Source organism: uncultured Jannaschia sp. (assembly GCF_947494025.1).
Classification (GTDB): Bacteria; Pseudomonadota; Alphaproteobacteria; order Rhodobacterales; family Rhodobacteraceae; genus Jannaschia.
This window is the reverse complement of record NZ_CANLTQ010000015.1, coordinates 1-56,844: the sequence shown is the minus strand read 5'-3', so window position 1 is coordinate 56,844 and position 56,844 is coordinate 1. Positions and strand designations below refer to the sequence as shown.

Annotated in this window: 51 protein-coding genes, 4 pseudogenes and 1 riboswitch (1 of these 56 only partly in view); of the genes and pseudogenes, 9 read left to right on the top strand and 46 right to left on the bottom strand. The window is 68.8% G+C overall.

What is annotated here, in order from left to right; translation table 11 throughout:
* On the bottom strand, positions 1-595 hold the 5' portion of the coding sequence (locus Q1B08_RS14870; RefSeq protein WP_299820470.1) for an ABC transporter substrate-binding protein. It extends 200 nt beyond the left edge of the window; the window shows 595 of its 795 coding nt (coding positions 1-595); the start codon lies at positions 593-595; the stop codon falls past the left edge of the window.
* Positions 596-745: 150 nt separating this feature from the next.
* On the opposite strand from Q1B08_RS14870, the gene Q1B08_RS14865 reads away from it, so the two are divergent.
* Positions 746-1,435, top strand: a complete 690-nt coding sequence (locus Q1B08_RS14865; protein ID WP_299820467.1) for a FadR/GntR family transcriptional regulator — start codon at positions 746-748, stop codon at positions 1,433-1,435.
* 82 nt (positions 1,436-1,517) lie between these two features.
* On the opposite strand, the gene repC is transcribed toward Q1B08_RS14865, so the two are convergent.
* The 5 genes from repC to Q1B08_RS14840 form a co-directional block, all read right to left on the bottom strand.
* A complete protein-coding gene (repC, locus tag Q1B08_RS14860; protein WP_299820464.1) occupies positions 1,518-2,687 on the bottom strand; it encodes a plasmid replication protein RepC in 1,170 nt (389 codons plus the stop codon).
* Positions 2,688-2,864: 177 nt separating this feature from the next.
* A complete protein-coding gene (gene repB, locus Q1B08_RS14855) occupies positions 2,865-3,878 on the bottom strand; it encodes a plasmid partitioning protein RepB (RefSeq protein WP_299820461.1) in 1,014 nt (337 codons plus the stop codon).
* A complete protein-coding gene (gene repA, locus Q1B08_RS14850) occupies positions 3,875-5,083 on the bottom strand; it encodes a plasmid partitioning protein RepA (protein WP_299820458.1) in 1,209 nt (402 codons plus the stop codon). Before repA ends, repB begins: the two co-directional genes overlap by 4 nt.
* 168 nt (positions 5,084-5,251) lie before the next feature.
* Positions 5,252-5,656, bottom strand: coding sequence for a type II toxin-antitoxin system VapC family toxin (locus tag Q1B08_RS14845; protein WP_299820456.1), 405 nt, complete (start codon positions 5,654-5,656; stop codon positions 5,252-5,254).
* Positions 5,657-5,908 (bottom strand): type II toxin-antitoxin system Phd/YefM family antitoxin, encoded by a 252-nt coding sequence (locus Q1B08_RS14840; RefSeq protein WP_299820453.1) that lies wholly within the window; start codon positions 5,906-5,908, stop codon positions 5,657-5,659.
* 223 nt (positions 5,909-6,131) lie between these two features.
* On the opposite strand from Q1B08_RS14840, the gene Q1B08_RS14835 reads away from it, so the two are divergent.
* The 3 genes from Q1B08_RS14835 (at position 6,132) to Q1B08_RS14825 (ending at position 11,225) form a co-directional block, all read left to right on the top strand.
* Positions 6,132-7,163 carry a DUF475 domain-containing protein gene (locus Q1B08_RS14835; protein ID WP_299820450.1) on the top strand — a complete coding sequence of 344 codons (1,032 nt, stop codon included), beginning with the start codon at positions 6,132-6,134 and terminating at the stop codon, positions 7,161-7,163.
* 291 nt (positions 7,164-7,454) lie between these two features.
* Complete coding sequence (locus Q1B08_RS14830) at positions 7,455-10,796, top strand: M10 family metallopeptidase C-terminal domain-containing protein (protein ID WP_299820447.1); 3,342 nt, start codon at positions 7,455-7,457, stop codon at positions 10,794-10,796.
* 57 nt (positions 10,797-10,853) lie between these two features.
* Positions 10,854-11,225 (top strand): hypothetical protein, encoded by a 372-nt coding sequence (locus tag Q1B08_RS14825; protein WP_299820444.1) that lies wholly within the window; start codon positions 10,854-10,856, stop codon positions 11,223-11,225.
* A gap of 16 nt (positions 11,226-11,241) precedes the next feature.
* Here Q1B08_RS14825 and Q1B08_RS14820 read toward each other — a convergent pair whose 3' ends face one another.
* The 36 genes and pseudogenes from Q1B08_RS14820 to Q1B08_RS14645 all read right to left on the bottom strand — a co-directional run bounded on the left by Q1B08_RS14820 (position 11,242) and on the right by Q1B08_RS14645 (position 46,384).
* Positions 11,242-11,973, bottom strand: coding sequence for an ABC transporter permease (locus tag Q1B08_RS14820; RefSeq protein ID WP_299820441.1), 732 nt, complete (start codon positions 11,971-11,973; stop codon positions 11,242-11,244).
* Positions 11,970-12,692 carry an ATP-binding cassette domain-containing protein gene (locus Q1B08_RS14815; protein WP_299820438.1) on the bottom strand — a complete coding sequence of 241 codons (723 nt, stop codon included), beginning with the start codon at positions 12,690-12,692 and terminating at the stop codon, positions 11,970-11,972. The genes Q1B08_RS14820 and Q1B08_RS14815 overlap by 4 nt, the downstream gene beginning before the upstream one ends.
* A complete protein-coding gene (locus tag Q1B08_RS14810) occupies positions 12,689-13,360 on the bottom strand; it encodes a TenA family protein (protein ID WP_299820435.1) in 672 nt (223 codons plus the stop codon). Before Q1B08_RS14810 ends, Q1B08_RS14815 begins: the two co-directional genes overlap by 4 nt.
* Positions 13,357-14,292: an ABC transporter substrate-binding protein gene (locus tag Q1B08_RS14805; protein WP_299820432.1), complete on the bottom strand. Its 936-nt coding sequence runs from the start codon at positions 14,290-14,292 to the stop codon at positions 13,357-13,359. The genes Q1B08_RS14810 and Q1B08_RS14805 overlap by 4 nt, the downstream gene beginning before the upstream one ends.
* Positions 14,289-15,290 (bottom strand): HesA/MoeB/ThiF family protein, encoded by a 1,002-nt coding sequence (locus Q1B08_RS14800; protein WP_299820427.1) that lies wholly within the window; start codon positions 15,288-15,290, stop codon positions 14,289-14,291. Before Q1B08_RS14800 ends, Q1B08_RS14805 begins: the two co-directional genes overlap by 4 nt.
* On the bottom strand, positions 15,287-15,883 hold the full coding sequence (locus Q1B08_RS14795; RefSeq protein WP_299820424.1) for a thiamine phosphate synthase: 597 nt from the start codon (positions 15,881-15,883) through the stop codon (positions 15,287-15,289). Before Q1B08_RS14795 ends, Q1B08_RS14800 begins: the two co-directional genes overlap by 4 nt.
* Entirely contained in the window at positions 15,880-16,650 is a 771-nt protein-coding gene (locus Q1B08_RS14790) for a thiazole synthase (protein WP_299820421.1), read from the bottom strand. Before Q1B08_RS14790 ends, Q1B08_RS14795 begins: the two co-directional genes overlap by 4 nt.
* A gap of 1 nt (position 16,651) precedes the next feature.
* A complete protein-coding gene (gene thiS / locus Q1B08_RS14785) occupies positions 16,652-16,849 on the bottom strand; it encodes a sulfur carrier protein ThiS (protein WP_299820418.1) in 198 nt (65 codons plus the stop codon).
* Complete coding sequence (locus Q1B08_RS14780; RefSeq protein ID WP_299820415.1) at positions 16,833-17,810, bottom strand: FAD-dependent oxidoreductase; 978 nt, start codon at positions 17,808-17,810, stop codon at positions 16,833-16,835. The genes thiS and Q1B08_RS14780 overlap by 17 nt, the downstream gene beginning before the upstream one ends.
* Positions 17,807-18,610, bottom strand: coding sequence for a bifunctional hydroxymethylpyrimidine kinase/phosphomethylpyrimidine kinase (gene thiD / locus Q1B08_RS14775; protein ID WP_299820412.1), 804 nt, complete (start codon positions 18,608-18,610; stop codon positions 17,807-17,809). The genes Q1B08_RS14780 and thiD overlap by 4 nt, the downstream gene beginning before the upstream one ends.
* A gap of 52 nt (positions 18,611-18,662) precedes the next feature.
* A riboswitch (TPP riboswitch) is annotated at positions 18,663-18,763 on the bottom strand.
* 180 nt (positions 18,764-18,943) lie between these two features.
* Entirely contained in the window at positions 18,944-20,110 is a 1,167-nt protein-coding gene (locus Q1B08_RS14770) for a mandelate racemase/muconate lactonizing enzyme family protein (protein WP_299820409.1), read from the bottom strand.
* Between the two features lie 10 nt (positions 20,111-20,120).
* Complete coding sequence (locus Q1B08_RS14765; protein WP_299820406.1) at positions 20,121-21,191, bottom strand: tartrate dehydrogenase; 1,071 nt, start codon at positions 21,189-21,191, stop codon at positions 20,121-20,123.
* 7 nt (positions 21,192-21,198) lie between these two features.
* A pseudogene (locus Q1B08_RS14760) lies at positions 21,199-21,512 on the bottom strand (isocitrate/isopropylmalate family dehydrogenase).
* A gap of 86 nt (positions 21,513-21,598) precedes the next feature.
* Positions 21,599-21,967: pseudogene (locus Q1B08_RS14755) on the bottom strand (isocitrate/isopropylmalate family dehydrogenase); the annotation flags it as partial.
* Positions 21,968-22,347: 380 nt separating this feature from the next.
* Positions 22,348-22,650, bottom strand: a pseudogene (locus Q1B08_RS14750) (IS5/IS1182 family transposase); the annotation flags it as partial.
* Between the two features lie 296 nt (positions 22,651-22,946).
* Positions 22,947-23,999, bottom strand: a complete 1,053-nt coding sequence (locus Q1B08_RS14745; RefSeq protein ID WP_299820403.1) for an ornithine cyclodeaminase — start codon at positions 23,997-23,999, stop codon at positions 22,947-22,949.
* 8 nt (positions 24,000-24,007) lie between these two features.
* Positions 24,008-24,274 carry an arginase family protein gene (locus Q1B08_RS14740; protein WP_299820400.1) on the bottom strand — a complete coding sequence of 89 codons (267 nt, stop codon included), beginning with the start codon at positions 24,272-24,274 and terminating at the stop codon, positions 24,008-24,010.
* 403 nt (positions 24,275-24,677) lie between these two features.
* Positions 24,678-25,583, bottom strand: a complete 906-nt coding sequence (locus Q1B08_RS14735; RefSeq protein ID WP_299820397.1) for a LysR family transcriptional regulator — start codon at positions 25,581-25,583, stop codon at positions 24,678-24,680.
* Between the two features lie 18 nt (positions 25,584-25,601).
* On the bottom strand, positions 25,602-26,258 hold the full coding sequence (locus Q1B08_RS14730) for an aspartate/glutamate racemase family protein (RefSeq protein WP_299820394.1): 657 nt from the start codon (positions 26,256-26,258) through the stop codon (positions 25,602-25,604).
* Positions 26,255-27,709 (bottom strand): dihydropyrimidinase, encoded by a 1,455-nt coding sequence (hydA, locus tag Q1B08_RS14725; RefSeq protein WP_299820391.1) that lies wholly within the window; start codon positions 27,707-27,709, stop codon positions 26,255-26,257. Before hydA ends, Q1B08_RS14730 begins: the two co-directional genes overlap by 4 nt.
* Positions 27,710-27,863: 154 nt before the next feature.
* The gene (locus Q1B08_RS14720) at positions 27,864-28,796 is read right to left on the bottom strand and encodes a dihydrodipicolinate synthase family protein (protein WP_299820388.1); all 933 of its coding nucleotides are present in this window, start codon (positions 28,794-28,796) and stop codon (positions 27,864-27,866) included.
* The gene (locus Q1B08_RS14715; RefSeq protein ID WP_299820385.1) at positions 28,793-29,401 is read right to left on the bottom strand and encodes a flavin reductase; all 609 of its coding nucleotides are present in this window, start codon (positions 29,399-29,401) and stop codon (positions 28,793-28,795) included. The genes Q1B08_RS14720 and Q1B08_RS14715 overlap by 4 nt, the downstream gene beginning before the upstream one ends.
* Entirely contained in the window at positions 29,398-30,324 is a 927-nt protein-coding gene (locus Q1B08_RS14710; RefSeq protein ID WP_299820383.1) for an N-carbamoyl-D-amino-acid hydrolase, read from the bottom strand. The genes Q1B08_RS14715 and Q1B08_RS14710 overlap by 4 nt, the downstream gene beginning before the upstream one ends.
* 15 nt (positions 30,325-30,339) lie before the next feature.
* A complete protein-coding gene (locus tag Q1B08_RS14705; protein ID WP_299820380.1) occupies positions 30,340-30,990 on the bottom strand; it encodes a hypothetical protein in 651 nt (216 codons plus the stop codon).
* Positions 30,991-31,410 (bottom strand): hypothetical protein, encoded by a 420-nt coding sequence (locus Q1B08_RS14700; protein ID WP_299820377.1) that lies wholly within the window; start codon positions 31,408-31,410, stop codon positions 30,991-30,993.
* 79 nt (positions 31,411-31,489) lie between these two features.
* Positions 31,490-33,040, bottom strand: a complete 1,551-nt coding sequence (locus Q1B08_RS14695) for an acetolactate synthase large subunit (protein ID WP_299820374.1) — start codon at positions 33,038-33,040, stop codon at positions 31,490-31,492.
* Positions 33,033-34,109, bottom strand: a complete 1,077-nt coding sequence (locus Q1B08_RS14690; RefSeq protein ID WP_299820370.1) for a dipeptide ABC transporter ATP-binding protein — start codon at positions 34,107-34,109, stop codon at positions 33,033-33,035. Before Q1B08_RS14690 ends, Q1B08_RS14695 begins: the two co-directional genes overlap by 8 nt.
* On the bottom strand, positions 34,106-35,101 hold the full coding sequence (locus Q1B08_RS14685; RefSeq protein WP_299820367.1) for an ABC transporter ATP-binding protein: 996 nt from the start codon (positions 35,099-35,101) through the stop codon (positions 34,106-34,108). The genes Q1B08_RS14690 and Q1B08_RS14685 overlap by 4 nt, the downstream gene beginning before the upstream one ends.
* Positions 35,098-36,531, bottom strand: coding sequence for an amidohydrolase family protein (locus Q1B08_RS14680; protein ID WP_299820364.1), 1,434 nt, complete (start codon positions 36,529-36,531; stop codon positions 35,098-35,100). Before Q1B08_RS14680 ends, Q1B08_RS14685 begins: the two co-directional genes overlap by 4 nt.
* Before the next feature lie 64 nt (positions 36,532-36,595).
* Positions 36,596-38,164, bottom strand: coding sequence for an ABC transporter substrate-binding protein (locus Q1B08_RS14675; RefSeq protein WP_299820361.1), 1,569 nt, complete (start codon positions 38,162-38,164; stop codon positions 36,596-36,598).
* Positions 38,165-38,205: 41 nt separating this feature from the next.
* Positions 38,206-39,093 carry an ABC transporter permease gene (locus Q1B08_RS14670; protein ID WP_299820358.1) on the bottom strand — a complete coding sequence of 296 codons (888 nt, stop codon included), beginning with the start codon at positions 39,091-39,093 and terminating at the stop codon, positions 38,206-38,208.
* Positions 39,090-40,028 carry an ABC transporter permease gene (locus tag Q1B08_RS14665; protein WP_299820355.1) on the bottom strand — a complete coding sequence of 313 codons (939 nt, stop codon included), beginning with the start codon at positions 40,026-40,028 and terminating at the stop codon, positions 39,090-39,092. The genes Q1B08_RS14670 and Q1B08_RS14665 overlap by 4 nt, the downstream gene beginning before the upstream one ends.
* Positions 40,025-41,674: an amidohydrolase gene (locus Q1B08_RS14660; protein ID WP_299820352.1), complete on the bottom strand. Its 1,650-nt coding sequence runs from the start codon at positions 41,672-41,674 to the stop codon at positions 40,025-40,027. The genes Q1B08_RS14665 and Q1B08_RS14660 overlap by 4 nt, the downstream gene beginning before the upstream one ends.
* 420 nt (positions 41,675-42,094) lie before the next feature.
* A pseudogene (locus Q1B08_RS14655) lies at positions 42,095-43,016 on the bottom strand (IS5 family transposase); the annotation flags it as partial.
* 126 nt (positions 43,017-43,142) lie between these two features.
* Positions 43,143-44,351, bottom strand: a complete 1,209-nt coding sequence (locus tag Q1B08_RS14650; RefSeq protein ID WP_299820349.1) for a HupE/UreJ family protein — start codon at positions 44,349-44,351, stop codon at positions 43,143-43,145.
* Between the two features lie 98 nt (positions 44,352-44,449).
* Complete coding sequence (locus Q1B08_RS14645) at positions 44,450-46,384, bottom strand: calcineurin-like phosphoesterase family protein (RefSeq protein WP_299820346.1); 1,935 nt, start codon at positions 46,382-46,384, stop codon at positions 44,450-44,452.
* A gap of 354 nt (positions 46,385-46,738) precedes the next feature.
* Here Q1B08_RS14645 and Q1B08_RS14640 point away from each other — a divergent pair, with 354 nt between their 5' ends.
* The 4 genes from Q1B08_RS14640 to Q1B08_RS14625 are packed head-to-tail and all read left to right on the top strand — an operon-like array spanning position 46,739 to position 50,805.
* On the top strand, positions 46,739-47,929 hold the full coding sequence (locus tag Q1B08_RS14640) for a PfkB family carbohydrate kinase (protein WP_299820343.1): 1,191 nt from the start codon (positions 46,739-46,741) through the stop codon (positions 47,927-47,929).
* 1 nt (position 47,930) lies between these two features.
* Complete coding sequence (locus tag Q1B08_RS14635; RefSeq protein WP_299820340.1) at positions 47,931-48,860, top strand: carbohydrate kinase family protein; 930 nt, start codon at positions 47,931-47,933, stop codon at positions 48,858-48,860.
* The gene (locus Q1B08_RS14630) at positions 48,853-49,788 is read left to right on the top strand and encodes a hypothetical protein (RefSeq protein WP_299820337.1); all 936 of its coding nucleotides are present in this window, start codon (positions 48,853-48,855) and stop codon (positions 49,786-49,788) included. The genes Q1B08_RS14635 and Q1B08_RS14630 overlap by 8 nt, the downstream gene beginning before the upstream one ends.
* Positions 49,789-49,806: 18 nt before the next feature.
* Positions 49,807-50,805 (top strand): SIS domain-containing protein, encoded by a 999-nt coding sequence (locus Q1B08_RS14625; RefSeq protein ID WP_299820334.1) that lies wholly within the window; start codon positions 49,807-49,809, stop codon positions 50,803-50,805.
* Here Q1B08_RS14625 and Q1B08_RS14620 read toward each other — a convergent pair whose 3' ends face one another.
* The 4 genes from Q1B08_RS14620 to Q1B08_RS14605 form a co-directional block, all read right to left on the bottom strand.
* Positions 50,806-51,774 carry an ABC transporter permease gene (locus Q1B08_RS14620; protein ID WP_299820331.1) on the bottom strand — a complete coding sequence of 323 codons (969 nt, stop codon included), beginning with the start codon at positions 51,772-51,774 and terminating at the stop codon, positions 50,806-50,808.
* A complete protein-coding gene (locus Q1B08_RS14615) occupies positions 51,771-52,667 on the bottom strand; it encodes an ABC transporter permease (RefSeq protein ID WP_299820328.1) in 897 nt (298 codons plus the stop codon). The genes Q1B08_RS14620 and Q1B08_RS14615 overlap by 4 nt, the downstream gene beginning before the upstream one ends.
* 73 nt (positions 52,668-52,740) lie before the next feature.
* Positions 52,741-53,727, bottom strand: a complete 987-nt coding sequence (locus Q1B08_RS14610) for an autoinducer 2 ABC transporter substrate-binding protein (protein ID WP_299820325.1) — start codon at positions 53,725-53,727, stop codon at positions 52,741-52,743.
* A 32-nt stretch (positions 53,728-53,759) separates the two neighbouring features.
* On the bottom strand, positions 53,760-54,533 hold the full coding sequence (locus Q1B08_RS14605) for an ATP-binding cassette domain-containing protein (protein WP_299820322.1): 774 nt from the start codon (positions 54,531-54,533) through the stop codon (positions 53,760-53,762).
* 762 nt (positions 54,534-55,295) lie between these two features.
* Here Q1B08_RS14605 and Q1B08_RS14600 point away from each other — a divergent pair.
* A protein-coding gene (locus Q1B08_RS14600) for an IS3 family transposase (protein ID WP_299820319.1) occupies positions 55,296-56,502 on the top strand; the annotation gives its coding sequence in 2 pieces (ribosomal slippage) (positions 55,296-55,621 and positions 55,620-56,502; 1,209 coding nt in all).
* The last annotated feature ends 342 nt before the right edge of the window (positions 56,503-56,844 follow it).

The following is a 56,844-nucleotide window of genomic DNA, read 5'->3' as shown; positions in this document are numbered from 1 at the left end:
CCTTCAGCTGGGGCTTGTCCTTGGTGTAGTAGAGAAGCGCGGGAATGTCGGAGATGTAGCCGTCGATCCGCCCCGCCTCCAGATCCAGCATCGCCGGGGCCAGCCCCTCGTAGCGGCGGATGTCGCCGAAGCCGTGTTCCGCCTGATGCTCCGTCGCCCACATGTCGCCGGTCGAGCCGGTATCGACGCCCACCACCTTGTCGGCCATCTCGTCGAGCGAGGCCGGCCCGCCCGCCGCGACCGTCAGCGACTGGTCGCTGTCGTAATAGGGCTGCGCGAAGGTGACGGATTCGAGCCGTTCCGCCGTGATCGTGATGGAGGAGATCGCGAGGTCGATCCGTCCGGACTGCACCGCCGAGAACAGGCCGTTGAACGGGATGTTGACGATCTCGTAGTCGCGGCCCAGCCGGTCGGCGACCTCCGCGACGAGGTCCACCTCGAAGCCCGCATAGGCTCCGCTCGCGTCCTGGAACTCCCACGGGACGTTGCCGATATTCGCGCCGACGTTCAGCGCCTCCTGCGCCTGCGCGCCGAACGCGGCGGCGGAGGCGAAGGCGAGACCCGCGAGGCCCGCCCGGATGGTCGTGATACGCATTTCCGATTTCCCTGTTGTCCGTTTATCGTTACGACCGGTCAGACCGGTCTGACCGTCATGGAGGCATGTCCGGCCCCGCAATGCAAGCATTCCCTGCGTCCGGACGGATGCGGCGGCCGATCGGAACGAGATACGAGGACATCCGGCACGATGCTCGAAAAGACGCCCGTCGCGCGGGCCGCGACCCGCAAGCTGCAGGACATGATCCGCTCGGGCGAGCTTGCCCCCGGAAGCCGCATCCCGTCGCAGCGCGTCCTGTCCGAACGCCTCGGGCTGTCCCGTCCCATGCTCCGCGAGGCGTTGCTCACGCTGGAAACCCTAGGGCTGGTCCACACCCTGCCCTCGCGCGGCACCTTCGTTTCCGACCCGGCATCCGTGCCGCCTGCGCCCGGCATCTGGCGCTTCGACGCCGCCTACGACCTTGCCGACGTCTTCGCGGCTCGCCTCTTTCTCGAGAGCGAACTCGCGCGTCATGCGGCGGGTGCCTCGGATACGGCCACCCATGCCCGGCTCGAGGACGCGGTGCGGCAATTCGAGCAAAGCTGGGACGCCGGCGACCTCGTCACCCATGTCGAAGCCGATCTCGCCTTTCACCGCACCATCGCGGAAAGCTGTCCCAATCCCATGCTGCGGCATTTCTATCGTTCGGTGGAGACCGTCCTCACCGAAAGCCAGCGGCAACCGATCCCCAACACCGCCCGTGATCGCATGCGCGGCTCCATCGACGAACACCGTGCCATCCTCGCCGCCCTCCGCGCCGGCGACGCGTCCGCGGCGGCCCGGGCGATGAGGGTCCATATCCGCAACACCGCCAAAAGCGCGGGCATCGACCTCGAATAGAAGGGTCGACACGGAACAGTTGACAAACCCCTGCCGAACGGCTGCACCGCCCCCTGTTCACAGGTGTGAACCTTCCGAAAGTTCACACCTGTGAACCGGCCACGTCTCGCCCCGATCCAGCCGCCAACTTCCTCACCATCACCCGGAAATAGGCTCCCGGTGACCTTATGGTCGCCAACCGTTCCATCATCGAAGCGAGAACCCCCGCGGCATTCGCCCGCCCGACAGTTCGCGTCGCCTCCTGCCAGACCCGGCTCCCGATGCCCACCATAGGCCGTATCTGCTCCGCCAACCCGATCAGGTCGTCCCATGTCCGTATGGGCTGCGCCGCATAGCTCTGGATCTCGCGACACGTCACGAGCACCTTCTCGACCGTAGCCGCTTCGCGCCTCGGCTCCTGATCGACCGATATCTCATCTCCCGCCGAAAGCTCGACTTCGTTTCCCGCAAAAACACCGCGAGTGATCACCTTCCGGCTTTCTTCAAAATTCTTTCTTTCTGATTCCTGAATGTGCCGCTCATTCCGGTCGTCACTGACGCTCACTTCGTCCGAATCCAGCGCCGTTCGACACGCCCCGAGTGTTGTCTCGAGCGTCGTGATCCGGTCGCGCAGGACATCCGCGGAGAGCTTCCGACGAAGTTCCCTGGCCATGAGAAGAGCGGCGTCGTGCACGTCATTCCAGAGCAGGAGGGCAGGGGCGACGGTCCGGCCGTGGGTGATGAACGCGAGGAGGTCGCGGAGCATCAGGCTCGCGTCGTGGCGCATCCGGCGGGTCGCGTCCGTTTCGGCCCGGGCGAGCTGGGCTTCGCGGCAGATCTCGTCGAACCGACGGGACAGGGGGGCGAGGTCGAGACCGTAGGCGTCGGCGCTGTCGGCGTAGCGGCGGACATAGCGCTTGCCGTTCGGGCTGTCGCGCCGCGCCACGAGGCCGGCCTTGACCAGGGTGGCGACGTGGCGGCGGAGCGTGGATTCGGGCATGCCGTTCAGACGTTCGCCGATGGCGGCGTTGGACGCGTGGACGACGTGGCCCGCGGGGCTTTCGCCCAGACGGTCGCCCTTGTGGAAGGTCAGGAGCGCTTGGAGAACGGTGAGCGTCCGGTCGGACAATCCGAGCCGGGTCCGGGCGGCGCGGAGCTCGTGCAGGACGGCCCATTTGTCGATGCCCGCAGGCGCGGGTCGGGGGTCGGAGCGGTGGCGCAGGGTCGCGTCGTCGACGGGCCCGCGGAACGGGGCGAGGGGGGTGTATCCCATATGAACATGTCACGAAGACAAAACATTCGCGGGCCGCGAATCCCGAAAGACTTGCGGAAAGGTCACGGGATGGCTACCTTGAAAGTGCGAAAGACAAGGTGGGTCTCGTGGAGCTTCGGCTTTGCGGGGCCCGTTTTCGTTTCGGCTCTGGCGTGCCTCCTTGGTCGGTTTCGGGGTTCAGTCTTCGTCGCGCCGCGACCAGCGGGCGTGAAGGTCGGACAGGATATCCTGCGCCCCGGCTTCGATCCAGTCGGCGAACGGGCCGGGTTCGAGGTCAAGACGCAGGGCGGTCGAGGAGCGAGCAAGCGTCGCTGCCCGCTTTCCCTCTATAATCAATCTCTTGTGCTGTTTCTTCGACTGCCGCGCAGGGCGGCGGACGGGTTTCGTGACGGCGCGGAACACGGCGTCGAAGGCGGCCACGGACGGGTCGGGGGCGTCGGCCACCGGGCCCGACAGGGCCGGGGCCACGGCGGCCTCGGTCTGGACCTCCTCGGCCAGACGGACGAGACCGGCCCGGTCGGCGCCGGTCTCGGCCAATGCACGGCCGAGCGCCTCCCAACGGGGGCGGCCGACGCCGTGGGCGGGGCCGATGGCCTGCGCGAGCTCGGTGCCGACCATCTCGAGGATCGTCAGCGCCATCGAGATCGCCGACTTGGCGACGGTCAGCACCTCCGCCACCTCGGTCTGCGTGCCGAAGCCGGAGCGGACGAGTTCCCGCGCGAACAGGGCCTTCTCGATGAAGGACAGATCGCGCCGGGCCATGTTCTCGGAGACCTGCGCCTGCACTGCGGCGCGGTCGTCGAGATTGGCCACCAGCGCGCGGACCTTGTCGACCTTCTCCGACGAGCGAATCGCCTCGAGCCGGCGGCGGCCGTAGACCAGCAGGTAGCGGTCGGTCGCGCCCGGATGCCGGCGCACGAGAATCGGCACGACCTGGCCGTTGGCCTCGATCGCGTCGCGCAGGTCGGCCACGTCCTCCGGTTCCAGCCGGTCGGCGATGCGGTCGTCGTCGATCGCGGCGGGGTCGAGATCCCAGACGCGGTGGCCGTCCACGGCGTCGCGCGCCGAGCGCAGCGCCCGGTTCGAGGCCGCCATCGTGCCCGGCGCGGTGGCGTCGGGGGCGGGCAGGGGGGCGCCCGCGGCGGCGAGGCCGTCGAGCATGGACATGCGGCGCTTCTTGCCTTGCGTCATGTCCCCTTCCTCGGCTCCGGCGCGCGGCCCCAGGTCCGCTGGATGAGCTGCGCGATCTCGTCGTTGACGGCGTTCAGGCTTTCCATCGCGCGGTCGTAGGTGGACCGGGTGAAGGCGCTGCGCTCGACCTCGTAGAGCGTCTGCTTGGTGAGGCCGGCATCCGAGATGGCGGTGGATTTCAGCATCGTCGCGTTGAGAACCTTGTCGGCGTACATGGTGCGCAGAAAGGCCACGATGCGGTTCTGCGGCGCGTCCGTGGGCTCGTACCGGGTGAGCAGGTAGCGGATCCAGTCATGCGACATGTCCGCCCCGCTTTCGGCGATGACGTCCATAAGGTCGGCGGTCATGCGCAGGAATTGCGACATCGACATGACGTCGAGCATCTCCGGGTGGATCGTCACCAGCACGCCGGTCGCGGCCGAGAGGGCGGACATGGTGAGGAATCCGAGCTGCGGCGGGCAGTCGATCACCACCACGTCGTAATCGGCATCGACCTGCCCGAGCGCCTCGCGCACGCGGAAGAAGAACAGCCCGGCCTCGTTGCGGGCGAGCGCCCGGGGGGTGTCGTGCTCGAAATCCATCAGGTCGAGATTGCCGGGCACGAGATCGAGATTCGGGATATAGGTCGGCCGGATCACGTCGCGGATCGGCAGCGGATCCTCGTAGCGGATCGCGTCGTAGAGCGTGCCGCCGTCGTGGAGGTCGAATTCCGGCTGCACCCCGTGGAGCGCGGTGAAGGAGGCCTGCGGGTCGAGGTCGATGCCGAGGACGCGGTAGCCGGTCAGCGCGAGCCGCTGCGCGAGATGCGCCGAGGAGGTGGTCTTGCCCGAGCCGCCCTTGAAATTCATCACCGCGATGATCTGGAGATGATCGCCCGCGCGGCGGCCCGGAAGGTAATCGCCGGGGCGCCGCGCGGTCTTTTCCAGAAGCACGCGGAGCGCCTGGATGTCGGCGACCGAGTAGAGCCGGCGGTTGCCCGCCGTGGTCTCGGGGGAGGGACCCTTGCCTTCCAGATGGAGCTTGCGAAGATAGCTGTCGTTGACGCCGAGAAGCGCCGCGGCCTCGCCCGAGGTGAAGCGGCGCATCGCCTTGGTGGCGTCGGGGGGGAACAGGTTCTCGCGCTGGACATGCAGTTGCGCGGCGAGCCATTCGGAATGCTGCCGGATGACCGCGTTCAGGTCGTCCTGTTGGAACGTCACGTTCATCTGCCTCTCCGCCGCCATGCGTCTTGCCGATAGTGCGGCGTGATCACGGTTTGTCGCGTTTGCCCGCGTATTTCCGTGAGTGTTGCCAGAGGCCGCGGATTCGCGCAACCGGTTTCGCTGCGGAAGGGCGGGGGGCCGCCCGGCATGCCGCCGGGCGAGCCCGGCGGCTCAGGCGCCGGGGTCGAGCACGGCCGCGCCGGTCGGTTCGTAATGGCGCAGGTTGCGGGTGACGACGGTGAGGCCGCGGGCCATTGCCGTGGCGGCGATCATCAGATCGGCCGAGGCGTGACCCAGCCGGGCGGAGAGTTCGCCCCAGAGCGCCGCCTCGGCCGGGCCGAAGGGCAGGACGCGGCTCGCGTAGTCGCGGCGCAGCACCGCGAACCACGCCTCGAGTTCGGCGGCGAAGTCCGCGTCGCGGGGGCGTTGCAGGGCGATGCCGCGGGCGATCTCGCCGATCGTGACCGCGCTGAGCCAGAGGTCGCGGTCGGCCACGCCGTCCAGCCAGCGCGCGACCGCCGGATTGCGGTCGGGACGGCGCAGGAGCGACAGCACGTCGGTGTCGAGGAGATACACCTAGAGGTCGGCGTCGCGCGGCTCGACCGGGGCGCGGGGGAAGGGGTCGCCCGTGCCTGGGCGGTCGGGCAGGGCGGCCAGATGCGCGCGCAGCCCGGCGGCGCGGGAGGCGGCCTCGGTCGCGCGCCATTGCTCGGCGGCGACCACGACGACGGCCGGGCGGCCGCGGCGCGTCACCTCCTGCGGCGTGCCGGCGAGGGCGGCGTCCACGACCGCGCTGAACCGCGCCTTGGCATCCTGCAACGACCACATGGGCGCCTCCTGCCGCTTCGTTCCCCGCCGGGGAAACTGACTATCTGTCTGGTCAGATAGCGCGGCGACGCCCCGTGCGCAAGGTGCGGCGCGGGGCGCCCCCGCCACGTCGCCCGGCCTCACCCGGCCGCGCGGGCGGCGCATCGCCGGACGGGCGGCCCCGCCGCCGCCGGGCCGAGCGAACGCCTTGCGCCTTTCCCCGGACGGGGAAAGAAGGGGGCGCATGGGAACCGCGATGATCTATTTCCGCTGGGCGTTCGCCGTCACCGCCCTCGGGCTCGCGGGGACGTTCTGGCTGGGCTGGCGCTACGAGGGCGATCTCGGGGGGGCGCTGTCGTTCCTGCTCGTGGGCGCGGTGCTGGCCGTGCTCGAGATTTCGCTCTCCTTCGACAACGCCATCGTCAACGCCAACAAGCTCAAGACCATGTCGCCGGTCTGGCAGCGGCGGTTCCTGACCTGGGGCATCCTGATCGCGGTGTTCGGCATGCGCATCGTGTTCCCGCTCGCCGTGGTCGCCGTGGCCGCGCGGATCGGACCCGTGGAGGCGGTGCGCCTCGCGGCGACGGAGCCGCAGGACTACGCGCGCATCATGGCCGAAAGCCACCTGTCCATCGCGGCCTTCGGCGGCACCTTCCTGATGCTCGTCTCGCTCGCCTTCTTCATCGACGCGGACAAGGACGTGGACTGGATCCACCGGATCGAGACCCGGTTCCGCAGCATGTCCGTCGTGCCCGGCCTGGCCTACGGATTGGTCCTCGTGACCGTCCTGGTCTTTGGCGGCCTGCTGCCCGCGCACGAGCGGACGACCTTCTTCGCCGCGGCCCTGCTCGGCGCGCTCGTCTTTCTCGCGGTCGAGACGCTGAACCGCGTGCTCGAAGCGAAGGGCGCGACGCGCGCCGCCGCGCAAGGGGGCGCGGGCGCGTTCCTCTACCTCGAGGTACTCGATGCGAGCTTCTCCTTCGACGGCGTGATCGGCGCCTTCGCCCTGACGCAGAACCTGTTCCTGATCGCGATCGGGCTCGGGATCGGCGCGATGTATGTCCGCTCCATGACCATCATGCTGGTCGAGCGCCGGACCCTGAACCAGTTCCGCTTCCTCGAGCACGGGGCCTTCTATTCGATCCTCGCCCTGTCGCTCGTGATGTTCGCGCAAAGCCACGTGCATGTCCCCGAGGTCGTGACCGGCCTTCTCGGGGCGGCGATCATCGCGATCTCCCTCGCGGCCTCGATCCGCTTCAACCGGCAGGCGGCCTAGACGGGCCTGGACGGGGACGACGGCGTTCCGCCGCGATGCCGCGCGCCTGGTTCGCACGACATGCCAAAGCGCCTTCTCGTCTCAGGGCGAGGGCGCGGACAACCGCAGCGTGCACAGTCACTTGCGATGTTTCCGCAAAGGCATGTCCCGTCCGATGCGGGATGGACAAGCGCGGGAATCGAACGCAGTGTCGCTAAAGTTAACGGTGCGTAAAGATTATCGGCAGCGGCGGGGAAACAGGCGCCGCACAAACAATGCGGCCGCGAAGGCCGCCAGCGAGGGAGGCATAACATGCCGGATCAGGGACAGAACGCGAATGCCTGGTGGGTCAACGACCAGACCCCCGACAACCCCTACAACAAGAGCGAGGACTACGAGGCCTTTCTCGACTACCTCGGCGCGCTGAACCGCGATCTGACGCCCGAGATCGCCGCCGAGCCCCTCCGGATCAACGTGACCGAGCTGAACGACCATCCCGACTACCAGGAGGCCGCCATCGGCGCGCTGGAGATGTGGGCCAAGGTCACGCCGCTCGAGTTCGAGGTCGTCGACGACGCCCCCTTCAGCGAAGAGACCGACTGGATCGAGGTGGTCAGCCCCGAGCTGGGCGAGCGCAGCGACGGCAGCGCCTTTTCCAGCAACCGCTATGTCAGCATCGGCCAGCGCTTCCACGACACCGAGCCCGACCTCACCGAGCCCGGCGGCTACGTGTTCGACTCCTACGTCCATGAGTACGGCCACGAATTCGGGCTGAACCATCCCGGCCTCTACAATTACAGCGGCCCCGGCGGCATCCAGATCAACTACCTCAACAACGCGACCTGGACCTTCGACCGCCAGCAATACAGCATGATGTCCTATTTCGACGGCATCGACGTGGGCGGCGAGACGCGCTGGTCGGCGGTGACCCCGCTCATGGCCGATATCGAGGCCATCCTGCGGCGCTTCTTCTCCACCGTGGACGAGGACGGCACCCGGACCTACGAGACCGTGGAGCTGATGACCGGCGACAACGTCTACGGCTTCGCGAGCACCGAATACGGCTACGACCTCGACACGTCCGGGCCGCAGCGCGACATCGGCTTCGTGATCCACGACACCGGCGGCGACGACGCGATCAACTTCTCGGGCTCCACCCACGGCACGATCCTCGACCTGCGTCCCGGCCGCTTCTCCAGCGTCAACGGCCACGAGAACAACGTGTCGGTCTTCGACGGCCACAACGCCGACCGGTCCGGCTATCGGATCGAGACCGGCATCGGCAGCGCGCATGACGACGTGCTGATCGGCAATGCCGGCGACAACGTCCTCGACGGGCGCGGCGGCGCCGACCGCATGGCCGGCAATGGCGGCAACGACGTCTATTTCGTCGATTCCGACGACGACGTGGTGCGCGAGCGCGCGGAGGGGGGCGACGACACCGTGATCCTCCTGTCGCGGGATCTCGAGGTCCGCGACTTCGCCCATGTCGAGACCGTGCTCTATGCCGACGCCTCCACGCCACCCGCGCCGAGCGACGGGGACGTCCGGCCGAGCGTCGGCGACGTGGCCCTGAGCAGCATCATGATCGGCGACCGCACCGGCGAGGAACTGAACGGCGGCGCGGGCAGCAACACGATCTTCGGGCGCGGCGGCGCCGACCTCATCGTGGGCGGCACCGACTCGCTCGCCAGCCGCGACGTCAACAACACCATCGACGTCGCGGATCTGGAGGACCAGACCGAGAGCGACGACGGCCCGGACTCGCTTTATGGCGGGCGCGGCAACGACACGATCTACGGCGGCCAGGGCAACGACCTCCTCGACGGCGGCGCGGGCGACGACGTGCTGATCGGGCAGGCCGGCATCGACGTGTTCCGCGGCGGCGCGGGGGTCGACGTGGTGGATTACAGTCAGGAAAGCCCGTTCCAGCTTCTCGTGAACCTCGAAACCAACACCGCCAGCGGCGGCACGGGCTCGGGCGACACGTTCCACAGCATCGAGAACCTGATCGGCTCCGACGACCGCATCGACCGCTTCATCGGCACCTCCGACGCCAACCGCTTCTGGGGCCAGGGCGGCGGCGATTACTTCAACGGGCGCGACGGCGACGACGTGCTCGACGGCGGGGCCGACGGCGACATCCTCTACGGCGAGGGCGGCAACGACACGATCATCGGCGGCGGCGGCCAGGACTACCTGGACGGCGGCGACGGCATCGACATGGTGGATTACCGCGGCAGCGGCGCCGCCGTCACGGTGGACCTCGCCGCCGGCACGGCCAGCGGCGGCGACGCCGACGGCCCGGTGCAGATCGTCGGCCAGGGCACCCTCTATCGCAGCGACATCCTCGCGGGCTTCGAGAACGCGGCCGGCTCGTTCCACGACGACCGGCTGATCGGCGACGGCGGCGTCAACACGCTGCGCGGACGCTCGGGCGACGACACGCTCACCGGCGGCGCCGGGCGCGACGTGCTCGACGGCGGCGCGGGTCGCGACATGGCCGACTATTCCGACGCCGAGACCGGGGTGCGCCTCAATCTCGGGCGCGGCGGCTCGATGGGCGACACGTTCGTCTCGATCGAGGATCTCGCCGGGTCGGGCGCGGACGACCGCATCCTGGGCGACGGCGCAGCCAACACGCTCGTGGGTCAGGGCGGCGGCGACCGGATCGCGGGGCGTGGCGGCGACGACATGCTGATGGGCGATTTCAACGACGCGGACGACGCCGTGGCGCGTCCGGGCATGGGCTCGGGAGAGACGACGCTCGGGGCGGACGCCGCGAACAACGCCATCGCCTCGGCCTTCGACTTGTCGGACAACTTCTCGCTCGACGCGGATCCGGAGATCTTCGACTCGACGGAGGTGCTGCACACCACGGTGAACGCGACCGGCAACGGGGAGGCGGGCTACTACAGCATCGACCTCGCCGCGGGCACGATCCTGACCCTCGACATCGACGGCATCGCCGATCCCAACGTGCACGACAGCTATCTGCGGCTGCTCGACGCGTCCGGGGAGATCGTGGCGGAGAACGACGATGGCGGCGGCGATCCGGGATCGGCCACGAACCGCGATTCGAGCCTGATCCACGTCGTCGAGGAAACCGGGACCTACTACATCGTCGAGGGAAGCTGGACCGGCGAGTCCGACGAGCCCTCGGGCTGGACCCCGGCGGTGCCCGAAGGCTCGACCTACGAGCTCCACGTCTCCGTGGACTTCCCGCCCGCACCGCCGCAGCCCGGCGAGGCCGGCGCGGACGTGCTGCGCGGCGGACGCGGCAGCGACCTGCTCGACGGCGGGCTCGGCTCCGACACGCTGAACGGGGGCCGGGGCGAGGACACGTTCCGCTTCTCCACGGCGCTCGGAATGGACAATGTCGATACGATCGTGGATTTCGACGTGGCGGACGACATGTTCCTGCTCGACACGCTGATCTTCGCGGATGCCGGCAGCGAGGGGGCGCTCTCCTTCGGGGCGTTCCGGGCCAACAATGCCGGCCGGGCGCGGGACGCGGACGACCGCATCCTCTACGACAGGAACGACGGCGCGCTGCTCTACGACGCCGACGGGTCCGGGGACGACGCGGCCGTGGCCTTCGCGCGCCTCGGCACGGGGCTGGAGCTGTCGGCCGGGGACTTCTACCTCGTCTGAGCGAAACGCGGGCGGCGCCGGAGACCGGCGCCGCCCGCACCACCGGGAGGATCCGGAATGGACTTGTGCCGCCGCACGATGCTGACCCTCCTCGCCGCGACGCTGACCGCCGGCCCGTCGCTCGCCCAGCCCGCGGAGATCCGCGGCACCGTCGTCCTGGCGGACGGCACGACCATCCCGAAGGGCATGATCGCGGTCGAGCTGGAGACGGGGTCCGGCCCGTCGCAGGACCTCCGCCTCGACAGCGACGGCCGCGCGAAAGCGGTCGAGTTCGCGCTGCCCGCGGGCGGTGCCGGACCGGGTTCGCGAATTGTCGTCCATCTCGAACGCGCCGATGGCTGGCTTCTTGCCCGCGGCAGCGCCCCGGTCGAACCGGGCGCGCCGGTCGCCGTCACGCTTCACCCGGTCATGTACGGGGACCGGACCTGACGGCTGGACCCGGACCCTAGCTGTCCCACAGCTTCCGGCAGGCCGCATCGACGGCGGCATGGAGGGCGAGCGTCCCGACGGCCAGCACGATCAGCGCGGCGAACATCAGGTCGATCTTCGCGCGCCCGTTCGCCAGCAGCATGAGGTAGCCCAGGCCCCGGGACGCGCCGACCCATTCGCCGATGATCGCGCCGATCGGGGCGTAGACGGCGGCGAGGCGCAGGCCCGAGGCGAAGCCGGGCAGGGCCGCCGGCACCCGGACGCGCCACAGGACGCGTGCGGGCGTGGCATTCATCACCCGCGCGAGCTCCAGCCAGCCGGGCGGCGTCCGCATCAGCGCGTCGAAAAAGGCCGAGGTGACCGGAAAGAAGATGATGAGCAGCGCCATCGCGACCTTGGACAGAAGCCCGTAGCCCAGCCAGAGCGTCAGGATCGGCGCCAGCGCGAAGACCGGCACGGCCTGGCTGAACACGAGCATCGGGCGCAGCAGCGACCGCGCGAGCGGCGACGCGGCCAGCAGGATCGCGGCGACGAAGCCCAGGGCCGCGCCGATCCCGAGGCCGAGGAGCACCTCGGCGGCGGTGACGAGCGCGTGTTCGGCGATCAGCGCGCGGCTGGTCCAGAGCGTGGCGAAGACGAGGCCCGGCCCGGGCAGGATGAAGCGCGGCAGTTCGGCCAGCACCACGAGGAGGTGCCAGGCGAGCAGGGCCAGAAGCGCGATGCCGGCGATGCGGACGGCGGATCTCATCGCGCCTCCATGAGCCGCCGCAGCAGCCGGCTCTGGAACGCGAGGGTTTCGGGCGCGTCGAAGGGGCGGGGCACCGGGGCGTCCGGCGGGTCGATGGCGGCGATCCCGTCCCGCGTCATCAGGAGGATGGTCTGCCCCAGCCGCGCCGCCTCGGCGGCGTCGTGGGTGACGTGGAGGACGGTGCGGCCGGCGAGCAGTCCGGTCGCCAGATCCTGCATCAGCGCCCGTGACCGGGCGTCGAGGGCGGAGAACGGCTCGTCCAGCAGCACGACCGGCCGATCCTCCATCAGGGTCCGCGCGAGCGCCACGCGCTGCCGCTGGCCGCCGGACAGGGCTCCCGGCCGCTTCGCGGCATGCTCGGCGAGCCCGACGCGTTGCAGCACCTCCCGCGCCCGGTCCGCCTGCGGCGCCCCGCCCCGCAGACGCGCGCCGAGGGTGACGTTGGCGGTCGCGTCGAGCCACGGCAGCAGCAGGTCGCTCTGCGCCATCAGGGCGACGCGGCCGTCGAGCGGCGCGCCGTCATCCGCCCCGGCCTCGCCGTCGAAGGCCAGGCCGTCGTCCAGCCCCGCGAACAGGCGGAGGATCGTGGACTTGCCCACGCCGGAGGGCCCGAGCAGGCACGTCCATCGCCCGGCGGGCGCGTCCAGAGTGACGGGGCCGAAAACCGGCACGCCGTCGATCGTCGCGCGCCCGGCGAGACGCAGCGCGGGCGCGGTCATGCCGAAAGACCGAGGCCCCAGAAGTCGACCTCGAGCCGGGTCGCCGTCTCGAAGCGGGCGCAGAGGCGGGGCCAGCGGGGCGAGCGTTCGGGCGCTTCGCCCAGCCGCCGGGCGACCGCCGCGTCGATCAGCGCGCCGACCTCGCGGCAGGTGCGCTGGTATTCCGCGCCGGCATAGGTGGCGATCCAGTCGGCATAGGGCGTGGGGCCGGCCTTCGCCCCCAGCCGCGCGCCGATCTCCCCGTAGCCCAGCACGCAGGGCGCCAGCGCCGCCATCAGGTCGAGGAAGTCGCCGGAATGGCCGGCATCGAGGACGTAGCGGGTATAGGCGAGGTTCTGCGGCGCCTCGCGGGCCGCGAAAAGCTCCGCCTCCGGGATGCCTTCGGCGGCGCAGGTCCCGACATGGAGGCGCATCTCCTCGTCGAGAAGCGCGTGGACCGTGGCGGCGCAGGCGCGCATCTCGTCCAGCGTCTCGGCCTTGGTCACGGCGAGCGCCCAGGCGCGGGAGAAATGCACGAGAAAGACGTAGTCCTGCACGAGGTAGCGCAGGAACCCCTCGCGCGGCAGCGTGCCGTCGCGCAGCCCCTCGACGAAGGCGTGGCGGGTGTAGTCCTGCCACGCCTCTCCGGCGGCCGCGCGCCAGAGCGGAAAGGTCGCCCCGTAGCTCATTCCGCCCCCGGATCCACCGCCAGCGCGGAGACGGGCCGTGTGCCCTCGACCAGTCCGGCCTCGTTCAGGAACGTCTCGAACCGGGCATAGCGGCCCGCGTCCAGCGCCTCGGGGCGTAGCGCGAAGCGCGGGATCGTGTCGGCCCAGGCCCGCTCGTTCAGCTCGTCCTGCAACTCGGTGGAGGTGCCGGAGAAGATCTCCCAGCTTGCCTGGGGGTTGTTCACGATGAACTGCACGGCCTTTTCCGTCGCGCCGAGGAAGCGGCGGATCATGTCGCGGTCCATCGTCTCGGGATTGGCGATGTAGATCAGCTCGTCATAGGTCGGGACGCCTTGCTCCTCGGGGTAGAAGCATCGGCCCGCGACGCCCTCGATCTCCATCTGGTTGAGCTCGAAGTTGCGGAACGCGCCGATCACCGCGTCGACCTGCCCCGACATCAGCGCGGGCGACAGCGCCCAGTTGACGTTGACCAGTTCGACATCCGCGATGCCGAGACCGGCCTGGACGAGCATCGCCGACAACAGCGCCTCCTCGACGCCCGCCACCGAAAAGCCGATCTTGCGGCCTTCCAGATCCGCGATCTCCGCGACGGGGCCGTCCTCGAGCACGAGGAGGCAGTTGAGCGGCGTCGCCACGAGGGTGCCGACACGGATGAGCGGCATCCCCTCGGCGACCTGAAGGTGGAGTTGCGGCTGGTAGGAGATGGCGATGTCGGCGCGGCCGGCGGCGGCCATCTTGGGCGGATCGGCGGGGTCGGCGGGGGCGATCACCTCGACCTCCAGCCCCGCCTCCGCGAAGTAGCCCTGCTCCTGGGCCACGATGATGGGACCATGGTCCGGATTCACGAACCAGTCGAGCACGACACTCATTTGATCCTGTGCCGCGGCGGGCGCGGCGGCGAGCAGTGCGAGGGCGGTCAGGGTGGCTTTCATCGGGTCTCTCCGGCGGGGTCGATTGCGGGGGCCTCGTCGCCCAGGGCGACGAGGAAGATGTCGCCGTCCCATGTGGCGGCGAGGCGTTCGGCCGCCTGCCACGAGCGCTGGCCCGAGCGGCAGCAGAGCACGGCGCGCTGACCGGGGGCGGGGCGGGGCCCGCCGGGACCGAAGGCGGTCACGGGCAGGCGACGCGCGGCGGGGCGCACCAGCGGCGCCTCGCCCTCGGCGCGAAGGTCCACGAGGAAGTCGCCCGGGGCGATCTCGGCGGGCGCGAGGAAGCGCGGCTGGCGGTCGGGCTCGGGCGCGCCCGCGAAGCGGAAGCCGCCGAAGCGGAAGCCGCGCGCGTCGAAGGTGACGAGCTGGCCCAGCGGGGAGGGTTCGATCCCGGCGAGGAGCGCCACGGCCATCTGCGCCTGCACCGCGCCGAGGATCCCCACCACCGGCCCCAGAACGCCGTCCTCGGCGCAGGATCCCAGACGCTGCGGCAGGTCGGGGAACACGGCGCGCAGGCTCGGCGCGCCGCCGCAGAAGGCGCCCGCGTAGCCGTCAAGCTCGATCACCGAGGCGCTGACCAGCGGGCGCCCGGCGGCGTGGCAAGCGTCGGACAGGACGTAGCTCGCCGCGAAGCTGTCGGCGCAGTCGAGGACGAGGTCGGTGCCCTCGCAAAGCGCGTCCGCGTTGGCGGGGTCGAGCGCGGCCGTGACCGGCTCCACCCGGCATTCCGGATTGAGCGCGGCGATGTGGGCGGCGGCGGCCTCGGCCTTGGGGCGGTCGATATCGGCCTCGCGGAACAGCGTCTGGCGGTGCAGGTTCGATATCTCCACCCGGTCGGGATCGACCAGCCGGATGCGCCCGACGCCGGCGCCGCCGAGATATTGCAGCACCGGCGCCGCGAGCCCGCCCGCGCCCACGACGAGCACATGCGCATCCCGCAGGCGGGCCTGACCCTCCGGCCCCAGGTCTGGCACGACGACCTGTCGCGCGTAGCGGTTCATCGCGTGGCCTCGATCCACTGGCGGACGCGGTCCTCGGGGTCGTCGCGGAGCGTGATGTCGGTCACGGCGGACACGATGTCGGCCCCGGCCCGGAAGGCGCCCTCGGCCCGCGCGACCGACATGCCGCCGATGGCGACGAGGGGGATGTCGCCGATGCGGCGCTTCCATTCGGTGACGCGGTCGAGCCCCTGCTCGTGCCAGCGCATCTTCTTCAGGATCGTCGGATAGACCGGCCCGAGCGCCACGTAGTCCGGCGCGAGCGCCAGCGCGCGGTCGAGCTCCGCGTCGTCGTGCGTGCTGATCCCGAGCTTCAGACCTGCGCGGCGGATCGCGGAAATGTCGGCGTCGTCGAGATCCTCCTGGCCCAGATGCACCCAGTCGCAGCCGGTCTCGATGGCGATGCGCCAGTGATCGTTGACGACGAGCACCGCGCCGTGGTGCCGGCAGAGATCGCGCGCACGCGCCACGTCGCGGCGCAGCGCCGCCCCGGGGGCGTCCTTGATGCGGAGCTGCACCAGCTTCACGCCGAGCGGCAGGGTGCGGTCGAGCCAGTCCGGCCCGTCGAAGATGGGATAGAAGCGGTCGAGTTTCATTCCAGGAACGCCCTTCCGATCACCGGGGTGGAGGGGGCGGCCATGTCGCGCGGCTCCATCGGATCGGCCCCGTAGGCCAGCCGCCCGGCCTCCACCGCGCGGGCGAAGCCCTCGGCCATCGCCGCCGGATCGCCGGCCTTCGCGACCGCGGTGTTCAGGAGCACCGCGTCGAACCCCATCTCCATCGCCATCGCCGCCTGGCTGGGCAAGCCGAGCCCCGCATCGACCACCATCGGCACGTCGGGAAACTGCGCGCGCAGCGTCCGGAGTCCGTAGACGTTGGTGAGCCCCAGCCCGGTGCCGATGGGCGCGCCCCAGGGCATCAGCACCTCGCAGCCCGTGTCGAGCAGTCGGTCGGCCAGCACAACGTCCTCCGTGGTGTAGGGAAAGACCTGGAAGCCGTCCTCCGTGAGGATGCGCGCGGCCTCCACCAGCCCGAACGGGTCGGGCTGGAGGGTGTCGGCATGGCCGATCACCTCGAGCTTGATCCACGGCGTGTTGAAGAGCTCGCGCGCCATCTGCGCGGTGGTCACCGCCTCGCGGGCCGAATGGCAGCCGGCGGTGTTCGGCAGGACGCGGACCCCGAGCTCCCGCACGAGATCCCAGAAGGCCGTGCCGGCCCGCTCGCCCCCCGCCTCGCGGCGGACGGACACGGTCGCGATGCCCGCGCCGGAGCGGCGGAAGGCCTCCGCCAGCACGGAAGGAGACGGGTATTGCGCCGTGCCGAGCATCAGGCGCGAGGCGATTTCGGTTCCGTAGAGCTCCATCTCAGCCTCCCTGCCGCGGCGCGACGATCTCGACCCGGTCGCCCGGGGACAGCGTCGTCTCCCCGCGCGTCGTCGCCGGCACGAAGTCCTCGTTGAGGGCGGTGGCGACCCTGGCGTCGCCGTAGCCGAGCTCGTCCAGAACCGCGGCGAGCGTCTCCGCCCGCACCTCGGTCGCGGTGCCGTTAACTGTGATCTTCATGCCAAAACTCCGGTCTGGTGCCCTGCAAGGCCGCCTCCGCCGCCCTCCGCGCCAGAGCGGGCGCAAGAAGGAAGCCATGGCGGAAAAGGCCGTTGACGTGGATCGTGTCCCCCCGCCGCACGAGGCGGGGCAGGTTGTCGGGAAAGGCGGGGCGCGCGTCGACGCCGATCTCCACCAGCTCCGCCTCGCCGAAGGCGGGATGCAGCGCATAGGCCGCCGAGAGCAGCTCCAGAACGGAACGGACGCGCCGCGTGCGGTCGTCGCTCTCGATCTGGGTGGCGCCCAGCATGAAGAGCCCGTCCGTCCGCGGGACGACGTAGAGGGGGAAGCGGGGATGGAGCAGCCGGACGGGCCGGTCGAGGCGGATGTCGGCGCTTCGCAGCACCGCCATCTCCCCCTTCACCCCGCGCAGATCCGGCAGGACGTCCCGCGCCGCGAGCCCGCGGCAATCGAAGGTCAACCCGTCGGGACGGCCGCTCCCGGCGACGAAGTCGGCGCCGGCCCGTTCGAGCCGGTCGCGAAGGACGTTCAGCGCCGCGCGCGGATCGAGATGCGCCTCCTCGGGGATGTGCAGGGCGCGGTCGAAGCGGCCGCCCAGATCGGGCTCCAGCGCGGCGAGCCCGGCGGCGTCGAGCCGTTCGTGCCCCGGGACGCGACGGGCGAAGCGGTCGAGTTCCCGCCGGTCGCGGCCGAGCGTCACGACGAGGGTGCCGCGCCGCGCGACCGCCACGCCCTGCCGCGCCCACCAGTCGGCGGCCTCCTGCCCCAACCGGACGACCGGTTCCTCCGCCGTCTCGCCCTCGCAGAAGGGCGCCAGCATTCCGCCGGCCCACCACGAGCAGCCATGCGGTCCGGGCCGGGGCGCGGGATCGAGGATCGTCACCTCGCGGCCCCGCGCAACCAGCTCGGTCGCCACGCAGAGCCCGGCGACGCCGGCCCCGAGGACGGTCGCCCGCGTCACGACCAGAGCTCGTGGAAATGGTGGACGGGCCCGTGGCCGCCGCCGATGCCCAGCCCGTCCGCCGCGCGGATCGCGTCGTGGAGCCAGCCCTGCGCCCGGCGGACCGCCGCCTCGACCTCCGCGCCCCGCGCCAGCTCGGCCGCGATGGCCGAAGACAGGCTGCATCCCGTTCCGTGCGTGTTGCGCGTGGCGAGCCGGGGCCGCTCCATCGCCAGCGTGCCCGACGCCGTGACCAGCCGGTCGATGCAGGTGTCCCCCTCCGCGTGGCCGCCCTTCATCACCACGGCCCCCGCGCCGAGCCCGAGCAGGGCCCGCCCCTGCGCCTCGGTCTCCGCCGCGTCCCGCGCCGGATCGCGGCCCAGCAGGCGCGCCGCTTCGGGAAGGTTCGGGGTCAGCACGGTGGCGCGGGGCACCAGCCGCGCGATCAGCGCCGCCTCGGCTTCCTCCGCGAGAAGGGCGTCGCCCGACTTGGCGACCATGACAGGGTCGAGCACGACCGGGCCCCCGTAGCCTTCGATCGCGTCGGCGACGGCGGCGACGATTTCGCGGGAGGCCAGCATCCCGATCTTTATCGCCCCCGGCTGGATATCCTCCAGCACGGCGCGGATCTGCGCCGCGACCATGGCGGGCGAGACCGCGTCCACGGCGAAGACGCCGCGCGTGTTCTGTGCGGTGATCGCCGTGATCGCGCTGGTGCCGTAGACGCCGAGGGCCGAGAACGTCTTGAGGTCGGCCTGAATGCCGGCCCCTCCGCCGCTGTCGGAGCCCGCGATGGTCAAAGCGGATACGTGTGTCGTCATCGTCTCCCCCACCGAGGAAGGGGGGAGGAAGAAAAGGCCGCCCGGGGGCTGTGCCAGATCGTTCTCCGTTCCCTACGCCGGCATCGCCCGGATCAGGTTCGATGGGTTGGCGTGCGCCTCTCAGTCCCAAACGGGACACCCCAACGGATTTCGCGAACGGTAGCAGCCGTCGGAGGGGTCCACAAGCCGCGCCGTCAGGGGCATTTCCGCCACGGGGAAACAGCGGGGTCGGAGCGCGGGCCTTCAACCGCTTCTCCGGCTCTGCCGGCCTCGATGCTTGAGGGGCTGGGCCCGCCGCCGGGGACGCCCGGGACATAGCGGACGCCGCGCCGTCTACTCGGCGAGGCTCCGCATCACCTCGTAGAGCGCGGACTTTGCCTCGAAGCCGACGCCCGGGATCTGCGGCAGGCCGACATGGCCGTTCTCCACGGCGAGGTCGTCCGCGAAACCGCCGAAGGGCTGGAACACGTCCGGGTAGCTCTCGTTGCCGCCCAGGTGCAGACCCGCCGCGATGTTGAGCGACATCTGGTGGCCGCCATGCGGGACGACGCGGCGGGGCGACCAGCCGAGGTCGGCCATCACGTCGAGCGTGCGAAGGTATTCCACGAGCCCGTAGGACAGCGCGCAATCGAATTGCAGCCAGTCGCGGTCCGGGCGCATGCCGCCGTGCCGCAAGAGGTTGCGCGTGTCCTGGTGCGAGAACAGGTTCTCGCCCGTGGCCATCGGCGCGTCGTAATGGTTCGCGAGCTCCGCCTGCAGCGCGTAGTCCAGCGGATCGCCCGCCTCCTCGTACCAGTAGAGGTCGTAGGGCCGCAGCGCCTCGGCATAGGCGATCGCGGTGTCGAGGTCGAAGCGCCCGTTGGCGTCGACGGCGAGGTTGCGCCCGCTGCCCACGACGTCGATCACCGCCTCGATCCGGGCGATGTCCTCGGCCAACGGGGCGCCGCCGATCTTCATCTTCACCACCTCGTAGCCGCGGTCCAGATAGCCGCGCATCTCGTCCTTGAGCTTGGCGTGGTCCTTGCCGGGGTAATAGTAGCCGCCGGCGGCATAGACCCAGACGCGCGCGTCGGCCACGCCGTCGCGGTAGCGGTCCGCGAGGAGCCGCCAGAGCGGAACGCCCGCGATCTTCGCCACCGCGTCCCAGACCGCCATGTCGATGGTGCCGACCGCGACCGAGCGTTCGCCGTGGCCGCCGGGCTTCTCGTTCGACATCAGGGTCTTCCAGATGGCGAAGGGGTCGAGGTTGTCGTTCGCCTCGTCCACGAGGCTCTGCGGGTCGGCCTCCGCGATGCGGTCGAGGAACCGGTCCCGCATCAGCGCGCCCTGTCCGTAGCGGCCGTTCGAGTTGAAGCCGTAGCCCACCACCCGCTTGCCGTCCCGCACGACGTCGGTGACGACGGCCACGACCGAGCAGGTCATCTTCGAGAAGTCGATATAGGCGTTGGCGATGGGCGAGGCGATCGAGACCGTCTTTTCGCGGATTTCGAGTATCTTCATGTCGCTCTCCTCAGTTCAGCGCGTCCGCGACGGCCTTGCCGCAGGTGACGGTGTCGGCGGTGCCGCCGAGGTCGCGGGTCCGCAGGCCCGGCTCCGTCAGCACGCGCTCGATGGCGGCCACGATGCCCGCGGCGGCCTCCGCGTGGCCCAGATGGTCGAGCATCATGGCGCCGGCCCAGATCTGCCCGATCGGGTTGGCGACGCCCTGTCCCGCGATGTCCGGCGCGGAGCCGTGCACGGGCTCGAACAGCGACGGGAAGCTGTGCTCGGGATTGACGTTCCCCGAGGGCGCGATGCCGATCGTGCCGGTGCAGGCGGGACCGAGATCGCTCAGGATGTCGCCGAAGAGGTTCGAGGCCACGACCACGTCGAACCGGTCCGGATGGAGCACGAAGAGCGCCGTCAGGATGTCGATGTGGTACTTGTCCACCGTGACGTCCGGATAGCTTTCCGCCATCGCGGCGACGCGCTCGTCCCAGTAGGGCATGGTGATCGAGATGCCGTTCGACTTCGTGGCCGAGGTGAGCCGGCCGGACCGCTTCTCCGCGAGGTCGAAGGCGTAGCGCAGGATCCGATCGACCCCGTGCCGCGTCATCACCGTTTCCTGCAGGACGATCTCCCGCTCGGTGCCGGGGAACATGCGCCCGCCGATGGAGGAATATTCCCCTTCGGTGTTCTCCCGCACGATCATCATGTCGATATCGCCCGGTGCGCGGTTGGCCAGGGGCGAGACGACGCCGGGCATGAGCCGCGCGGGGCGCAGGCTCACATACTGGTCGAACTCGCGGCGGAACTGGATCAGCGAGCCCCAGAGCGAAACGTGGTCCGGCACGGTCGCGGGCCAGCCGACGGCGCCGAAGAAGATGGCGTCGTGCCCGCCGATCCGGGCCTTCCAGTCGTCGGGCATCATCTGCCCGTGCGCCTCGTAGTAGTCGCAGCTCGCGAAATCGAACGCGTCGAAGGCGAAGTCGAGGTCGTAGCGCGCGGCGGCGGCCTCCAGCACGCGAAGCCCCTCGGGAATGACTTCCTTGCCGATCCCGTCCCCGGGAATGACGGCGATGCGTTTGCGGTTCTCGGTCATCTGGTCCTCATTCGTTGCGGCCGCGGATCGCGGCGATCACCGCCTCGGTCACGCGGTCGGTGGTGGCGTCGCCGCCAAGGTCGGGCGTATGCAGATTCGGGTCGGCCGTCACCATCTCCTCCGCGTCCATCAGCCGCCGGGCGGCCTCGGACTCGCCCACATGCTCGAGCGGCATCGAGGCGGACCAGAACGTGCCCACGGGGTTGGCGATGCCGCGCCCCGTGATGTCGGGGCGGAGCCGTGGATCGGCTCGAACATCGAGGGTGTGGTCCCCTTCGGATTGAGATTCGCGGTCGGCGCGATGCCGATGGAGCCGGCCAACGCGGCGGCCGGGTCGGACAGGAGATGTCGGCGTGGAGGTTTGCGGCCACGATGGCGTCGAGCGAGCCGGGATTCTTCGTCATCCGCACCGTCATCGCATAGACCAGCATCCTGTCCCAGGTCACGTCCGGGAAGTCCTTCGCGACCTCGGCGGCGACCTCGTCCCAGAGCACCATGCCGTAGTGCTGCGCGTTCGACTTGGTCACCACGGTGAGAGGCTTGCGCGGCCGCGACCGTGCGAGCGCGAAGGCGTGGCGCGTGATGCGCTCGACGCCGGTGCGGGTGAAGATCGGGACTTCGGTGGCGGTCTCGTGGCGCTGGGCGCGATGGCTGCGCCCGCCCTGGCCGGCATATTCCCCCGCGGGGTTTTCCCGCACGATCACCCGGTCCAGATCCCCGGGACCAACCCCTGCGAGCGGGCTTTGGATGCCCGGCAGGATCCGTGTGGGACGCACGTTGGCGTATTGGTCGAGCGGCTGGCAGATGGCGAGGCGCAGGCCCCAGAGCGTCAGGTGGTCCGGCACGTCCGGCGCGCGCCGACGGCGCCGAAGAAGATCGCGTCGAACGCCCGGAGCCGCTCCACGCCGTCCTCGGGCTTGAAGGCGCTTTCCCGCAGGTACCGCTCGGACCCCCAGTCGAAGAGAGGGCGGGTGTTCTTTCCCTCGACGGCTAGCCGGTCTCGGAACGCGAATGGTCAGGGCCTGTTCCGAGTGTTGAAATTCTCGCCGCCAGGGAGTCGAGCGTAACCATCGCGAACTTCCGCACTAATAACCTTATTTATGTTAAAGCAGAAGTTTTGATAATGGTGGTTTTGTTGCGCAATGGGTTGAATGACTTATCCTGCGGTCTCTGTGACAGGGATGCCGAGGACGGTGTATCTGTTCACCACGGCAGCGCGTATCTTGAGTTCGGCGACCTGACGATCGAAGTCGTGTGCCATGAGGCTCTGCCCCAGCATCACGCAGTGCACCTTCGTCTCAGCGTGGCTTCAGCGGTGGTAGCCGCGCCACTTCCGCCAGACGGCGCGTCCAAGGTATTTCGAAGCGGGGAGCGCTTGGTTCCGGTCGATTGCGCCAGCAGTCGAAGGCTTTCACGGCCCGGCGTTCTCGCGGGGAGGGATGACGGCGTGCGCGCCTTTCGGTCTCGGGTTCTGACAAAGGCGAGACACTAGGGCTGAGACCGTCGAATACACTGCCAAGAGATCGCCATGTCTGCCTCGACAGCTTCTATACGCTCGAAATTTCAGCGCTTGAGGGCCGGCTGGTCTGCACCGAATGCTTGGCCGCGCGGGGGCTGTTCTTCGCGAACACTTGCCCCCAATCAGGTCTTCACCGAGTTCTCGGTCAACAACGACTTTGACGGCTTCCAAGACTTCGACGCGGTGCAGATCGCCGGGGTGAACGTACGGCAAGAGATCGACGCCCACGAGAAAACTTATGTCGTTGCCCGATTCAACATGCCGAACAAATCCCGTGGATCGTCGGGATCCGCGATGATGTCGAGATTCTGATAAAGGTCGGTATCGTCCAGCCGGTCGCGGACGTAGCGCAGGGCGGAGAAGTCCTCGACGGCGAAGCCCACGCCGTCGAAGAGGGTGATCTGCTGGTCCGACGTGCGGCCCGGCGCCGTGCCGCTCAACACCTTCCACATCTCCGTCACCGGGAAATCCTGCGGCATCTGCTGGAGCTCGCCTTCGATCCGTGTCTGAGGCGTATATTCGACGAACACGGCCGACCGACCAAGGATGTCGCGGTGCAGTTCAGTCTTGCCGGGGCAATCGCCGCCGATCGCGTTGATGTGGACGCCCGCGCCCACCATGTTGTCGGTCAGGATCGTGGCATATTGCTTGTCGGCGGTGCAGGTGGTGATGATCTGCGCGCCCTCGATCGCCTCCTCGGGGCTGGCGCAGGGTTCGAGCACGAAGCCGCGGTTCGAGAGGTTGCGCACCAGCTTGTCGGTCGCCTTGCTGTCGATGTCGTAAAGGCGCAGCCGCTCGACCCCGCAAGCCGCGCGCATGGCGAGCGCCTGAAACTCGGACTGCGCGCCGTTTCCGATCATCGCCATGGTCCGCGCGTCTTTCGGCGCGAGCGCCTTGGCGACCATCGCGGAGGTTGCGGCCGTCCTGAGCGCGGTCAGGATGGTCATCTCCGACAGCAGCACCGGATACCCGGTGTCGACACGTGCCAGCAGCCCGAACGCGGTGACGGTCTGCAACCCCTCGCGGGTGTTCTTGGGGTGGCCGTTGACATACTTGAACCCGTAAACCTCGCCGTCCGAGGTCGGCATCAGCTCGATCACGCCTTCGGCCGAATGGCTGGCCAGGCGCGGCGTCTTGTCGAAGAGATCCCAGCGGCGGAAATCCTCCTCGATATAGCGGATGAGATCGGCCAGCACGGTCTCGACGCCGATATGGTGAATGAGCTTCATCATGTTCTCGACGCTGACGAAGCGGATGAAGGCGAGTTCGGACGGCAGGGGGGCGGGCATGGGCGGTCTCACGAATGGCTGTATGCGGGGCGGACGAAAGCGCGGCGACCCGAGGGCGGGGCGGCCGGATCGACCATCGACGACGCGGCGCGGCCTTGGTCTTCGAGTAACGGATTTGGTCCAACAAAGTCCAGCAAGGTGACGACGCCACTGTCATGGACCTTTTCCATGACCGGATGCGCCCCCCGAAAGGTGGCCTCGCCGGGGAGCGTGATGCCGACGGCGGGGGCAGTGGCGAGATCCAGGGAATCGGCATCGAGCGAGACGCGCAGCAAGCCAGCCGCCGACACCGGACATGCCCCGTGGAGCGATGGTTTTGGCCACGGCCGAACCGCGCACCATAAGATCACCCGTTGAAATGGACCAGGATGGTATGGAGAAAGGCCAAGGGCGGGACGATCCGGCGCATCCAGATCGAACAGGCGTGTCCGCGAGCCATCGCCGCCTCGACGTCGCCCCCGGGCGTATCCGCGATGGCGCTGCGCAGGAGCTCGGTCGTGCAGGCGGCGGTGTTGAGCGCGAGGGCGATCCGCGCGCACAGCCCAGCTCAAGCGAGGACGGGATCTCAGGGCCAGCTCCGGCGAACCGCCCCGAACGAACAGGCCCGTATCGTAGCAAACCGAAAGCCAAGGGGGCGGCTTTTCGTCGTCGTGGTTCCGAACAACAAGGAACCTGCGCCTACCCGGCGAGTGTGTCGAGGATGGCGGCGCGGAAGTCCTCGGCGACCCGGCTCAGCTTGTGGCCCTCGCGAGTGATCAGGCAGGCCGGGATCGAGATCGGAGGGCCGAACGGGCGATGCGTCAGCTGGGTGTTGGGCAGAAAGGACGCCGTGTAGCTGTCTACGACGGCGACGCCGTTGCAGGCATCGGCCAGGACCGCCGCCGTGTGGCAGTAGCGGACTTCCGCCTGCGGCAGGTAGGGTGCGCCGGCCCGCTCGAAGGCCGTCTGCACGGCGAGGCCCAGATGCGAATCCCGGTCGAGCCCGATCAACGCATGGGCGTCCAGATCACGCGGCCCGACCACGGCATGGGCGCAGAGCGGATGGTCGCGGCGCATCACCGCGACCATCCGGTCGATGCACAGCACCTCGACCGACACGCCCGGATAGCTCTCGAGGCCGAGACAGAGGCCGACCTCGGCGGAGCCGAAGGCGATCTCCTCGATCACGTATTGCATGCGCCGCACGTCGTACTGCACTTGCAGGCCCGGGCGTGCCCGCATCAGCGTCGAGAAGGCGCGCGGCACGATCGTGTGGCCCAGCGGCGGTGTCGCCATGATGCGCAGCTTTCCGACGGCGCCGCTGCGCAGGTCGCGGACGCGGGCCTCGACGCTTCGCAGCTGATCGAACAGGGGCGCCACCTCGCGGAACAGGCTCATCGCGGCCTCGGTCGGGATCATGCGCTGGCGCTCCCGCCCGAAGAGGGCGAAGCCGACCTGCGCCTCGAGCTGCCGGATCGCGTTGGAGACCGAGGGCTGCGAGATGCCCAGCTCGGCGGCGGCGGCGACGGTCGTCTCGTGGATCATCAACGTGCCGAAGACCTCCAGCAAACGCAGGGACAGGTCGTTTCGGCGCGCGATCTTCATGCGGCCGTGATAGCCTGTCTAGAGGCGCGCCGCCAGAAGCGCCCCCATCGCCTGGGCCACGGCGGCCTGGGTCGGGTCGATCACCGGAAGGCCCAGTTCGCCCTCGAGCGGCGCACGGTGGGCCGCCATGCCCGCGCAGCCCAGCACCAGCGCCCCGGCCCCGTCGGAGATCAGGTCGGCCCCGACCGCCTTCAAGCGATCGAAGGTGCCGCGGCCGCGCGCGGTCTCGTCCACGCTCATGTTCAGCGCCCGCTCGCCCGCCACGCGGGCGGCGATGCCCATGCGTCGCATGTAAAGCCTGTGGCGATGCTCCGACGCCGACGAGATGCCGATGATTCCGATCCGGTCGGCCCGCGCGAGCGCCGCCAGGACGCCGCTCTCCTGAATGCCGAAGACCGGCACCGGCGCGACCGACCGGCAGGCGTCGATCCCGGGATCGGAGTAGCAGGCGATGACGAAGGCGGCCGCGTCGTCCCGATCCCGCACCATCCGGGCCAGCGGCAGGACGACCGCATCGGAATCGAGCTGGCTCTCGATACCGAACGGCCCCTCCCGCAGGGTCACGCAGTCGATTCCCGGTCCGCCCTCGAGCCGGAAGGGCGCCAGCGCACGGTCCAGGCCGTCGGTGACGGCCTGGTTGGAGTTCGGGTTGATGACGACGATCCGATCCCTCACGGCACGATCCGGGCGCCGAAATTGGTGGCCGGGTCCAGTTCCGGCACGCGGGTGCCGGGATGGCCGGTCAGGTCGATCTTCTCGCGCGCGACATAGCGCCCGTGACCGGGCTCGACGGCCAGCGCCCCGTCCGCGATCACACGGGTGCCGCGGCAGAGCACGGTGGTGGGCCAGCCCGTCACCTCCCGGCCGTCGAAGGGCGTGTAGTCCATGTTGTCGTGCTGCATCTCCGCGGTGACGATGCGCGTCTCCTCCGGATCCCAGATGGCGATGTCGGCATCCATGCCGATGGCGAGGCTGCCCTTGGCCTTCAACCCGTAGAGCCGCGCGGCGTTGGTGGCCGACAGCGCCACGAATTGCTGGAGCGTGATGCGGCCCTTGCGCACGCCCTCCGAGAACAGCATCGGCAGACGCATCCCGATTCCGGGCATCCCGTTGGCGATCTGCTTGAAGCTGGCCTCGGGGCCGTGGGCGAGCTTGCCGGTCGCGTCGAACCGGTAGGGCGCGTGGTCCGAGGAGAAGACGCTGAACGTGCCCGCCTGAAGATGCCGCCAGAGCGCCGCCTGCGTGGCCTCGTCGCGAAGGGGGGGCGAGCACATGAACTTGGCCCCCTCCATCCCCGGACGATCCAGATCGTCGCGGCTGAGGAACAGGTATTGGGTGCAGGTCTCGCCGAAGACCTTCGCGCCGTCGCGGCGGGCATCGGCGACGAGGGTCGCGCCCTCGGGTGTGGAGACGTGCACGATCAGAAGCGGCGCATCGACCAGCCGGGCCAGCGCGATGGCGCGGTTGATCGCCTCGGCCTCCGCGATCGCGGGATGGCTCACGGCGTGGTAGCGGGGCTGGCTGTGGCCCGCCGCCAGAAGCCGCTCGGTCATCCACGCGATCATGCCGGAATTCTCGGCGTGGACCATGGTGAGCGCGCCGTAGTCCCGGGCGACCGTCAGGATGTCGAGGAACTGCCGGTCGTCGATCCGCATCAGGTCGTAGGTCATGAAGACCTTGAACGACGTGACGCCCCGCGCGAAGGCGGCCGGCAGCTCTTCGGAAAGGACGGTCGGGGTCGGGTCGGCGACGATCAGGTGGTAGCCGTAGTCGATCACCGAGGTGCCGGAGGCGCGGCTGTCGTAGAGGTCCAGCGTCTCGGTCACGCCCATGCCGCGATGCTGCGCGGCGAAGGGGACGAAGCAGGAATTGCCCCCGAACGCCGCGCTGATCGAGCCGGAGGTGTAGTCGTCCGAGGTCATGCCGCCGGTCGCGGATTCCTGGGCGATATGGCAATGCGCCTCGATCCCGCCGGGCAGGACCAGCTTGCCCGCGGCGTCGATCGTGTCGCGCCCCTCCAGCCCGTGGCCCAGGGCGGCGATGCGGCCGTCGGTGATGCCGATATCCGCCGCGAACGTGTCGGTCGCGGTGGCGAGCGTGCCGCCGGTTATGGTCAGGTCGAACATGCCGCGCCTCCCCGGACCGCATGGATGGCGTCGCCGGACGTCTCGAGCGTCCCGCGGCCCGGACGTCGCGGGCGCGCCGCCTCCGCTGCCGCTTGGGCGCGGACACGGTCTGACCCCTGAAACGACGCCCGCTTGCCCATCGGTTTCGTATCCATCAGTCAAGCTCCCCCAATCGTTTCTCCAGCCGGGCGATCAGCCGCGTCAGCTCCTCGTGGTCGCGCTTCGACATCGACGGCCCGGGGGCGCGCACTCGGGCGGAGGCCAGCACGCCGCGGCGCCGCAGCACCTCCTTGCGGATGGCGAGCCCGAGGCCCAGCTGCTGCTCGTAGCGGACGAGCGGCAGGTAGGCGTCGAACAGATCCTCCGCCCCGTCCACGTCGCCGGCGCGGTGGCGGGCGACGACCTGCACCAGCATCTCGGGATAGGCGAAGCCGGTCATCGCCCCGTCGGCCCCGCGCTGCATCTCCTGCGGCAGGAACAGCGCCGAGTTGCCCGTCAGGATCGACAGGCGCGGCACGTCGCCGGTGCCGGTCTCCGCGCGCACCCGGCTGAGCTTGCCGAGGCCGGGCCAGTCCTCGTGCTTGAGCATGACGATCTGCGGGTAGTCGACGGTCAGGCCGACGATCGTCTCGACCGAGACCTGCACGCCGGTCGTCTGCGGGTAGTCCTGAAAGCAAATCGGTGCGTCGCCGAGCGCCGCGCAGACCTGCGCCATGTAGCCTCTTAGCTTGGCCTCGGTCGCGAGGCCCGGCTGGGGCGCGACCATCAGGCCCCCGGCCCCGGCGGCCATCACCGACCGGCCCAGCCGCGCCATGTTGTCGAGCCCGGCGGCCGAAACGCCGACGATGACGGGCACCCGCCCGGCGACGCGGTCGAGCACGTGGCGGGCGAAGCGCTCCGCCTCGTCCCCGGCCATCTTGGGCGCCTCGCCCATGATGCCGAGGATGGTCATGCCGTCCACGCCGCATTCCAGATAGAAGTCCACCATCCGGTCGGTGCTGTCGAGATCCAGCGCGCCGTCCTCGGCAAAGGGGGTGGCGGCGATGATGTAGACGCCGCTGGTGTCGCGGTCGATGCGTGCGGTCACGTTGTGTCTCCCTGATCTGGCGTTGGCGGAATCCGACAGGGGTCGGGTTCCACGATCCGTGCGTAGCGGTCGGCGAGGAATCCGGCGACCGGCATGTTGCCCGCCCGGTCGACACGCATCCGGTCCGGGTCGACCGACCCGTCGCGGAGGGCCGGCGCGACCGCCGCCCCGACCGAAAGCTCGCGCTCCCGCGAGAAGTCGAGGCCGACCAGCCGGCGGCGCTCGATCGCCAGTGGCGCTGCGACCCGCCGGGAGGGGGCCGTCTCGAGACCGAGCGCCGCGGCCCCGGACATGCTCGCGGGATAGGCGGACGCGGTCGCCACCATGTCGCCGCGCGGTTCCCCGGTCGCGAGGTTCGCGACGAACTCGCCCGTCCGGCGGATGTTGGCCATGGTGTCCTGCGGCCCGGCGCCCGCGCGATGTCCGAGGCGCGCGACGATCAACGCAGGGCCGGGCCCGAAGACGTTGAAGAACGAAAACGGCGCCGCGTTGACCGGCCCATCCGGGTTGCAGGTCGTGATCCACGCCACGGGCCGGGGGATCGCCGGCGCCGTCAGCAGCTTGTCGCGCGGCGCCGGCGCGTCGAGGTCCGGCGCGAGCGTCATTCGGGATGGACCACGCCGGTCTGCGAGGTGATGCGCCCGTAATGCTCCGTCCGGCGGTGGCGGGCGAAATCGAAGATCGTGGTCTTGCCGAAGGTGCAGCGGTCCATGTCGCAGGCATGCACGATCAGCTCGTCCCCCTCCCCTTCGGCGCGGGCGACGACATAGCCGTTCGGGTCGACGATGATCGACCCCGCCATCAGGGGATGCCCGTCCTCCTCGCCCGCCTTGGCCACGCCGACGACCCAGGTGGCGTTCTGATAGGCCCCCGCGGTCATCGACAGCTCCGAATGATAAAGCCGCTGCTCCAGCCCCTCGGCGCCGTTCTGGCTGTTCACCGAGGGCGTGTTGTAGCCCAGCACGATCAGCTCCACGCCCTGCAGGCCCATCTCCCGGTAGACCTCGGGCCAGCGTCGGTCGTTGCAGATGCACATCCCCATCCAGGCGTCGAGGTTGCGCCAGACCGGAAAGCCCAGATCGCCCGGCTCGAAGTAGCGCTTCTCGAGGTGCTGGAAGGCACGGTCGGCGTCGTATTCGGAATGGCCCGGCAGATGGACCTTGCGATAGGTGCCGACGATCCGGGCCGCCCGGTCGGTGAGGATCGAGGTGTTGAAGTGCCGGTCCTCGGGCGTCCGCTCGGCATAGCCGAAGCTGATCGCGATGCCGAGCGCGCGGGCCCGGTCGAACAGCGGCCGGGTGGCGTCGCCCGGCATCTCGGTCTCGAACCAGGCGTCGATCTCCGCTTGCTCCTCCATCCAGTGACGGGGGAAGAAGGTCGTCAGCGCGAGCTCCGGATAGACCACCATCCCGCAGCCCTCCTTCGCCGCCCGCTCCAGCAGCGCGAGCATCCGCTCGACCACGGCGGCGCGGCTGTCGGCCCGCTGAATGGGGCCGAGCTGCGCCCCTCCCACGACGATCTCTCGCATAGGTCCGGTTCCTCCTCAGGTGGCGATGCGACGCTCGGACCGGGCGATCGGACGGATCGCCGGCCAGAGCGGCGCGAGATGGATCCCCGCCGCGAGCACGAGCGGCGAGACGTTGTCGCTCAGCGAGCGCACGAGGCCGGCGGCGTGCGGCATCCCGCCCGGCGAGACGCCCGAGGCGAGGGAGATCGGCTTCGCGATTCCCACCCCGTTCGACATCGGGTCGGGCAGCGCGTCGCGTGCCGCCTGCGTCGAGGTCACGTGAAGAAGCGCCACGCCAGTGTCCGGGCCGGAGGAGCACGCCGCCTCCCGTTGGCCATGCGGGGTGATGCCAGACCGGACGATCTCCCCGGCGAACGCGCCAGGCGCGACGAACAGCACCGTCGGGGCCGAAAGGACGACATCGACAATCGGAAGCTCGAAGAACACCAGAAGGATCGGTACGACCGGCGGCAGCACCCGAAACACGGACGCATGGACCACGACCACCGTCTCGACCGGGTGCAACCGGTCGGATCCGCGGTAGGCGGGCGCCGTGCCGACCCCCGCGCCGCAGACTACGATCAGGAGCAAGAGGATCACCGGGATCAGCGCCCCCGCCGGGATGTTCGGGGCATATTCTGCGGCGATGCGCGGGTTGAAAGGTGTGCCGGGGAAGGCCTCCATCACTCACCCGATCTGCTCCCGAAAGGTTCGCGTACACGCCTCTCGCGGGGGCGTGCCGATCCGGCATCGGAATTGGTGCCGTAGCCCTCGACCGTCCAGCCGATCCCCGGAGCGGACGCCCGCGCGCGGGAAACGGTCGACCAAGCCCTCGTTGACCGCGATGCTCCGGTCCGCGAGCCCACGCGGCATTTCCACCGGCTCGGTTTCGGCCGCGACGAACCGGAAGCCCTCGAAGCGCAGGAGGTTCGCCGCCCGCGCCCCGGTCATGGGCGCGACGGCGAAATCGCAGGTGCCCGCGGCGGGATCCGGCAGGATGCCGGAGGACCGGGTGGCAACGATCTCCATCCCGGTGCCGACGCGCGCGCCGATCCTGGTAGGCAGATCGACGACGACGCCCTCCACCTCGTCCGACAGCGTCGTCATGGCATGGGGTGCGGCGGCGGCGCGAGCGACAGGGCGGCGGTCCGGAACATGTCTGTCTCTCCTTGCTGGTGGGGGGCGCCTACATGGCCGCCTCGATCAGATACGGGCCGGGTTCCGCCATGGCGGCGGCGATGGCATGTTGCAGCTCGACGGCATCCTCGACGCGGCGGCCGGGCACGCCCATGCCGCGGGCCAGCGCGACGAAATCGAGATCGGGCCGGTCGAGGTTCAGCATGTCGAGGGCGGAGCGTCCGGGATTGGCCCCCACGGCGGTCAGCTCGGCCTTGAGGATCTGGTAGCTGCGATTGGCGAGGATCACCGTCGTGACGTTGGCCCTCTCGCGTGCCTGGCTCCACAGCCCCTGGATGGTGTACATCGCCGAGCCGTCCGCCTGCAGGGAAAGGACCGGCCGGTCCGGGCAGGCCACCGCCGCGCCGAGCGCCATGGGGATGCCGTCGCCGATGGCCCCGCCGGTGAGCGAGATCCAGGAATGCGGCGCGGCGCCCTCGGTCGCCCCCCAGAGCGCGCGGCCGCCGGTCAGGCTCTCGTCGCAGATGATCGCCCCCCCGGGCAGCGCGTGGGCCACGGCGGCCGCCAGCGCCTCCGGCGTGATCGGGCCGGGGGCGGGAGGCGCCGGCCGCGTCGTCTCGGGAATGACGGGATCGGCGCCGACATGGTCCGCCAGCGCGGCCACCGCCGCCGGCCCGTCGCCGTCGCGGCCCGCGAGCGTGACGGTCTCGCAGCCTTCGGGCAGCAGCAGACTCGGCCGGCCGGGATAGGCGAAGAAGGCCACGGGCGGCACCGTCTCGATCAGCACGGCGCGGCGGAAGGGCCGCAGCGCGTCGAGCGCCTGGTCGATCGGATAGGGAACCTTCGAGATCCCGGCCCGCCCTGCCCCGCGCTCGATCCGCCGGTTGGAGGTCGGCGCGCGCAAGCTGGCCCCCGTCGCCGCGCAGATGCCGTTGAGCCGCGCCAGCGCGTCCGGCGATTCGAGCACCCCTCCGCCGACCAGGATCACCGTGTCGGGTCCCAGCATCCCGGCGGCGCGCGCGACGACGCCCTCCTCCAGCGCGGCGAAGGCCGGTGCGGCGGGCGGCGGGGCCAGCACGCCCCCTGCCTCCCAGCCGATATCGGCGGGCGCGATCAGGGTGGCGACCTTGCCCGGCCGCGAAAGCGCCGCCGCCAGCGCGGCCATCGCGTCGGCGGCGAAGCTGTCCGGCCCCGTCGCCGTGCGCACCCAGTCCGAAAAGGGCGCCGCCGCCCCTTCCACATCCGCCGTCAGGGGCGCGTCGTAGCCGCGATGCCGCAGCGCGTGGTCCCCGACCAGGTTGACCATCGGCGTCTGGGCCTTGCGCGCGTTGTGCATGTTGGCCCCGGCATTGGCCAGTCCGGGCGCGAGGTGCAGAAGCGTCACCGCCGGCATCCCCGCCATGCGCGCATAGCCGTCGGCGGCGCCCGTCGCCACGCCCTCGAACAGGCACAGCACGCAGCGCATCAGGCCGGTCCGGTCCAGCGCGTCCACGAACTGCATCTCCGACGTCCCGGGATTGGCGAAGCACACGTTCACCCCGGCCGCGTGCAGCGACCGCACCACGCTCTCGGCGCCGTTCATCTCGGGTGTCTCAGGCATGGGCTGCATCCTCCGCTGTGTTGTCCCGTGCGGCCTGCAGCACGGCGAGGCGCTTGCGCAAGGCGTCGGATCGCGTTCGCTCGACCGCCGGGCTCCGGTCCGGGGCGCGTTCGGCGAAGTGGCATGCCACCTCCGACCCGCCGACCCGGCGCAGCTCCGGCCGGTCGATGCGGCAGCGGGCCTCGGCCATGGGACAGCGGGGATGGAAGGCACAGCCAGGCGGCGGCGCGAGCGCCGAAGGCAGGTCGCCCGCCACCTGCTGGCGATCGACCGGCGCGTCCGGGTCCGGCCGCGGCGCCGCGGCGATAAGAGAGCGGGTATAGGGATGGCGCGGGGCGGCGAAGAGATCGGATGCCGCGGCCAGCTCGACCACCCGGCCCAGATAGACCACCGCCACCCGCGCCGCCATGTGACGCACCACGGCAAGGTCGTGGCTGATGAAAACGTAGGCGATGCCGAACTCCGCCTGCAGGTCCTGCAACAGATTGACGATCTGCGCCTGCACCGAGACGTCCAGCGCCGAGACCGGCTCGTCGCAGACGATCACCCGGGGGCGCGTGGCGAGCGCCCGCGCGATGCCGACCCGCTGCCGCTGCCCGCCGGAGAACTCGTGCGGGAACCGCCCGGCATGCCAGGGCTGCAAGCCGCAGGTTTCGAGAAGCTCGGCGACCTTTGCATCGACGTCGTCGGGACCGGCGAGGCCGTGCAGGCGCAGCGGCTCGGCCAGGGTCTCGGCTACGCTCATGCGTGGATTGAGCGAGCCGTAGGGATCCTGGAAGATGATCTGCATCCGCTTGCGCATGTCACGCAGGCCACGCGCGTCGAGCGCCATCACATCCTCCCCGTCGAGCGAGACCGCGCCGGAGGTGGGCTCGATCAAGCGCAGGAGGCTGCGCCCGATGGTGGACTTTCCGCAGCCCGACTCGCCCACGATGGCGAGGGTCTCGCCCTCGGCCAGATCGAAGCTCACATCGGTGACGGCCTGGACCGTCCCCACCACCCGCCGCAGCATGCCGCGACGAACCGGGAAATGCTTGGTCAGGCCCCGGACCCGCAGCACCGGGCTCATGCCGCCGCCTCGATCGGCGCGCGCCAGCAGGCGACGCCGTGGCCGGGGCTGAGGTCGCGCAGCGGCGGATCCTCGGCGCGGCACTGATCCGTCGCCAGCGGACAGCGCGAGGCGAAGCGGCAGCCCGCGATCCGGGCCCAGGGCGGCGGCACCGTGCCGGGGATGGTCTCGAGCCGTCCGACGGCCGCGTCGATGCGGGGCACGGCCGCCATCAGGCCGATCGTGTAGGGATGCTGTGGATCGGCGAAGAGCGCGGCGACCGGCGCCCGCTCCACGATGCGGCCGGCATACATCACCACCACGTCCTCGCAGGTCTGCGCCACGACGCCGAGGTCGTGGGTGACCAGAAGGACGGCGGCGCCGGTCCGCCGGCGCAGGTCGCCCATCAGGTCGAGGATCTGCGCCTGGATCGTCACGTCGAGCGCCGTCGTCGGCTCGTCCGCGATCAGGAGGTCGGGATCGTTCGCCAGCGCCAGCGCGATCATCACCCTTTGTCGCTGCCCGCCGGAGAGCTGGTGCGGGTAGTCGTCGACCCGGCTCGCCGGTGAGGGCAGGCCCACGAGGTCGAGAAGCTCCACCGCCCGGGCACGTGCCGCGGCGGCGTCGAGGCCGGATTGCTGCCTGAGGCTCTCGATGATCTGGTCGCCGCAGGTATAGACCGGGTTGAGCGAGGTCATCGGCTCCTGGAAGATCATGCCGATCCGCCCGCCGCGCAGGCGCCGCATCTCGCGCTCGGGCAGTTCGAGCAGCTCCTGCCCATCGAAGCGGATCGACCCGCCCGCGTAGCGGCCGGGGGGCTGGGGCAGAAGGCGCATGATCGCGAGCGACGTCACCGACTTGCCGCAGCCCGACTCGCCCACCACGCCCAGCGTGCGGCCGCGATGCAGGGTGAAGCTGACGCCCTGCACGGCGCGTTGCGCATGGCCGTCGATGCGGAACTCGACCTCGAGATCCCTGACCTCCAGCAGCGGGGCGTCGCCGGGCGCGCTCATGCGGCGGGATAGACCATCGGGGAGACTTCGTCGTGGCGACGCCCCGCATAGTCGAGCCCCTGGAATGCCGCCTCCGCGCGGCGCTGCGCCGCCTCCAGTCGCGCCAAAGCGTCGGGAAGGTCGAAGGCCGGAACCTCGCCGTCGACGACCACGTGGCGCCCGTCCACGAAGACGTCGCGCACCGCGCGTTCGGCGGCGACGTAGATCAGCGAGCGCAGCGGGTCGCGCACCGGCATCATCGCCGGGTCGGCGATGTCCGCCAGGAACAGATCGGCCTTGGCCCCGGGTGCCAGCCGCCCGATGTCGTCGCGCCCGAGGATCGACGCGCCGCCCAGCGTGGCCGCGTCGAAAATGTCGGAGGTGCGCAGGTCGTAGGGGTTCTTCGAGACGACGCGGCTCAGATAGAGAGCGTTGCGCAGCTCCTCGAGCATGTTGTGCGGATAGGTGTCGGTCCCGATCCCCACCGGGATGCCGCCCCGGATGTAGCGGCCCACGGTGTTCATGGTGATGCCGCGCCGCTGGAACACGGTGGGGCAATGCGCGATCGCCGCGCCCGAACGCTGGAGCAGGCCGAAATCGTCGGCCTCGGGCCAGAAGACATGGCCGTAATCGTTGAGGAAGATGCCGTGGCCGATGATCGCGCCGGGCTTCAGCACCCCGAGCCCGTCCAGCCACTCGAAGGGCGTCACGCCGTGGCGGCGGGTGATCTCCTGGAACTCGACGACCGATTGCGCGGCGTGGATCTGGAAGGGCAGCCCCCGCTCCTGCGCCAGCGCGAAGCTGTCGGCGATGAGCTCGGCCGTGCAGGTGTCGATCTGGCTGGGGCAGATCATGCCCGACAGCCGCCCCGACGGGTGGGCGATGGCCGCATCGACCGTGGCGACGGCTTCGTCCATCGCGGCGCGCCCGCCATCCGCGCTCCATTCGTACTCCACGACATGGCCGTTCCGCGTGCCCCAGGCGGCGGAGCGGTACATCGGGCCGACGACCCCGCGCAGACCGGAGGCCGCGAACGTGTCGATCCAGCCGTCCCAGGCGACCGAGAGGTCGACGAGGGTCGTGACGCCGGAGCGGAGGAGTTCCGAATAGGTGACCTCGACGCAGGCGCGGCGTCCCTCGTCGTCGGGCCGGAACAGCGGCATGAACTCGTAGAGCGACGACATGCCCAGCCGCGGCGAGCCCAGCTCGTCCAGCATCCCCTTGTTCATCGCCTCCGAGGAGGGATGCGAATGGATGTTGACGAGGCCCGGCGAGACCAGCCGGCCGCGCCCGTCGATTTCGGTCGCGACGGGGCCGTCATAGGGACCGCCGACATGAACGATGCGGTCGTCGTCGAAAGCGACGTCCCCGTCGCGCAGATAGGTGTGACCTCCGCGCGCGGCATCGTGGGCGACGATCCAGGCGGCGTTTCGGATGACGGTGACGGGCATGGTTTTCCTGCTTCGGGTCGGAGGAAGAGTCCGGCCGCCGCCTGGCGCGGCGGCCGGGTCGGGATCACTCGGCGAACTTCAGGTCGAGGCCCTTGTAGAGACCGGCGCCGTAGATGTTGTGCGGCGTCACCGTCTCCAGTTCGGTGGACTGCGCGATCACCATCGGCTCGTGATAGAGCGGCAGCCAGAGCGCTGCGTCGTGCACGATCTTCAGTACCTGAGCGTAGCTGTCGGCCCGCGTCTCGTCCGTGATCGCCGTCGCGCCGGCCAGCAGCAATTCGTCGGTCCTGGCGTCGTTCCAGTTCATCCGGTTCGGCGTGGGCATGTTCTCGCTGCGGAAGTAGAGGTTCAGCGCATCGCCGGAGGACACGTAGGGATAGGACATCCCGAACATGTCGAATTCCTGCGTGGCGAGCTTGCCCCAGGCGACCGTCGCGTCGAAGGCCTGGATCTGCATGTCGACCCCGATCTCGCGCAGATAGGCCTGCACCGCCTCGGAGAGCTTGGCCCAGCCGGAGCCAGCGAAGACATAGGCCGTCGGCGCCAGCCGCACGCCGTCCTTCGCGCGGACGCCGTCGTCGCCGCGCGCCCATCCGGCCTCGTCGAGGATGCGGTTGGCCTCCTCGGGGTCGAACTTCAGCAGCGTGTCGTCGAGCGACGCGTCCCAGTCGAGCGCCTCCTGGCTGACATAGGAATAGGCCGGCTGCACGACACCGAAGAACAGATCCTCGGCCATCGCCTCCTGGTTGACGGCAAGGTTGATCGCGCGGCGCACCGCCGGGTCCGACACGGTCTCCTTGTCGATCTTGAAGCCCATGAAATAGGTCCAGAAGGCCAGATCGGACTGCACCACCTCGACATTGGGCGCCCCTTTCAGCTGCTCCAGCGCGATATAGGGGACGTACTGACTGATTTCGCTCTGGCCGGTCAGGACGGCGACCGTCCGGGTGTTCTCCTCTGGGACGATCTGCCAGGTGATCCGCTCCATCGAGGCGGGACCCTGGTTGTCGTGGAACGGCGCCCCCCAGGTATAGGCGTCGTGACGCTCGATGATCATCTTGTCGCGCGGCGTCCATTCGACCCAGCAGAACGGCCCGGTGCCGTTGAACCCGGTGACGCCGAAATCGTCGCCGAGCGCTTCGACATTCGCCTGGTCGACAATGGTGCCGAAGCTCTGGGTCAGCTGGTAGAGCAGCTCCGAGAAGGGGGCGGAGAGTTTGTATTCGACGGTATAGTCGTCCGTGGCCGTCACGCTCTCGACATCGCCGGCCCGCCAGGCGACGGGCGAGGACGTGTCGGGATCGATCCAGCGCTCCACCGAATAGACCACGTCCTCGGCCGTCATCGGTTTGCCGTCGCAGAACTGCACGTCCTCGCGCAGCTTGAAGGTGTAGAGGGTGCCGTCCTCGCTGACCTCCCAGCTCTCGGCAAGGCCGGGCTCGACGGTCAGCATGTCCGGGGCCAGCGAGACGAGTGTGTCGCCGATCATGAACAGCACTTCGGACGCCGCGCGTGACGTGGTCTTGTGCGGGTCGTAGTTGTTGCTGTCGACCTCGCGGACGATCGTGATCTCCTGCGCCTGGGCGAGCCCGGCGCCGAGGAGCATCGCCCCGGTGGCAAGTAGGATCTTCATGGCGGTTCCTTTTCCTGTCGGCGTGGTTTCGGTCCGGTCGTTCAACCCCGCAATCGCGGGTCGAGCACATCGCGCAGCGCGTCGCCCAGCACGTTCGCCGTCAGCACGATGAGGAAGATCAGCACCGAGGGGATGACCGCGATATGCGGCGCGAAGAGCAGGAAATCGCGGCCCTGCGCCGCCATCATGCCAAGCTCCGCCACGGGCGGACGGGCGCCGAGGCCAAGGTACGACAGCGCCGCCCCGATCAGGATGACCTGTCCGAAGCGCAGCGAGATGAAGATCATGATCGAGGAGATCGCGTTGCGCAGCAGGTAGCGCGTGAACAGGGCGGCGTCGGACAGGCCGACCGCGCGGCCCGCCTCGATGTATTCCTGCTTCATGACGCTCACGGCGATGGAGCGCGCGATGCGCGCGCAGTCGGGAACGGTGGCGATGGCCAGCGCGACGATCACCGGCCATGCCCCCGGCCCCATCACCGCGACCAGCGCGAGGCCCAGCAGGATCGCCGGGAAGGACAGCATCACGTCGACGACACGCATCACGTAGGGGTCGATCGCGGACTTGAAGGCCGCCATCAGCCCCAGGATCGAACCGAGGACGCCACCCAGCCCCACCGACAGCACGCCGATCAGCAAGGTCAGCCGCGTGCCGTAGAGCGACCGGGACAGCATATCCCGTCCCTGTCCGTCCGTGCCCAGCGGATGCGCCCAGCTTCCCGTGTCGGTCCAGACCGGCGGCTGCATGACGCTGCGCGAGCTGGCGAAGGGATCATGCGGCGCGATCAGCGGGGCCGCGACGGCCGAGAGCACCACCAGCGCGAGGAACACCGCCGAGGTCAGCGCGAGCGGATCGGACAGGAGCCGCCGCCACCACGCCCGGCCCGGTGCCGGCCCGTCGGCCGGAGGGGCGTCGGCGGCGGCGCTCATGCCTGCACCCGCGGGTCGAGCAGTGCGTAGAGGATGTCCACGATCATGTTGATGAGGATAAAGGCCAGCGCCAGGATCAGGATCGCCCCCTGCGCCAGCGGGAAGTCCGAGCTCAGGATCGCGCCCACGGCCAGCCGGCCAAGGCCGGGATAGGAGAAGATGCTCTCGGTCACGACGGCCCCGCCCAGCAGGTAGCCGGCCTGCAGGCCCACCAGCGTCACCACCGGGATCAACGCGTTGCGCAGCCCGTGCCGCAGGATCACCCGCCGCTCGCTCAGGCCCTTCGCCCGGGCGGTGCGGACATGATCGAGCTTGAGGACCTCCAGCACCGAGGACCGGGTCATCCGCGCCACCGGGCCGATGAAGATCGCGCCCAGCGACAGAGCCGGCAGCGCGACGTGGCGCAGCCCCTCCAGCGTCCAGAGCGGGCCGCCGCGGCCGATGAAGGGTAGAAGCTGCCAGTGCACGCCCACGAGCTGGATCAGGATCAGGCAGATGAAGAAGATCGGCAGCGACACGCCCGCCACCGAGATCGCCATGATGATCCGGTCGATCAGCCGGCCGCGATGGACGGCGGCCAACGTGCCCATGGCGATGCCCAGCGGAATCGACCAGATCAGGCAGGCCAGCATCAGCTCGGCGGTCGGCCCGATCGCGGCGGCGAGCTCGGAGACGACCGTCTTGTTGGAGATCAGCGAGCGGCCAAGGTCGCCCTGCAACACCCGGCCCAGATAGCTTGCGAACTGTATCAGGACGGGACGGTCGAGGCCCATATCCGCGCGGATGGCGTCGACGATCTCGGGCGTGGCCATCGGTCCGGCCAGCACGATCGCCGGATCTCCGGGCACGAGGATCAGAAGAAAGAACCCGAGAAGCAGCACCCCGAAGAGCACCGGAATGGACACCAGGAGCCGGTTGGCGACCTGCGTCATCATGCGGAGGCGCCCTCCCGCTCGTACACGATCTCGCCGCCCAGCACCGTCAGGTCGCAGCGCGTGGACAGGATGTCGTCGGGTGCGCAGGCGAGGATGTCGGTGTCGAACACGGCGATGTCGGCGAGCTGTCCGCGGACCAGCCGCCCCTTGATCCCCTCCTCGTGCGCCGCATAGGCCGAGGCGTAGGTATAGGCGTGCAGCGCCTCCTCGGGGGTCAGACGGTGGTCGGGGCCGATCTCCGTGCCCCGGTCCGTCTTGCGGGTGACCATGGCATAGATGTTGGCGAAGGGGTCGATCTCCACCACCGGACAATCGGTGGAGGCGGACGGGTCGAGCCCCGCATCGATCCAGGTCCGCATCGGATGGCTTTCATGGACCCGCTCCGCCTCCAGCACGTCGAGGTAGAGGTCGCCGAAATAATAAAGGAACGCCGGCTGCGGCGCGGGCAGCACGTGCATCCGGGCCATCCGCTCCATCTGGTCGGGGCGCAGCCAGCCGCAATGCTCGATCCGGTGGCGGCGGTCGGGGTCGGGCGCCTCGGCCAGCGCGGCCTCGTAGGCGTCGAGCACCTGCTCGATGGCGGCGTCGCCGATGGCGTGGATGGCGAAGCGGAAGCCCTCGCGGTGGCCCTCGCGCACCATCGCCAGCAGCTCGTCGTCGCGCAGGCAGAGCAAGCCGCGCTCCTCCCCACCCTTGTAGGGCCGGGTCATGGCGGCGGTCTTGCCGCCGGCCGAGCCGTCGGTGAAGATCTTGACCGGCCCGATGCGGAACCGGTCGTCGCCGGCGCCCGACAGCATCCCCGCCGCCCGCGCCTGCGGCAGAACCGTGCGGCCCTTGTCGCCCATCAGCACGGCATAGACCCGGACCGGCAACCGTCCGGTGCGATGCGCGGTCTGATAGGCCAGCATCTCGGTCCAGCCGTCCCGGATGCCCACCGCCGCCTCCATCACCGATGTCAGGCCGCGCGACAGGCAGTCCCGCCCGCCCCGCTCGATCGAATCCACCAGATCCGCGACCGTCGCGTCGGGCAGCACGGCCATCACCGGCTCCCGCGCCGTTTCCGCGAGCAGGCCGGTCAGGCGCCCGTTCTCGCGCCCGATCAGGCCGCCCTGCGGGGCCGGCGTCTCCTCGTCGATCCCGGCCAGCTCCAGCGCCTTCGTGTTGGCGACCGCGAGGTGGCCGCAGGTGCGCACGATGTAGACCGGATGGTCGGGCGCCGCCGCGTCGAGCTCCTCCCGGTAGGGGTGGCGCCCGACATCGAGCTTGAAGTGGTCGTAGCCGCGCCCGATCACCCACCCGCCCTGCGGCGTCCGCGCGGCCTGCTCGCGCACGGCGCCGAGCAGCGCCTCGAGCGTCGGCGCGGCGGAGGTCCGCAGATCGACCTCGGCCATGGAGGTGCCGTAGGGCAGCAGGTGCATGTGCGCGTCGTTCAGCCCCGGCGTGGCCAGCCGCCCCGCCAGCTCCACGACACAGGTGTCCGGCCCGATCAGCGGCGCGATCTCCTCAGCCGTGCCGGTGGCCAAGACCCGCCCCCCGAAGGTTGCGACCGCCTCGCAGAGCGGCAGGCCCTTTCCACACCAGACCTTGCCGCCAGTCAGGACCAGATCCGCCCGAACCGCGCCATTCTCCGTCGTTCCGTCCGTCACGTCGCCCCCCTCGCACCGTCCGAGACCTCGGTGCCGCCTCCACGCAACCGGGATTGACCCTCTCCTGTCAACGACGACGCGTGGGGTCGTTTTTCTTGGGATCATCGCGAAACGCCTTGCGCGCCGAGGCCGGATGCGGAACTCCGCCCGGGTCGCCGGCTTATTAATTTCTTGATAGGCCTATTGTCGGATCGATCGACCGGTCCAACACAACGCTGCCGGTCCGGTCGCAGATTCCGGACAGGGGACGAGCGGGCTCCGGCCTGGCGACAAGCTGCGGCCTGCAATTGCCATTTTCCGGCACCTCAGACGGCACCGTTGAGGGGTTCTGTCGCACGAAACTGTAGCGCGACGGGGCCCTGTTGCACAGATCGGCTGAACGGCGGGGTTCTCCTTCCCCGGACAGACTTGTTTCATGGCCTCTGTGACGGGAATGCCGAGCGCAGTGCAGCCGTTCAGGACGGCGATGCGGACCTGGATCTCGGCAACCTGTCGGTCGAAGTCCCGTGCCATCAGCCGCCGTCCCAACAGCTTCATGCAATGCATCTTCGTCTCGACGCGGCTTCAGCGGTGATATCCGCTCCATCGACGCCACAGGGCTCGGCCGAGATACTTCGATGGTCGCAGCGTCTCGTTGCGCGCCACGGCTCCGGCGGTGACGGTCTTCCAGGGTTTCGCATTTCATGCGGGGCGGGATAACGGCATGGGCACCGCGGTCGGCAATGGCATCGTGGCACTCGCGTGTGTCATAGGCGCCGTCTGCCGTGACGCTGCCGATCTTCTGATCCTCCGGGATCTGGCCAAGAAGGTCGGGCAGCACCAGCGCGTCACCGATGTGGCTCCCGGTGGCCCCGACCGCGCGAACCTCCAGTGTTTGCTCGTCGATGCCGAGGTGGATCTTGCGCCAGACCCGTCGCTTGGAGCCACCGTGCTTGCGGACGTGCCACTCGCCTTCGCCCTCAACCTTGATCCCGGTGCTGTCTACCAACAGGTGCGAAAGACCTTCGGAGCCGCGGTAGGGGATGTTGACGGCCAGGGTCTTCTGACGGCGAGACAGCGTGCTGAAGTCGGGCGCCGTCCAGTCGAGTCCAGCCAGCCGCAGCAGGCTCTCGACGAACCCGGTCGTCTGCCGAAGCGCCATGCCGAACAGTACCTTCATCGAAAGGCAGGTCTGGATGGCGGCATCGCTGGAGCGTTGCTGGCGGCCGCGCCTGCCTGTCGGCACGGCATCCCAGTTCATCTCGGGGCCGAACCAGATCGTCCGCGAGCCCCGCCGCTTGAGCGCTTCATTGTAAGGGGGCCAGTCCCTGGTCCTGTAGGTCGGAAGGGTCGGCCTGCTCATGCATCACAGCTAACACGCTGGATTCACAAGATTGATCCCTCACGCAATTTGTGCAACAGAGCCACGCCAACGGATACGCGTCGGATTGAGAGCAAACCGCTTTAGCCTGACAAATGCTCCGAAATCTTAGACAAGAACTACGACGCGCTCAACGAGCCATACTCCCGCCAGTGCCGCGATCCCAACCAGCGCCGCCTGTCGCAGGAGCGCCGTCCATGTGCGCGACGCCCGCCGCAGTCCCGCCACGAGGGCCAGCACCGACGCCACAATCGCGAGCTGACCCGCTTCGATACCGAAGGTGAAAGCGGCCAGCGCCGGTATCATGCCCGGTCCGCGACCGAGGATCTCCTGCAGCACGAAGGCAAAACCCAGCCCGTGCAGCAGCCCTACCGCGGCCATTATCCAGACCGCCTCCAGCCGCTGACGCCACGCCGCAATCGCCGCATAGAGGACCGTCGCCGCGATCGCCGCCTCTACCGCAGGGATATACCACGTCCAGCTCGGCACGGCGCCGAAGATCGAGGCCATGAGGGTTGCCGCATGACCCAGCGTGAACGCGCTCACCAACCAGACCAGCCTTCGCGGCGAGGTTGCACCGAGCGCCAGGCACACCACGAGCAGAACATGGTCCCACCCCTTGAGGATGTGCACCACGCCCTGCCAGATGAATCCGCTCGCGGCCGCAAAGCGGGAGCCGTTGAAATTCACCCATCCCTCAAGTTGACCCGCGACCGTACGCTGCAGCGGCGGATCGAGCCGCGCATCGAGCAGATGCGTGTCGACGCTGACGCCCTCGGCGAGGGTGAGTGGTGGGTGCCCGCTGCGCAGGCCCACCGTCGCTGCCGGCATCGGCACAGAAAGCCGCAGCGCGATCACGAAGACTGCTTGGCCGAAGCCCGGATCCGCACCGGTGCGCGGGCCCGCCAGAGCGGCCTTTGCGGCGCCGACGTCGAATGGGCCCTCCGCCATCGGCAGAAGCCGCCAGTCTTGAAGCTCCGCATCGAGCGGAAGGTTGTTCTGGCGCCAATCCGCCACACCCTCCAGAAGCGCGGCGGCACCGTTCCGGTCCTGCCGCAGCGCTCCGCGCGAGATGAAGCGCGTCCCCCCGTCCGCCGCAACTTTCAGGAACGGCGATGCGAGAGGCCGATCCTCCGCCGCCGCCGCCGCGATCTCGCCCGCGAAGACGAATGGCGCGGGCAGGCGCAGATAAGCCACGAGCCCGTCCTGACCCTCGTCCAGCACGTAGCTCTGAATGACGGTGCCGGGTGAGAAATGCGCCGCCGCCGAATTCGCCGCAAGCAGGAGCGCCAGCAGCGCCGCGAGCCGTGTCATCATCCAGATCTTCGAACGGAACCGGCCCGGCAAACGAGCCGAGCCGATCGATTTCTGACTGCGCATGTGAAGCAAGGCAGGCGAGGCCCGGTTTTGCCGTCTTACTCGAACAGCGACGCCTGCCAATCCGGGTTCGGCAGCTCGTCGACCACTTCGAACGTGTAGCTCCGCGTATAGGTGCGGCCATGCCTGTCGGTCGTCTCCACCGCGAGCGTATGGACCCCCGTCGGCAGGTCCGCCGGCAGCTCCGCACGCCACAGGTGCTGGCTGTTGTCGGTCAGGTTGCCTTCGGGGAAGGGACCCGGGACGCCGGCGTAGTGATCGTTCTTGAACACCCGGTAGCCGGCCGTCGCCTCGCCGCCGCGGTCTGAACGCACCGCCATCGCCGCCTGTGTCGATTGCTTGGCGAGGGCCAGCGGGTCGGCCCATTCCGACCCCTCCTTCTTTGCCTCGCCCGTGCCGCTCTGGGTCTGCTCTGCCGTGATCGGTTCGCCGTCGTTGATCCGCACGGTGACATCGTTCTCCCGGGAGCCGTTCCAGACGTTCACCGCGGCCCAGGTGCCGCCTTCCAGATCCTCGCGGGTCAGCATGTACATGTCACCGAGATCGTTCCGGCTCACCGGCGGCGTCACATCGGCCGGGATCGAGTAGGCCCGCGTGAACGCCAGCAATTGCTCGGCCCACTCGCGGAAGCGCGGCGTATTGAAGCTGGCGTGCAGCTGCTCGTCCTCGTCGCGACCGAACGCCCGGTAGCTTTCGACATAGTCCGATCCGTCGAACGACAGCACATAGAACCCGCGCGGGGCGCCCGAGCGCTGAGTCGCATGCGGCACGCCCTGATCGTTCAGGTCGCCCTGCCACCACGAACCCGAGACGGCACCGGTCACGATCTGGTTGAACGGCGCGGTGGCGAGGCCCGTGTTCTCCTCCCAGCCCTCGTAGCCCACTCCCTTGAGCAGGTTCTCGGTGGTGTGAGTGTGCCCCGACAGACCAAGTGCCGGACGCTCTCCCACGATTTCGGCCACATCGGAATAGTTGTCGGTCTGATGTTTGGCGGCGGTGTTGTCGGTGTAGGTCTGGAACGGGATGTGCGCGTTCAGCACGATCAGCTTGTCCTGCGGCACATTCTCGAGGTCGTTCTCCAGCCACGCCATCTGCCGGTCGTGGATCACACCGTTGTAGGCCGGGTTCTCCGCCGGGTCGCAGAAAGGATGGTCATCGACCCCGTTGCAGGGATAGCGCACGTTGTCGAGCACCACGAAATGCACCTGGCCGATGTCGAAGGAGTAGTATTCCGGCCCGAACTCACGGCGGAACGTGTCGAACGAATTCGCGTCGCTCTCGGCGTCCAGATCGAGATCGTGGTTGCCGGCGACGAAATAGTACGGCGTCTTGCCCACCGCCGCGATCTGCTTGAAACGCGGGAACAATGAAAGGTCGTCGGACACGATGTCGCCCTCGAAGATCAGGCACTCCGTCTTCGAGATGTCCTCGTTCTGCAGCATCGCGCCCACCGTCTCGCGAACGTAGCCGACCTCGGTGTTGGAATAGGGCTGCGGGTCGCCGAACACGCGGCAGTCGAACTGTTCTCCCACCTGGTCCTCGATCAGCGGAAAGTTGATCTCGGCCGGCAGCGGTCCCGTCGGTGCGATTCCCCCGAAGCGCAGATCCGGCGAGCCCTCCACCTTATGGACGTAGGCGAATTGCGGAACCATCTGCTGGTTCACCGGCACCGCATGATCGGCCGGCTTGGTGATGAAGAGGTTCATGTCGTCGTAAGCGGAAAGCTCGTAGCTGCCGTCGGCACCGGTGGTCACCACCTCGCGTCCGTTCGAAACCATTACCCCCTCGACGCCGCTCTCGCCCTCGTCGAATTGGCTGTCGCGATCGGCATCGAGAAAGACGGTTCCGCGCGCGGTTTGGTCCTGAGACTCGCCCATGGTCTGCACGCTACCGACGTAGCTCGCGTCCTTCGCCAATGCAGGCAACGCGAAGAGGCATGTACTGACGAACAGCGCATATCTTATATCAGACATAAGCCTCAACTCCGCGACGGTTTCGATTGTCAGGTGCGACGACGGTCAGTTTGCACAGTCATCTGATAAAGTCTAAGATTATTACCGAACGTCAACCGTATGAGTAATCCAAGGACTTCCACGTCGACGACGCATTTAATCAGCTGATCCGCGGAGGAATTCTTTTTCCCACTGTGTATCGATGTTCGATCCCACGATTTGATGGCGATTCCGGCCATGGGAATGGAAGGAAGCGCCACGACCATCCGCGTCTACCACCGCCCCAACCCCTCGCCCCTGAGAGGATTGACATATCCTCGCAAACGGTGAAACGTTTCACTAGTCGAGTCCGAGACCGGGAATTGCCGAAGCGTCATGGCCAGCTCACACGGAAAGAGAGCGGGCGGGCGGGCCACGGTTCGGGACGTCGCGCGGGTAGCGGGTGTTTCGATCGGGACGGTATCGCATGTTCTGAACGACAGCAAAGCTGTGACCGATGCCACCCGCCGTGCCGTTCTCAACGCGGTCGCGGCACTCGACTACCGTCCGAACAGCCTTGCCCGGTCGCTTATCGCCCGGCGACCGCGCCAGTCCGAAAAGCGGGAGCGGGAGCGACCGCGACTCGTCTCGATCGGCTATATCTCGATCGACTACATGGTGCAGATCGACAGCGTTCCCCGCTCGGGCGAGCGCACCTCCTCGCGGTCGATCGAAAAGATGCTCGGCGGGCCCGCGGCGAATGTCGCGGCTTTCGCCGCAGGTATGGGCGCGCCGCTCGAGATCCATGTGGAGATGGTCAGCCACATCGGCACGGATGCCGACAGCTTGTGGGCACTGGAAGAGCTCGAACGCCTGCGGATCGACGCCAGCGGCGTGTTGCAGCAGCCTGGAGATAGGCTGTCGCGCTGCATCGTGATGGTCGAGGATGACGGTCAGCGTACCATCGTCAACGAGCCTTTCCAGGTGCCTGTCGAGTCCGTTGCGCGCCACCTTGGCTACCGCGCCACCGAGACCACGGCGGCCTGTGCCCATTTCGATGGATTCCACCTCGCCGCGGCCGAGCAGATGCACGGCGCCCTGCGGGAGGCGGGCTACCTGCTGTCGCTACATTCCGCCGGCCTCGACCCCGCGCGGCAGACAGCCGAGGGCTGCCGTGGGCTGCTCGAGACGTTCGACCTGCTGTTTCTCGACGGGGACAGCTTTGCGCGGATGACGAGGCAGGATCCCGCCATCGCCACCGATCCGTCGCGGGTGTTCGCTCTCGCCCCGGATGCGAGGTGCAGCGCGGTGCTGGTGACGCGCGGGGCGAAGGGCGCCGTGTTGCTTCGCCCCGGCGCCGCACCCGTGGATTGCGTGGCGCCGGAGACCGAAGTGACCGATGTCACCGGCGCGGGCGACGCGTTCACCGGGATCTATCTTGCCTCGTGGCTCGCGCAGGGCGACCACGAGGCGGCCTTGCGTCACGCGGTGCGCGGAGCCAGCCTGTCGGTCACGGCGCTTGGCGCGCAGGGGCGGCTGCCCGGCGCGGTCGAGGTCGCGGATGCCGCAATCGAGGCGGATGCCTGACATGACCAGCCGGCCTTCCCTGCCCCCCGTACTTCTATGCATCGGGGATATCGACATCGACATCATCCTGCGCGTGCCGGCGCCTCCGGGCCGCGACCAGAAGGTCAACGCCACGCGCGTGGCGCAAAGCGCGGGCGGCATGGCGGCCAATGTCGCCGTGGGGGCCAGCCGTCTGGGGACTCCGACGCGGATGCTGGGGGCGGTCGGGGACGACGCGATGGGGCGCGAGGCGCTGACATCGCTGAGGCGCGAGGGGCTGGATCTTGACTACGTGGCGGTGCGTGCAGGCGAGGCGACGTTCTTCTGCGTCATCATGGTGGACGCCGAGGGGGAGAAGTCGCTCGTGAAGGCGATGAGTCCTGCCTATCTCCCCCGTCCGGACGACCTGACTCCCGCGGCCTTCGCGGGGATCGGCCATGTGCACTTCACCTTCACCGAACCTGCGCTTGCCCGCCGTGCGCTCGATCGTGCGAGGGCCGTCGGGGCGACGGTCTCGCTCGACCTCGAGGCCGCCGATATCCCCGAGGGTGGCGGCGCGGTCCCCGACCTTCTGTCCGCGATCGACATCCTCTTCGTCAGCGAACATAGCCGGGCCCGGATCGAACGCTTCGCCGGACCGCTAGACGTGGAGGGCCGGACGATTGTCACCACCCGCGGCAGCGCGGGTGCGCGGCTGGAGCGGGGCACAACGCACCATGAGGCTCCGGGCCGCAAGTTCGACGTTTGTGACACTTCCGGCGCGGGAGACGCTTTCGCGGCCGCCTTTCTGCATTGCCGCCTTTCGGGGATCGACGACGCGCAGGCACTGGAATTCGCCAACGCAGCCGCCGGCCTGTCGACCCGTGCCTACGGCGCACAGGCGGGGCTGGCGACGCGCGCCGAGGTTGACGCCCTTCTCACCACGCCCAACAGCGGGATCCCCCATGTCTGACCGTCGCTTCGAATATGTAGAGCAAAGGCGCGCGCAGGGCCTGCCGGAGGCGGAGCCTTATGTGATGGAGGGCCTCCGCGACATCGTCGACGAGGGGGTTCTGGGCGCCTCGAACCATGTCGCGCTGGCATTGCCGTTGGTGGCACGCCTTGCGGCCGAGCCGCGCGCCACCGCGGGAAACGAGGCGCTGGAGCTGGCACAATTCATCGCCGGGACACGAGGCCTGGGTGCGCCCATCGTCGCCAACGCGCTTCGGTGGCAAACGGATGGCGCGGCCCAGGCCGAAGACGCCGCCGCGCTTCTGCACGCACGGGCCGAACATTGGGGGGTCACGGCGGCCGAGCGGCGTCGCGCGCTTCTCGCGAAGGGCGTCGCAGCGCTGGACGGATACCGCCGTCCGTTGATCTTCGACTATTCCAGCACGGTGGCCGACCTGGTCCGCGCAATGGCGGACAGGGGCGGTCTCGACCGGATCGTGATCCCCGAAAGCCGGTCCATCGACGGCGGCAGGCGATACATGACCGCGCTCGCGGATCTCGGCGTACCGATCCTGTTCGTGCCCGACGCGGCCATAGATTATGCGGCATCGCGCAGTAGCGTCTTGCTTCTGGGGGCGGAAAGCGTGACCCGCGATGGCGGGATCAGCAACACCGTCGGCTCGATTGTGGCCGCCCGCGCCGCCCTGTCCTGCGGACTGCCCGTCTACGGCGCTGCGGATCTGTTCAAGGTCGGCGAGCGGGACGCCGCCGAACTGCCCGCCCCCGAACTTCGCCGCTACGATTTTCTTCTGAAGGAGGGCGAGGTCGCCTCGACCGAGGCGCCCGAGATCGAGATTGTCCCGCCTGCGCTCGTCACCGCGATCCTGACCGAGATCGGACCCGTGGCACCCGAAGCGATCGCGGATGCGCGGGTGCACCGCGCCCCCTGACACAAGAAAGGCAGCATCATGACTCCCTCTGACAGCCATGCATTGATGCAGCGCGAGCTCGACGAACAAGCCGGCATCCTCGAGGCCGCGGCCGGGCCCTTGTCAAAGGCCGCCGCCGGGCTGCACGGTGATCGGGACAGCACGATCTGGATCGGTGGATGCGGCGACAGCCTGTTCGCCGCGCAGGCGATGGCCGGCCATTTCCGTACCGCCGGATGGGACATGCGCGCTGCAAGCGCGGCCGAGATGCTTTGGGACGCGCCGATCTCGGACGGGGATCGTGTGGTCGGGATCTCGATCTCGGGCTCGACCCGCCGCACGGTCGAGGCGCTGGCAGCCGCAAAGGCGCGCGGCGCCCGGACCCTGGCGATCACGCTGAAGCCCGAAAGCGCGCTGGCCGAGACCGCCGACGCTGTGCTGCCCCTGCCCTACACGCCGATCAGCCGGGCCATTCCGCATGGGCTCGACTACCACGTCACGCTTCTGGCGCTGGCAGCCCTGGCCGGGCCGATCGACTGCGCCCGGATGGTCGAGGCCATCGCGGACGCGACACCCGGATTACTGGCCGAGGCGCGGAGGCTGGCCGCGGGTCTCGGTCCGGAGGCACGATTTGTGTTCCTCGGCGCGGGGCCCGCGCTTGGATCGGCCAATTTCAGCGCGGCGAAACTGCACGAAGCCGGCGGGCTGCCCGCCTTTTCCCACGAGTCCGAGAACTTCGCCCACGGCGCGCATTTCATGCTGCGTCCGGGTGATCACGCGGTTCTCGTCGGGGCCGGGGGGCCGGGGGATGCCCGGACATTTGCGATGGCGCCCGGCCTCGGCAAGCTCGGCGTATCGGTGGCGACGGTCCCGGCGGTGGCGGGCGACGGATGGATCTCGGCCCATCTCGGCGGCCTCTCGGCGCAGGCGCTCTGTCTCGCCGTGGCCGAGGCGCGCGCGCTCGACGTCACCGATCCGGGCGCGGGGTCGACCGCCGCGGCGGTCCAGCGGGAGTGGTTCGGCTGGACCGCCGGATGATCAAGCCGGATTTCGCCGCGCGCGGGCCCGCAGCCTTTCTCCTACGGCGTTGTCGGCCATCACGCTGCCGATAAGCAGCACCCCGATGGCGGCCAATTGCCATGCCTGCGAGATGTTCGCCAACTGAAGCGCGACCTGCAGCGTCGTCACGATCAGAACCGCAAGCACGGTCCCCGAGATCCGGCCGATGCCGCCGAAAATATGGGCCCCGCCCAGTACGGCGATGGTGACAGACAGAAGCTCCATTCCCTCGCCTGCGTCGGGCCGCGCCGCCTGGAACCACGACAACGTCATGATGGCGGCCAGCGCGGCGATGACCCCGCTGAGGCAGTAAAGGCCGAAGCGGATGTGCCATACCTTCACGCCCGACAAGAACGCGGCCCGCTCGTCGTTGCCTGCCGCGTAAATGTGCGAGCCCAGCCGGGTCTGCGACAGCATGACATGCAGGACGATCCCAAGGGGAACGAACACCGTCCACATATGGATCGGAATACCGATGAAGCGCCCCTGCGCCAGCGTGCCGAACCAGGAGGGCAAGCCACCAATGGGCGTTCCGCCCGTCAGGGCCAGCGCAAGACCTGAATAGGCAAAGAAGGTCGCGAGCGTTGCCATCAGCGACGGTACCCGTAGCGTGCAGACCAGCACCGCGTTAACCGCGCCCAGGAGGCCGCCGATGACGAGCCCCGCGGCGCAGGCCGCGAGCAGCGGCACGCCCAGCCCGAACATCCCCGCGATGGCCAGCCCGACGAGGGACATGTTGGCCCCAATCGAAAGGTCGATTCCCGGCCCGCCCGACAGCATGACCAGCGTCTGCGCCATGCCCAGGACACCCAGCACGGGGACGTATTGCAGCAGGTAGCCCACGGTCGAGGCCTGCAGGAAGTGCGGGGACAGGACCGCGCCGGCAAGCGCGGCTGCGACAAGCAGACCGACGAGGAAGACGAGGCGCTGCGTCAGCGGGTCTTTCATCCTGCCCTCCGCGTTTCGATGGCGTCGATGACGAGAACGACGACCAGAAGGCTTCCGATGACGACGGTTTCCCACAAGGAGGAGACGCCGATCAGCACGAGCCCGTTCTGCGTGATCTTGATGAACAGCACCCCCATGAGCGCGCCGACGAGGCTGCCCACGCCGCCGCGTATGTTCGCGCCGCCGAGGATTGTCGCTGCGATGGCCTCCAGCGCGATGTTGGTGCCGATGTTCACCTCCACGTTGCGCATCCGTGCGACGTAAAGCACCGCCGCAAGCCCTGCGAACAGGCCCAGCAGGGCGTAGGCTTGGATCTTCGTGCGATCGACGCGGATACCCACCAGCCGCGCAGCGGTCTCGTCGCAGCCGATCGCCACGACCCGCTGACCCCACGGCGTGCGCCGTAGCAGAAGCCATGCAAAGACGTAGACCGCCGCCAGAAGCAGCGCGCCCGAGGGTATGCCCGCGACGTCGCCCAGCACAAGAAAGGACAGGCTGCTGGGCAGCCCGCTGATCCACACGCCGCCTATGACGAGAAACAGCACCGCGAGGTAGACATACATCGTGCCAAGCGTCGCCACGATCGGGGGCACGCGGCTTTTCGAGATGATGACGCCGTTCAACGCTCCAAGCAGCGCACCGGCGGCAAGCCCCACCGGCACGACGACCCAGTCAGGCATTCCCACCTGATAGGCCCGCCCGATGAGTACAGCCGAGACGGCGAGGATGCCGCCCACGGACACGTCGATGCCGCCGAGGATGATGACAATGGTCATGCCCGCGCAGACGATCCCCAGATCGACCGAGTTGCGCAGGATCGTCGTGAGGTTTCGTTCGGACAAGAAAAATTCGGACTGAAGGGCGAAGATCGTGCACAGCACGAGCAGTGCCATCAACAACAATCCTTCCCGGCCGATACGGATCGGCCGGGAAGGAAAAACAGACGCCGTGCGGGCCACGTCCATCTCAGAAATCGAAGTCGTCGATGTTCTCTTCGGTGAAGACCGAGGGCGGCCCTAGAAGGACCACGTCGTCCTCGGGCAAGTACTGGATCGGATTCTCCAGCCCCTCGACCTGGAACTCGGCGGTGATCTCACCGCCGCCGGCCAGGTGGTCGCCGACATGGACCATCAGATAGCCGAGGTCGGCCGGGTTCCACAGCACCGAGAACGGCATGGCACCGGACTTGATGTAGTCGCGTGCTGTATTGGGTGAGCAATAGCCCGCCGTCAGCACATCGCCTACGGCCCCGGAGGCCTCGACCGCCTGGGCGATACCCGGACAGGTCGTGGAGGCCATGCCCAAGATGGCCTTGAGATCGGGATTGCGCGTCATCGCGTCCGTCGCGAACTGGTAGGCGCGCTGCGCGGTGCCGTCGGTATGGTCGACCGAGACGATCTCGATTTCGGGGTAGGTGGTTTCTGCGCGCTCCTCGACGGCGGCGATCCAGTTCTGCATCGACTGGATCGTGGGCGAGTCGGACACGATCGCGATCTTCCCGCTTTCACCGATCCGGTCGACCATCTCGTCGAGCAGCGTGTAGCCAAGATCCCGGTCCAGCGCCTGCGCGACAAAATACTGCCGGTCGCTGTCGGGCGCGTCGGCGTCGGAGGTCAGCACGATAACGCCCTGTTCGCGCGCCCGAGCTATGGCCGGACGAAGCGTCTCACCATCGAGCGGCGAGATCGCAATCACATCGAAACCCTGCGTGACGAAGCTTTCGAAGATGCGAAGCTGGTCGGCCGCGTTGGTACTGGTCGGACCCTCCTGAACGTATTCGACGCCCAGTTCCTCGGCCGCGCGCGCCGCGCCCTCTTCCATCGCGACATAGTAAGGGATGCCGGCGATCTGCGGGATGAAAGCGATTTGGGTGGGATCGTCCTGCGCCAAGGCGGGCGCTGTCACGGCAAGGCCGAGGGTCACGCTGCTGAAAAGGATACGCTTCAGGGACATTCTGGCTACCTCTCTGTTTTCCGTGGTTCGTTTCACGTCGTCTCTGCCGGGCGACGCTTGGCTGCAGCTGCACCGGTGATGTAGCCGACCACCTCTTCGGGGGTGGTGTTCGCCGTTTCCAGAAGGCCGATCCGCTGCCCGCGCCGCAACACGGTGATCCGGTCGGAGACTTCGAAGACGTCTTGAACGTTGTGCGAGATCAGAACCACCGACTTACCCTGCCGCCGCAGCGTCTTGATGAACTCGAGCACCTTGCGCACCTCGGCCACGGCCAGCGCGGCGGTGGGCTCGTCCATGACGATGATGTCAGCGTCGATGTTCAGCGCACGGGCAATGGCCACGCCCTGCCGCTGCCCGCCGGACAGGTATTCGACCCAAGTGTGGATGTCGGGAACCACGACGTCCAGCTCATCGAGCAGCTCGCGACTGCGCCGATGCATCGCCCGCCGGTCGAGGAAGGAGATGCCGGCCACGTTCCGGGTGATCTCGCGACCGAGGAAGATGTTGTCCGCGATGGTCATCTTCCCGGCCAGCGCGAGTTCCTGAAAAATCGTGGCCACGCCGCGGCTCCATGCATCCTGCGGCGAGCTGAAGCGCACTGGGGTCCCGTCGAGCTCCATCACGCCTTCGTCGGGCATATGCGCCCCGGCCAGCGTCTTGATCAATGTCGACTTGCCCGCGCCGTTGTCCCCGACAAGCGCCATGACCTCGCCTGGCCGCAACTCGAAATCCACGGAATCAAGCGCAACCACGCCACCGAACCGCTTCACGATTCCCCTCATGGCCAGCTTCAGCGTCCCGGTCACTCGTCCTTCACCTCGAATTGAAACGTTTCAATAGCCGAAGCTTCGGTCTGGCGAGGTCGGAATGTCAAACGTTTTCTTCGCTGTTTTTCCGGCGTTCAGAAACACGATCCAAGGAAACCGCTACCGATGCGCGCCGAGGACTGAAGATCCACCACACTGGAAAGTCGCGAATTTCCTGAAGGCTCCTGGACTGTGAAAGGATGGAGCTATGGGAACGATCTCGACGGGATATGTGCCTGTATGTGCGCGAGTGCATGGGCTGCCCCTACTGGGTGGTCCGGTTTCGGTCCTAAAACGGATTGCGTTCGATCAGGTGCATATTCTGCGGCACTGAAGACGTTCCGGCCCTCCCCGGGATCGAACAGACCGCGGATGTCGCCGAGGGCATGGAGATGGGGATCGCAAGCGCGGGCGCCGATGCGGCAGAGGTGAGCCTTCGACCCGGAGATGGCCCTTTCGATCAGGGTTCAAGTCTGGCGCGCGAGCGGGCCGGACCGGCATCCGGCCTCCCTGGCCGTTCCGGCTCCCCGGCCGCTTTCGAGCTCCTGCGGAGATGTCGTCGGGGATCGCGACGGTGCCGGGCGACAGGGCCGGGGCGAGCCGGGTCTCGACGCGGATGCGGAACGCGGCCCGGTCCATCGCGCCCCCGATCGCCCGGAGCGCGATCCCCGCGTCGCGGGCGAGTCCGTGAACTGGCCCCCTTTTCGACTGGACACTTGGGCTTAACCATGGAGGCTTGGGGATAGCCTTAAGCACGTGCTTATGTCTGACTATGAGATCATCACCGACGGCGGCCGACGGCGCCGCTGGTCGTCTTCCGAGAAGCTGCGGATCGTCGAGGAGACGCTGGATGAAACCGCCAGCATCTCGGTTGTGGCGCGCCGCGAGGGCGTGGCGCCGAATCTGCTGTATCGTTGGCGGCGTCTTATGCTGCAGGGAGGCGCCGTGGCCATTTCAGGAGACGATGATGTCACGAGCAATCGTGCCGTCCGGCAGATTGAAGACCGCATTCGCGAGTTGGAGCGCCAGCTCGGGCGCAAGACGCTTGAGCTCGAGATCCTGAAGGAGGCGCTCGACAAGTCACGCTCAAAAAACTGACATGGCTTGCGCAGTCGCAGCCGAAGGACGGTTCCCCGTGAGCGTGGTGGCCGAGACCTTGGGCGTCTCCCGATCAAACCTGCATGATCGCTTGACAGGAAGCGCGAAGCCGCGTCGGCGCTATTACAAAGCGCAAGACGCGGCGGTGGTGCCGCTGATCACCGCGCTGGTGGCGGCGCGCTCGACTTATGGATACCGCCGGATCACGGCCATTCTGAACCGGAAGCTGCGAGCCGAAGGTGCAGGACCTGTCAACCACAAGCGCGTTTACCGCATCATGCAGGGGCAGAACCTGCTGCTGGCGCGGCGCTACACCGAACGTGAGAGCCGCGCTCATGACGGCAAGGTCGTGACAATGCGCTCGGACCTGCGCTGGTGCTCCGACGGCTTCGAGTTCACATACTGGAACGGCGATATCGTTCGGGGCGCGTTCATCATCGACGCCCACGACCGCGAGATCATTGCTTGGTGCGCCGTCGCGAACGCGGGCATCAGCGGGTCCGACGTGCGCGACATGATGCTGGCGGCGGTGGAAACGTGGTTCGATGGGCATCGCGCGCCGCACCAGGTCGAGATGCTCAGCGACAACGGATCGCCCTACATCGCCAAGGATGCCCGCATCTTCGCTCGCCAGCTCGGCCTGAAGCTCTGCTACACGCCAGTGAAAAGCCCGCAGAGCAATGGCATATCAGAAGCTTTCGTGAACACGCTCAAGCGCGACTACGTAAACGTCACGCCGCTGCCAGACGCCGTCACCGTCCTCGGATTGATCGCCGGGTGGTTCGAGGACTACAATGAAAACCACCCGCACCCGGGGCTGAAGATGCGCTCACCACGCGAGTTCATCGCCGCTCAAACCGTAACCGCCTGAGTGTCCGGTGAAACAGGGGCAAGACCAGGCGGCGATGACGGTCCGCGTCTTCCCGCGCCTGAAAGGCTGGCGCCGCATGGTCCGGTCAGGCCGGACCGGCCTGATACTGGTCCGCGGACGCTCCCGCGCGGCCATGCTTTTCCTTGTATAAGACCCCGGACCGGCGCCCGGTGGATCGGGGAGCGCCGCCCCGCCTCCGGCGTCCCGGCCGGCTCCTTCAGGGTGCGGCTCCTTCAGGGCGATGTCCGGCGCCGCACGGACGATCCGTAAGCGTCCGGGCTCGCTGCCCTGACGTCGTCCGCTGAGCATCGATAGTGTCCACTATGAGATAATGGACACTAT

Bases quoted from the DNA above. Each gene is read 5' to 3' on its own strand.
- Q1B08_RS14715 (WP_299820385.1), bottom strand. From the start codon at position 29,401: ATGACGCTCGCGCCGGACCTCGACGCGCCGGCGCCGCGCGACAAGCTG.
- Q1B08_RS14835 (WP_299820450.1), top strand. From the start codon at position 6,132: ATGGGAACCGCGATGATCTATTTCCGCTGGGCGTTCGCCGTCACCGCC.
- Q1B08_RS14815 (WP_299820438.1), bottom strand. From the start codon at position 12,692: ATGACCGCGCCCGCGCTGCGTCTCGCCGGGCGCGCGACGATCGACGGC.
- Q1B08_RS14625 (WP_299820334.1), top strand. From the start codon at position 49,807: ATGACTCCCTCTGACAGCCATGCATTGATGCAGCGCGAGCTCGACGAA.
- Q1B08_RS14825 (WP_299820444.1), top strand. From the start codon at position 10,854: ATGGACTTGTGCCGCCGCACGATGCTGACCCTCCTCGCCGCGACGCTG.
- Q1B08_RS14745 (WP_299820403.1), bottom strand. From the start codon at position 23,999: ATGCCCGCCCCCCTGCCGTCCGAACTCGCCTTCATCCGCTTCGTCAGC.
- Q1B08_RS14770 (WP_299820409.1), bottom strand. From the start codon at position 20,110: ATGAAGATACTCGAAATCCGCGAAAAGACGGTCTCGATCGCCTCGCCC.
- Q1B08_RS14680 (WP_299820364.1), bottom strand. From the start codon at position 36,531: ATGCCCGTCACCGTCATCCGAAACGCCGCCTGGATCGTCGCCCACGAT.
- Q1B08_RS14665 (WP_299820355.1), bottom strand. From the start codon at position 40,028: ATGATGACGCAGGTCGCCAACCGGCTCCTGGTGTCCATTCCGGTGCTC.
- Q1B08_RS14650 (WP_299820349.1), bottom strand. From the start codon at position 44,351: ATGATGACACGGCTCGCGGCGCTGCTGGCGCTCCTGCTTGCGGCGAAT.
- Q1B08_RS14690 (WP_299820370.1), bottom strand. From the start codon at position 34,109: ATGAGCCCGGTGCTGCGGGTCCGGGGCCTGACCAAGCATTTCCCGGTT.
- Q1B08_RS14640 (WP_299820343.1), top strand. From the start codon at position 46,739: ATGGCCAGCTCACACGGAAAGAGAGCGGGCGGGCGGGCCACGGTTCGG.
- Q1B08_RS14630 (WP_299820337.1), top strand. From the start codon at position 48,853: ATGTCTGACCGTCGCTTCGAATATGTAGAGCAAAGGCGCGCGCAGGGC.
- Q1B08_RS14805 (WP_299820432.1), bottom strand. From the start codon at position 14,292: ATGAAAGCCACCCTGACCGCCCTCGCACTGCTCGCCGCCGCGCCCGCC.
- Q1B08_RS14645 (WP_299820346.1), bottom strand. From the start codon at position 46,384: ATGTCTGATATAAGATATGCGCTGTTCGTCAGTACATGCCTCTTCGCG.
- Q1B08_RS14840 (WP_299820453.1), bottom strand. From the start codon at position 5,908: ATGTGGTCGTTGCAGGATGCCAAGGCGCGGTTCAGCGCGGTCGTGGAC.
- repC (WP_299820464.1), bottom strand. From the start codon at position 2,687: ATGGGATACACCCCCCTCGCCCCGTTCCGCGGGCCCGTCGACGACGCG.
- Q1B08_RS14735 (WP_299820397.1), bottom strand. From the start codon at position 25,583: ATGAAGATCGCGCGCCGAAACGACCTGTCCCTGCGTTTGCTGGAGGTC.
- Q1B08_RS14685 (WP_299820367.1), bottom strand. From the start codon at position 35,101: ATGAGCGCGCCCGGCGACGCCCCGCTGCTGGAGGTCAGGGATCTCGAG.
- Q1B08_RS14795 (WP_299820424.1), bottom strand. From the start codon at position 15,883: ATGAAACTCGACCGCTTCTATCCCATCTTCGACGGGCCGGACTGGCTC.
- Q1B08_RS14820 (WP_299820441.1), bottom strand. From the start codon at position 11,973: ATGAGATCCGCCGTCCGCATCGCCGGCATCGCGCTTCTGGCCCTGCTC.
- Q1B08_RS14620 (WP_299820331.1), bottom strand. From the start codon at position 51,774: ATGAAAGACCCGCTGACGCAGCGCCTCGTCTTCCTCGTCGGTCTGCTT.
- Q1B08_RS14765 (WP_299820406.1), bottom strand. From the start codon at position 21,191: ATGACCGAGAACCGCAAACGCATCGCCGTCATTCCCGGGGACGGGATC.
- hydA (WP_299820391.1), bottom strand. From the start codon at position 27,709: ATGTTCGACCTGACCATAACCGGCGGCACGCTCGCCACCGCGACCGAC.
- Q1B08_RS14800 (WP_299820427.1), bottom strand. From the start codon at position 15,290: ATGAACCGCTACGCGCGACAGGTCGTCGTGCCAGACCTGGGGCCGGAG.
- Q1B08_RS14700 (WP_299820377.1), bottom strand. From the start codon at position 31,410: ATGACGACGCTGTCGGACGAGGTGGAGGGCGTCGTCGTCGATCTGCCT.
- thiS (WP_299820418.1), bottom strand. From the start codon at position 16,849: ATGAAGATCACAGTTAACGGCACCGCGACCGAGGTGCGGGCGGAGACG.
- Q1B08_RS14695 (WP_299820374.1), bottom strand. From the start codon at position 33,040: ATGCCTGAGACACCCGAGATGAACGGCGCCGAGAGCGTGGTGCGGTCG.
- Q1B08_RS14670 (WP_299820358.1), bottom strand. From the start codon at position 39,093: ATGAGCGCCGCCGCCGACGCCCCTCCGGCCGACGGGCCGGCACCGGGC.
- Q1B08_RS14790 (WP_299820421.1), bottom strand. From the start codon at position 16,650: ATGGAGCTCTACGGAACCGAAATCGCCTCGCGCCTGATGCTCGGCACG.
- repB (WP_299820461.1), bottom strand. From the start codon at position 3,878: ATGACGCAAGGCAAGAAGCGCCGCATGTCCATGCTCGACGGCCTCGCC.
- Q1B08_RS14610 (WP_299820325.1), bottom strand. From the start codon at position 53,727: ATGTCCCTGAAGCGTATCCTTTTCAGCAGCGTGACCCTCGGCCTTGCC.
- Q1B08_RS14675 (WP_299820361.1), bottom strand. From the start codon at position 38,164: ATGAAGATCCTACTTGCCACCGGGGCGATGCTCCTCGGCGCCGGGCTC.
- Q1B08_RS14615 (WP_299820328.1), bottom strand. From the start codon at position 52,667: ATGGCACTGCTCGTGCTGTGCACGATCTTCGCCCTTCAGTCCGAATTT.
- Q1B08_RS14710 (WP_299820383.1), bottom strand. From the start codon at position 30,324: ATGCGAGAGATCGTCGTGGGAGGGGCGCAGCTCGGCCCCATTCAGCGG.
- repA (WP_299820458.1), bottom strand. From the start codon at position 5,083: ATGAACGTGACGTTCCAACAGGACGACCTGAACGCGGTCATCCGGCAG.
- Q1B08_RS14830 (WP_299820447.1), top strand. From the start codon at position 7,455: ATGCCGGATCAGGGACAGAACGCGAATGCCTGGTGGGTCAACGACCAG.
- Q1B08_RS14810 (WP_299820435.1), bottom strand. From the start codon at position 13,360: ATGAGCTACGGGGCGACCTTTCCGCTCTGGCGCGCGGCCGCCGGAGAG.
- Q1B08_RS14865 (WP_299820467.1), top strand. From the start codon at position 746: ATGCTCGAAAAGACGCCCGTCGCGCGGGCCGCGACCCGCAAGCTGCAG.
- Q1B08_RS14635 (WP_299820340.1), top strand. From the start codon at position 47,931: ATGACCAGCCGGCCTTCCCTGCCCCCCGTACTTCTATGCATCGGGGAT.
- thiD (WP_299820412.1), bottom strand. From the start codon at position 18,610: ATGACGACACACGTATCCGCTTTGACCATCGCGGGCTCCGACAGCGGC.